This window comes from Kitasatospora sp. NBC_01287, assembly GCF_026340565.1.
GTDB lineage: Bacteria > Actinomycetota > Actinomycetes > Streptomycetales > Streptomycetaceae > Kitasatospora.
In genome coordinates this window covers 3,679,215-3,735,196 of the sequence record NZ_JAPEPB010000001.1, presented here as the reverse complement: position 1 = coordinate 3,735,196, position 55,982 = coordinate 3,679,215, and the positions used below count along the sequence as shown (strand labels likewise).

The 55,982-nt window shown below is 73.7% G+C and carries 53 protein-coding genes (2 of these 53 cut by a window edge); 25 read left to right on the top strand and 28 right to left on the bottom strand.

All coding sequences use genetic code 11. From position 1 onward, the window contains the following. From OG455_RS15635 to OG455_RS15595, 9 genes are all read right to left on the bottom strand, one after another. Positions 1-1,010, bottom strand: partial view of a lysine N(6)-hydroxylase/L-ornithine N(5)-oxygenase family protein gene (locus tag OG455_RS15635; protein ID WP_266294121.1) — the 5' portion only. 451 nt of this gene lie to the left of the window's left edge; only the first 1,010 of its 1,461 coding nucleotides appear in the window; its start codon is at positions 1,008-1,010; its stop codon lies beyond the left edge, outside the window. Then, positions 1,007-1,840 (bottom strand): dimethylargininase, encoded by an 834-nt coding sequence (gene ddaH, locus OG455_RS15630; protein WP_266294119.1) that lies wholly within the window; start codon positions 1,838-1,840, stop codon positions 1,007-1,009. Before ddaH ends, OG455_RS15635 begins: the two co-directional genes overlap by 4 nt. A gap of 81 nt (positions 1,841-1,921) precedes the next feature. Continuing rightward, positions 1,922-3,817 (bottom strand): sulfate adenylyltransferase subunit CysN, encoded by a 1,896-nt coding sequence (gene cysN / locus OG455_RS15625; protein WP_266294117.1) that lies wholly within the window; start codon positions 3,815-3,817, stop codon positions 1,922-1,924. After that, positions 3,817-4,719 (bottom strand): sulfate adenylyltransferase subunit CysD, encoded by a 903-nt coding sequence (cysD, locus tag OG455_RS15620; RefSeq protein ID WP_266294115.1) that lies wholly within the window; start codon positions 4,717-4,719, stop codon positions 3,817-3,819. Before cysD ends, cysN begins: the two co-directional genes overlap by 1 nt. Beyond that, on the bottom strand, positions 4,720-5,529 hold the full coding sequence (locus OG455_RS15615) for a 3'(2'),5'-bisphosphate nucleotidase CysQ (RefSeq protein ID WP_266294113.1): 810 nt from the start codon (positions 5,527-5,529) through the stop codon (positions 4,720-4,722). A 103-nt stretch (positions 5,530-5,632) separates the two neighbouring features. After that, positions 5,633-6,913 (bottom strand): MFS transporter, encoded by a 1,281-nt coding sequence (locus OG455_RS15610; protein WP_266294111.1) that lies wholly within the window; start codon positions 6,911-6,913, stop codon positions 5,633-5,635. Positions 6,914-6,971: 58 nt separating this feature from the next. Continuing rightward, positions 6,972-8,294: an acetyl-CoA carboxylase biotin carboxylase subunit family protein gene (locus OG455_RS15605; RefSeq protein WP_266294109.1), complete on the bottom strand. Its 1,323-nt coding sequence runs from the start codon at positions 8,292-8,294 to the stop codon at positions 6,972-6,974. Positions 8,295-8,411: 117 nt separating this feature from the next. Beyond that, positions 8,412-9,218 carry a class I SAM-dependent methyltransferase gene (locus OG455_RS15600; protein ID WP_266294107.1) on the bottom strand — a complete coding sequence of 269 codons (807 nt, stop codon included), beginning with the start codon at positions 9,216-9,218 and terminating at the stop codon, positions 8,412-8,414. After that, complete coding sequence (locus tag OG455_RS15595) at positions 9,218-10,210, bottom strand: hypothetical protein (RefSeq protein ID WP_266294105.1); 993 nt, start codon at positions 10,208-10,210, stop codon at positions 9,218-9,220. The genes OG455_RS15600 and OG455_RS15595 overlap by 1 nt, the downstream gene beginning before the upstream one ends. Positions 10,211-10,607: 397 nt before the next feature. Between OG455_RS15595 and OG455_RS15590 the strand changes: the two genes are divergently transcribed. After that, positions 10,608-10,805 (top strand): DUF397 domain-containing protein, encoded by a 198-nt coding sequence (locus OG455_RS15590; RefSeq protein ID WP_266294103.1) that lies wholly within the window; start codon positions 10,608-10,610, stop codon positions 10,803-10,805. Beyond that, positions 10,798-11,451, top strand: a complete 654-nt coding sequence (locus OG455_RS15585) for a response regulator transcription factor (protein ID WP_266294101.1) — start codon at positions 10,798-10,800, stop codon at positions 11,449-11,451. Before OG455_RS15590 ends, OG455_RS15585 begins: the two co-directional genes overlap by 8 nt. Positions 11,452-11,485: 34 nt before the next feature. On the opposite strand, the gene OG455_RS15580 is transcribed toward OG455_RS15585, so the two are convergent. Both OG455_RS15580 and OG455_RS15575 read right to left on the bottom strand, forming a co-directional pair. Further along, positions 11,486-12,370: a transglutaminase-like domain-containing protein gene (locus tag OG455_RS15580; RefSeq protein WP_266294099.1), complete on the bottom strand. Its 885-nt coding sequence runs from the start codon at positions 12,368-12,370 to the stop codon at positions 11,486-11,488. A 106-nt stretch (positions 12,371-12,476) separates the two neighbouring features. Further along, positions 12,477-13,262, bottom strand: coding sequence for a GNAT family N-acetyltransferase (locus OG455_RS15575; RefSeq protein ID WP_323185516.1), 786 nt, complete (start codon positions 13,260-13,262; stop codon positions 12,477-12,479). Between the two features lie 367 nt (positions 13,263-13,629). On the opposite strand from OG455_RS15575, the gene fdxA reads away from it, so the two are divergent. Together fdxA and dapC are read left to right on the top strand one after the other, a co-directional pair. Further along, complete coding sequence (gene fdxA / locus OG455_RS15570; RefSeq protein WP_266294097.1) at positions 13,630-13,959, top strand: ferredoxin; 330 nt, start codon at positions 13,630-13,632, stop codon at positions 13,957-13,959. A 70-nt stretch (positions 13,960-14,029) separates the two neighbouring features. Further along, positions 14,030-15,106: a succinyldiaminopimelate transaminase gene (gene dapC / locus OG455_RS15565; protein ID WP_266300810.1), complete on the top strand. Its 1,077-nt coding sequence runs from the start codon at positions 14,030-14,032 to the stop codon at positions 15,104-15,106. A gap of 294 nt (positions 15,107-15,400) precedes the next feature. Here the strand turns inward: dapC and OG455_RS15560 are convergent, their stop codons facing one another. Both OG455_RS15560 and OG455_RS15555 read right to left on the bottom strand, forming a co-directional pair. After that, positions 15,401-16,390, bottom strand: a complete 990-nt coding sequence (locus tag OG455_RS15560) for a hypothetical protein (protein WP_266294095.1) — start codon at positions 16,388-16,390, stop codon at positions 15,401-15,403. A gap of 427 nt (positions 16,391-16,817) precedes the next feature. Beyond that, positions 16,818-17,966, bottom strand: coding sequence for a hypothetical protein (locus tag OG455_RS15555; protein WP_266294093.1), 1,149 nt, complete (start codon positions 17,964-17,966; stop codon positions 16,818-16,820). 168 nt (positions 17,967-18,134) lie between these two features. Between OG455_RS15555 and dapE the strand changes: the two genes are divergently transcribed. After that, positions 18,135-19,226 (top strand): succinyl-diaminopimelate desuccinylase, encoded by a 1,092-nt coding sequence (gene dapE, locus OG455_RS15550; RefSeq protein ID WP_266294091.1) that lies wholly within the window; start codon positions 18,135-18,137, stop codon positions 19,224-19,226. 106 nt (positions 19,227-19,332) lie between these two features. After that, positions 19,333-20,172, top strand: a complete 840-nt coding sequence (locus OG455_RS15545) for a TIGR00730 family Rossman fold protein (protein ID WP_266294089.1) — start codon at positions 19,333-19,335, stop codon at positions 20,170-20,172. A gap of 79 nt (positions 20,173-20,251) precedes the next feature. On the opposite strand, the gene folP is transcribed toward OG455_RS15545, so the two are convergent. Next, positions 20,252-21,064, bottom strand: coding sequence for a dihydropteroate synthase (gene folP, locus OG455_RS15540; protein WP_266300809.1), 813 nt, complete (start codon positions 21,062-21,064; stop codon positions 20,252-20,254). Between the two features lie 199 nt (positions 21,065-21,263). On the opposite strand from folP, the gene OG455_RS15535 reads away from it, so the two are divergent. Together OG455_RS15535 and OG455_RS15530 are read left to right on the top strand one after the other, a co-directional pair. Beyond that, positions 21,264-21,794 carry a DivIVA domain-containing protein gene (locus tag OG455_RS15535; protein WP_266294087.1) on the top strand — a complete coding sequence of 177 codons (531 nt, stop codon included), beginning with the start codon at positions 21,264-21,266 and terminating at the stop codon, positions 21,792-21,794. Beyond that, the gene (locus tag OG455_RS15530; RefSeq protein ID WP_323185515.1) at positions 21,791-22,357 is read left to right on the top strand and encodes a DNA-3-methyladenine glycosylase I; all 567 of its coding nucleotides are present in this window, start codon (positions 21,791-21,793) and stop codon (positions 22,355-22,357) included. Before OG455_RS15535 ends, OG455_RS15530 begins: the two co-directional genes overlap by 4 nt. 64 nt (positions 22,358-22,421) lie before the next feature. On the opposite strand, the gene OG455_RS15525 is transcribed toward OG455_RS15530, so the two are convergent. Continuing rightward, positions 22,422-23,222, bottom strand: coding sequence for an enoyl-CoA hydratase/isomerase family protein (locus OG455_RS15525; protein WP_266294085.1), 801 nt, complete (start codon positions 23,220-23,222; stop codon positions 22,422-22,424). Between the two features lie 387 nt (positions 23,223-23,609). Here OG455_RS15525 and OG455_RS15520 point away from each other — a divergent pair, with 387 nt between their 5' ends. Continuing rightward, positions 23,610-23,777, top strand: a complete 168-nt coding sequence (locus OG455_RS15520) for a DUF3117 domain-containing protein (RefSeq protein ID WP_083976644.1) — start codon at positions 23,610-23,612, stop codon at positions 23,775-23,777. 219 nt (positions 23,778-23,996) lie between these two features. Here the strand turns inward: OG455_RS15520 and OG455_RS15515 are convergent, their stop codons facing one another. After that, entirely contained in the window at positions 23,997-24,626 is a 630-nt protein-coding gene (locus OG455_RS15515) for an O-methyltransferase (protein ID WP_266300807.1), read from the bottom strand. A 214-nt stretch (positions 24,627-24,840) separates the two neighbouring features. Here OG455_RS15515 and sigE point away from each other — a divergent pair, with 214 nt between their 5' ends. The 4 genes from sigE to OG455_RS15495 all read left to right on the top strand — a co-directional run bounded on the left by sigE (position 24,841) and on the right by OG455_RS15495 (position 28,166). Beyond that, positions 24,841-25,683 (top strand): RNA polymerase sigma factor SigE, encoded by an 843-nt coding sequence (gene sigE, locus OG455_RS15510; protein WP_266294080.1) that lies wholly within the window; start codon positions 24,841-24,843, stop codon positions 25,681-25,683. Then, on the top strand, positions 25,680-26,666 hold the full coding sequence (locus OG455_RS15505; protein WP_266294078.1) for a zf-HC2 domain-containing protein: 987 nt from the start codon (positions 25,680-25,682) through the stop codon (positions 26,664-26,666). Before sigE ends, OG455_RS15505 begins: the two co-directional genes overlap by 4 nt. A gap of 163 nt (positions 26,667-26,829) precedes the next feature. Then, the gene (locus OG455_RS15500) at positions 26,830-27,267 is read left to right on the top strand and encodes a sec-independent translocase (protein WP_266300806.1); all 438 of its coding nucleotides are present in this window, start codon (positions 26,830-26,832) and stop codon (positions 27,265-27,267) included. 269 nt (positions 27,268-27,536) lie between these two features. Then, positions 27,537-28,166, top strand: a complete 630-nt coding sequence (locus tag OG455_RS15495) for a hypothetical protein (protein WP_266300805.1) — start codon at positions 27,537-27,539, stop codon at positions 28,164-28,166. A 21-nt stretch (positions 28,167-28,187) separates the two neighbouring features. Here OG455_RS15495 and OG455_RS15490 read toward each other — a convergent pair whose 3' ends face one another. The 3 genes from OG455_RS15490 to OG455_RS15480 all read right to left on the bottom strand — a co-directional run bounded on the left by OG455_RS15490 (position 28,188) and on the right by OG455_RS15480 (position 31,334). Beyond that, on the bottom strand, positions 28,188-29,345 hold the full coding sequence (locus OG455_RS15490; RefSeq protein ID WP_266294076.1) for an Mrp/NBP35 family ATP-binding protein: 1,158 nt from the start codon (positions 29,343-29,345) through the stop codon (positions 28,188-28,190). A 68-nt stretch (positions 29,346-29,413) separates the two neighbouring features. After that, a complete protein-coding gene (locus OG455_RS15485) occupies positions 29,414-30,046 on the bottom strand; it encodes a DUF1003 domain-containing protein (protein WP_266294074.1) in 633 nt (210 codons plus the stop codon). Further along, positions 30,036-31,334 carry a CBS domain-containing protein gene (locus tag OG455_RS15480; RefSeq protein WP_266294072.1) on the bottom strand — a complete coding sequence of 433 codons (1,299 nt, stop codon included), beginning with the start codon at positions 31,332-31,334 and terminating at the stop codon, positions 30,036-30,038. The genes OG455_RS15485 and OG455_RS15480 overlap by 11 nt, the downstream gene beginning before the upstream one ends. A 115-nt stretch (positions 31,335-31,449) precedes the next feature. On the opposite strand from OG455_RS15480, the gene OG455_RS15475 reads away from it, so the two are divergent. From OG455_RS15475 to OG455_RS15465, 3 genes are read left to right on the top strand one after another with little or no spacing between them, the layout of a single operon-like run. Then, positions 31,450-31,995, top strand: a complete 546-nt coding sequence (locus OG455_RS15475; protein WP_266294070.1) for a hypothetical protein — start codon at positions 31,450-31,452, stop codon at positions 31,993-31,995. Positions 31,996-32,053: 58 nt separating this feature from the next. Continuing rightward, complete coding sequence (locus OG455_RS15470) at positions 32,054-32,914, top strand: DMT family transporter (protein ID WP_266300804.1); 861 nt, start codon at positions 32,054-32,056, stop codon at positions 32,912-32,914. 30 nt (positions 32,915-32,944) lie between these two features. Further along, positions 32,945-33,592 carry a suppressor of fused domain protein gene (locus OG455_RS15465; RefSeq protein ID WP_266294068.1) on the top strand — a complete coding sequence of 216 codons (648 nt, stop codon included), beginning with the start codon at positions 32,945-32,947 and terminating at the stop codon, positions 33,590-33,592. Between the two features lie 7 nt (positions 33,593-33,599). On the opposite strand, the gene OG455_RS15460 is transcribed toward OG455_RS15465, so the two are convergent. Together OG455_RS15460 and OG455_RS15455 are read right to left on the bottom strand one after the other, a co-directional pair. Then, positions 33,600-34,460: a PHP domain-containing protein gene (locus OG455_RS15460; protein WP_266294066.1), complete on the bottom strand. Its 861-nt coding sequence runs from the start codon at positions 34,458-34,460 to the stop codon at positions 33,600-33,602. Between the two features lie 61 nt (positions 34,461-34,521). After that, positions 34,522-35,160, bottom strand: coding sequence for a DUF6758 family protein (locus tag OG455_RS15455; protein ID WP_266294064.1), 639 nt, complete (start codon positions 35,158-35,160; stop codon positions 34,522-34,524). Between the two features lie 184 nt (positions 35,161-35,344). Between OG455_RS15455 and OG455_RS15450 the strand changes: the two genes are divergently transcribed. Beyond that, complete coding sequence (locus OG455_RS15450; protein WP_266300803.1) at positions 35,345-36,925, top strand: IS1182 family transposase; 1,581 nt, start codon at positions 35,345-35,347, stop codon at positions 36,923-36,925. Positions 36,926-37,173: 248 nt separating this feature from the next. Here the strand turns inward: OG455_RS15450 and OG455_RS15445 are convergent, their stop codons facing one another. The 3 genes from OG455_RS15445 to OG455_RS15435 all read right to left on the bottom strand — a co-directional run bounded on the left by OG455_RS15445 (position 37,174) and on the right by OG455_RS15435 (position 41,211). Then, positions 37,174-37,320, bottom strand: coding sequence for a hypothetical protein (locus OG455_RS15445; protein ID WP_266294062.1), 147 nt, complete (start codon positions 37,318-37,320; stop codon positions 37,174-37,176). A 389-nt stretch (positions 37,321-37,709) separates the two neighbouring features. After that, entirely contained in the window at positions 37,710-38,594 is an 885-nt protein-coding gene (locus OG455_RS15440) for an alpha/beta fold hydrolase (RefSeq protein ID WP_266294060.1), read from the bottom strand. Positions 38,595-38,751: 157 nt separating this feature from the next. Continuing rightward, positions 38,752-41,211 (bottom strand): DEAD/DEAH box helicase, encoded by a 2,460-nt coding sequence (locus tag OG455_RS15435; protein WP_266300802.1) that lies wholly within the window; start codon positions 41,209-41,211, stop codon positions 38,752-38,754. 623 nt (positions 41,212-41,834) lie between these two features. On the opposite strand from OG455_RS15435, the gene OG455_RS15430 reads away from it, so the two are divergent. Then, complete coding sequence (locus tag OG455_RS15430; RefSeq protein WP_266294058.1) at positions 41,835-42,557, top strand: ferritin-like fold-containing protein; 723 nt, start codon at positions 41,835-41,837, stop codon at positions 42,555-42,557. Between the two features lie 47 nt (positions 42,558-42,604). Here the strand turns inward: OG455_RS15430 and OG455_RS15425 are convergent, their stop codons facing one another. The 3 genes from OG455_RS15425 to OG455_RS15415 form a co-directional block, all read right to left on the bottom strand. Further along, complete coding sequence (locus tag OG455_RS15425) at positions 42,605-42,901, bottom strand: hypothetical protein (protein ID WP_266294056.1); 297 nt, start codon at positions 42,899-42,901, stop codon at positions 42,605-42,607. A gap of 145 nt (positions 42,902-43,046) precedes the next feature. Then, positions 43,047-43,274, bottom strand: a complete 228-nt coding sequence (locus OG455_RS15420; RefSeq protein ID WP_266300801.1) for a DUF3107 domain-containing protein — start codon at positions 43,272-43,274, stop codon at positions 43,047-43,049. Between the two features lie 154 nt (positions 43,275-43,428). After that, on the bottom strand, positions 43,429-44,109 hold the full coding sequence (locus tag OG455_RS15415; protein ID WP_266294054.1) for a TetR/AcrR family transcriptional regulator: 681 nt from the start codon (positions 44,107-44,109) through the stop codon (positions 43,429-43,431). A 176-nt stretch (positions 44,110-44,285) separates the two neighbouring features. On the opposite strand from OG455_RS15415, the gene OG455_RS15410 reads away from it, so the two are divergent. The 5 genes from OG455_RS15410 (at position 44,286) to moeZ (ending at position 50,748) form a co-directional block, all read left to right on the top strand. Continuing rightward, positions 44,286-45,257: an alpha/beta fold hydrolase gene (locus OG455_RS15410; protein ID WP_266294052.1), complete on the top strand. Its 972-nt coding sequence runs from the start codon at positions 44,286-44,288 to the stop codon at positions 45,255-45,257. Between the two features lie 431 nt (positions 45,258-45,688). Then, positions 45,689-47,245: a DUF3492 domain-containing protein gene (locus OG455_RS15405; protein ID WP_266294050.1), complete on the top strand. Its 1,557-nt coding sequence runs from the start codon at positions 45,689-45,691 to the stop codon at positions 47,243-47,245. Next, the gene (locus tag OG455_RS15400) at positions 47,245-48,207 is read left to right on the top strand and encodes a hypothetical protein (RefSeq protein ID WP_266294048.1); all 963 of its coding nucleotides are present in this window, start codon (positions 47,245-47,247) and stop codon (positions 48,205-48,207) included. Before OG455_RS15405 ends, OG455_RS15400 begins: the two co-directional genes overlap by 1 nt. Before the next feature lie 79 nt (positions 48,208-48,286). Further along, complete coding sequence (locus OG455_RS15395; protein WP_266294046.1) at positions 48,287-49,252, top strand: NAD(P)-dependent oxidoreductase; 966 nt, start codon at positions 48,287-48,289, stop codon at positions 49,250-49,252. Between the two features lie 317 nt (positions 49,253-49,569). Further along, complete coding sequence (gene moeZ, locus OG455_RS15390; protein WP_266300800.1) at positions 49,570-50,748, top strand: adenylyltransferase/sulfurtransferase MoeZ; 1,179 nt, start codon at positions 49,570-49,572, stop codon at positions 50,746-50,748. A 67-nt stretch (positions 50,749-50,815) separates the two neighbouring features. On the opposite strand, the gene OG455_RS15385 is transcribed toward moeZ, so the two are convergent. Further along, positions 50,816-53,467, bottom strand: coding sequence for a lysylphosphatidylglycerol synthase transmembrane domain-containing protein (locus OG455_RS15385; protein WP_266294044.1), 2,652 nt, complete (start codon positions 53,465-53,467; stop codon positions 50,816-50,818). A 142-nt stretch (positions 53,468-53,609) separates the two neighbouring features. Between OG455_RS15385 and OG455_RS15380 the strand changes: the two genes are divergently transcribed. Then, positions 53,610-53,984: an MGMT family protein gene (locus OG455_RS15380; protein WP_266294042.1), complete on the top strand. Its 375-nt coding sequence runs from the start codon at positions 53,610-53,612 to the stop codon at positions 53,982-53,984. Positions 53,985-54,185: 201 nt separating this feature from the next. Continuing rightward, on the top strand, positions 54,186-55,982 hold the 5' portion of the coding sequence (locus OG455_RS15375) for an ATP-dependent DNA helicase (protein ID WP_266294040.1). It continues 1,593 nt past the right edge of the window; the window shows 1,797 of its 3,390 coding nt (coding positions 1-1,797); its start codon is at positions 54,186-54,188; its stop codon lies off the right edge, out of view.

Sequence of the window (55,982 nt, the reverse complement as noted above, 5' to 3'; positions counted from 1 at the left end):
AGCCGGCGCTCGTTGCGGACCTTCTCCTGGTACCAGCTGCCGTAGAGGCCCTCGATCAGGTCCACGTCCACCACCGAGTAGTTGGTGTTGGCGTGGTAGCGCATCAGCTCGGACTTGGCGTCCTCGGGGGCGTGGTAGAAGTCGTCCACCGCGGCCGGGTCGAAGATCCGGTTGGCCAGCGGGCTGTCGTCGCTCTGGCTGTAGCCGTAGCGGGCGAAGACCGCGCAGACCTCGGCGTCGGGGAAGGCGCGGTAGAGGTAGTCGGTGACCTCCGCCGCGCTCTGGCCGGCGCCGAGCACCACGAAGCGGCGCGGCGCGGTGCCCGCCAGTTCGCCGATCCGGTTCAGCAGCACCGAGCTGTGCCAGACGCGGTCCGAGGGCTGCAGCCCCTCCGGCAGCCGCGGGTCCAGGCCGGGGGCCAGGATCAGGTTGCGGGCGGCCCTGACGACCAGTTCACCGGTGTGCCGCTCCCGCGCGACGACCTCGAAGTGGGTGACCGTCCCGGCCACCTCGACGGGGCGGGCCGAGACGACCTCGTGGTCGTAGCGCACCAGGTGGCCCAACTGCTCGGCGCACCAGCGCAGGTAGTCGTGGAACTCGACCCGGGTGGGGTAGAGCATCTTGTGGTTGATGAAGTCGACCAGCCGGTCCTTGGCGTGCAGGTAGGCCAGGAAGCCGAAGCCGCTGGACGGGTTGCGCATGGTGGCCAGGTCCTTGAGGAAGGAGACCTGCATGGTCGCCCCCTCCAGCAGCATCCCCGGGTGCCAGCTGAAGGCCGGTTTCTGCTCCAGGAACTCCGTCTCCAGGCGCCGGGCGCCCGGCCGCGCGTTGTGTTCGGCGGCCGCGATCGCCACCGCCAGGTTCGAGGGGCCGAACCCGATGCCGAGCAGGTCGAGGACCGACCCACCGGGCTGCGGCGCGGCCGGCTCGCCGTTCGTCCGCGCGTCCGCCCGGGGGGTCGGCGGGGTGTCGAGCGGGGTGCTCAGCGGAGCGTTCACCGGGGCGTTCACCGGCGCAGTTCCAGCGTGCAGCACTTCGCGCTGCCACCGGCCTTGAGCAGCTCGGTCATCTCGACGCCGATCGGCTCGAAGCCGCGCTCGCGCAGCCGGGCCGCCAGGTCCGCGGCGGCCTGCGGCAGCACCACGTGCCGGCCGTCGCTGACCGCGTTGAGGCCGAAGACCCCCGCGTCGGCGGCGGTGGCCAGGATCGCGTCCGGGTACAGCTCCTGGAGCACGGCCCGGCTCTCGGCGCTGAACGCCTCGGGGTAGTACATGACCTCGTCGTCGTCGAGCACGGCCAGCGCGGTGTCCAGGTGGTAGAACTGCGCGTTGACCAGGGTCAGTCCGACCACCGGCAGCTGGAACAGCTTCTCGACCTCGGTGTGCGACTCGGGGTCCGAGCGGAACCCGGAGCCGGCCAGGATGCGTTCGCCGGCCTGCAGGTAGTCGCCCTCGCCCTCGTTGACGCACTCCGCCTGCACCACCTCGGTGTAGCCCCGCGCCTCGAACCAGTCGAGGTAGGCGGCCGACTCGCCGGTGCGCTGCGGGTGGCGGAACCGCGCCACCATCGCGGTGTCGCCGCGGACGATGGCGCCGTTCGCGGCGAAGACCATGTCGGGCAGCCCCGGCACCGGCTCCAGCACCTCGACCGAGTGGCCCAGCTCCCGCAGCACCGCGCGCAGCCGCTCCCACTGGGCCGTCGCACGGCTGTTGGAGGTGGGCAGCTCGGGGTTCATCCACGGGTTGATCGAGTAGTTGACGTCGTAGTAGGTCGGCCGGCACATCAGGTACTGCCGGATCCGGGCCCGGCGCTCACCGGGCTGCCCCGCGTGCGATTGCATGACTTCTCCGTCTGTTGTGAAGGCTGGTGTGACCAGGCCCTGACTGGCAGGGCGGGTGGGGGATGGCCGGTTGACGGCGACTCAGCTGAGCACGCCCATGGCGCGCAGCCGCCGCACGATCAACTGGGCCGCCGCCTCGGGCTGGTGCGCCGAGGTGTCGATCCAGACGTCCGGGCGCTCGGGGGGCTCGTAGGGCGAGTCGATGCCGGTGAAGTCGCTGATCTGCCCCTGCCGGGCCCGGCGGTAGAGCCCCTTGGGGTCGCGCTGCTCGGCGACGGCGAGCGGGGTGTCCACGAACACCTCGCAGAACTCCCCGTCCTCGACCATCCGGCGGGCCATGTTCCGCTCCGCCCGGAACGGCGAGATGAAGGAGACCAGCACGATCAGCCCGGCGTCCACCATCAGCGCGGCCACCTCCGCGACCCGGCGGATGTTCTCCACCCGGTCGGCCTCGGTGAAGCCCAGGTCGCGGTTGAGGCCGTGCCGGACGTTGTCGCCGTCCAGCAGGTAGGTGCGCTTGCCCAGGCCGTGCAGGTGGCGCTCCAGGGCGTTGGCGATGGTGGACTTGCCGGCACCGGAGAGCCCGGTCAGCCAGACCACGCACGGCCGCTGGCCGCTGAGCCGCGCCCGGGCCCGCTTGTCCACGTCCACCGCCTGCCAGTGCAGGTTGGCGGCCTGCCGCAGCGGGCCGTCCAGCAGCACCGCGCCGACCGTGGCCTGCGACTCGGGGTCGATCAGCAGCAGGCCGCCGGTGTCGCGGTTGGCCCGGTACGGGTCGAAGGCCACCGGCCGCTCCAGCGCCAGCTCGCCGACCCCGATCTCGTTCAGCGCCAGCTGCTCGGCGGGCCGCTGCTCCAGGGTGTTGACGTCGACGGTGTACCGCAGCCCGGTCACCGTCCCGCCGACCACCCGGGTGCCGGCCTTGACCAGGTAGCGGCGGCCGGGGGTGAGCGGCTGCTCGTCCAGCCAGATCAGGTGGGCCTCGAAGCGGTCGGCCACCTGGGCCGGGGAGTCGGCGGCGCAGAGCAGGTCGCCGCGGCTCACGTCGACCTTCTCGGCCAGCGTGACGGTCACCGACTGGCCGGCCACCGCCTCGTCCAGGTCGCCGTCCCAGGTGACGATCCGGGCGATCCGCGCCTCCTGCCCCGAGGGCAGCACCCGCACCCGGTCGCCGGGGCGGACGCTGCCGCCGGCCACCTGGCCCGCGTAGCCGCGGAAGTCCGCGCTCGGCCGGCTGGCCCGCTGCACCGGGAGCCGGAAGGCCCTCGGGTCGGCGGCGGTACCGGGCAGCGGCATCGTCTCCAGGTGCTCCAGCAGCGAGGGCCCGGAGTACCAGGGGGTGTGCGGGCTGGGCGCGGTGACGTTGTCGCCGCGCAGCGCCGAGAGCGGGATGCAGGTCACCCCGGTCAGCCCCAGGCCCGCGGCGAAGGCGCGGTACTCCGCGCTGATCCGCTCGAAGACCTCGCGCGAGTAGTCCACCGCGTCCAGCTTGTTGACCGCGAGGACCACCTGCTCGATGCCCAGCAGGTGCACCAGGAAGCTGTGCCGGCGGGTCTGCGTGAGCAGGCCCTTGGCGGCGTCCACCAGGATCACCGCGACGTCCGCGGTGGAGGCGCCGGTGACCATGTTGCGGGTGTACTGCTCGTGGCCCGGAGTGTCGGCGACCACGAAGCGCCGCCGCGCGGTGGCGAAGTAGCGGTATGCGACGTCGATGGTGATGCCCTGCTCGCGCTCGGCCAGCAGCCCGTCCACCAGCAGGGCCAGGTCGGGCTCGCCGTCCGTGGTGCCCGAGCGCAGCGAGTCGGCCGCCAGCGCGGCGCTCTGGTCCTCCAGCACCAGCCCCGCCTCGTGCAGCAGCCGGCCGATCAGGGTGCTCTTGCCGTCGTCCACGCTGCCGCAGGTCAGGAAGCGCAGCTGGCCGACGTCCCGCTGGGCGAGCAGGTACTCCTCGACGTCCGCGGTGAGGTCCGGCGTCATCAGAAGTAGCCCTCCTGCTTCTTGCGCTCCATGGCGCCCGCGGTGTCGTGGTCGATCGCCCGCCCCTGCCGTTCGGAGGTGCGGGCCGTCATCACCTCGCGCAGGATCGCCGGGACGGTGTCGGCGGTGCTCTCGATCGCGCCGGTCAGCGGGTAGCAGCCGAGGGTGCGGAAGCGCACCTGCCGCTGCTGGGGCCGCTCGCCGGGGGCGAGCCGGAAGCGCTCGTCGTCGACCATCAGCAGCATCCCGTCGCGCTCCACCACCGGGCGCCGGGCGGCCAGGTAGAGCGGGACGATCGGGATCTTCTCCAGGTAGATGTAGTGCCAGACGTCCAGCTCGGTCCAGTTGGAGAGCGGGAAGACCCGCACCGACTCGCCGCCGGAGCGCCTGGCGTTGTAGAGGTGCCACAACTCGGGGCGCTGGCGCCGGGGATCCCACTGGTGCTGCGCGGAGCGCATCGAGAAGACCCGCTCCTTGGCCCGGGACTTCTCCTCGTCCCGGCGGGCCCCGCCGAGCGCGACGTCGAACCGGTGGGCGTCCAGCGCCTGCCGCAGCCCCTGGGTCTTCCACAGGTCGGTGTGCTGGGAGGCGCCGTGGTCGAAGGGGTTGATGCCCTTGGCGCGCGCCTCGGGGTTCTGGTGGACGATCAGGTCGAGCCCCAGCTCGGCGGCCGTCCGGTCGCGGAAGTCGATCATCTCCCGGAACTTCCAGGTGGTGTCGACGTGCAGCAGCGGCAGTGGCGGCCTGGCCGGGTAGAAGGCCTTCATGGTCAGGTGCAGCAGGACCGAGCTGTCCTTGCCGATCGAGTAGAGCAGGACCGGGCGTTCGCTCTCGGCGACCGCCTCCCGGATGATGTGGATGCTCTCCGACTCGAGCCGTTCCAGGTACGACAGCGAGCGCATCTAATGGCCTCCCTTGTCGGATAACCGCGTCTCCTGCGTGATCGCCGCGAGCAGCCGGGCGGCCAACTTCGGTCGGCAGACCACCAGATCGGGCAGGTAGGGGTCGGGCTGGTTGTAGCGCAGCGGCTCGCCGGTCAGGCGCGAGGCGTGCAGGCCGGCGGCGAGGGCGACGCCGACCGGGGCGGCCGAGTCCCACTCGAACTGGCCGCCCGCGTGCAGGTAGGCGTCGGCCTCGCCGCGCAGCACGGCCATGGTCTTGGCCCCGGCGGAGCCCATCGGGACGAGCTCGGCGCCGAGTTGCCGGGCCACCCGGACAGCCACCTCCGGGGGCCGGCTGCGGCTCACCAGGATCCGCGGCACGCCGGGTCGGCGGGCCGGCAGGGCGGGCGGCGCGGCTCCGGCGTAGGTGGCGCTGGCGTAGGTGGCGCCGGAGGCGGGCAGGCAGACCGCGGAAGCGGCGGGGACGCCGTCCACCACCAGGCAGATGTGCACCGCCCAGTCGTCGCGCCCCTCGGAGTACTCCCTGGTGCCGTCCAGCGGGTCGACCACCCAGACCCGGCGCTGCGCCACCCGGGCCGGGTCGGCGGCGCCCTCCTCGGAGAGCAGCGCGTCGGCCGGGCGCTGCTCGCGCAGCACCCCGGCGATCCAGTGGTGCGCGGCGGCGTCGCCGGCGGCGCCCAGGGCCCGGCCGGTCAGGGTGCTCTGCGCGCGGGTCCGCAGCAGGAGGTCGCCGGCGCCCTGGGCGAGTCGGACCGCCAGGCTGTCGTCGCCAGCTCTGGGCTGCGGCGGGTCGGCGTCGGGAACGGGCATCGTGTCACTCCGTGGGTCGTCGAGAGGGGTCGCCGGGGGTCGCGGGGGGCCGCGGGGCAGGTGTGGTGCTGGGGTACGGGCGGTGCGGCCGGGTGCGGGCCGCTCAGCCCGCGCCGCCCGGCACCGGGACGGGCTCCGCCGCCGGCGCGGCCTTGGCCCGGATGCTCAGCACCCGGCGGTACCCGCCGATGACCAGCAGGCCGAAGAGGCCGTAGAGCGCCGCCATGCCCCAACTCCGCAGCAGCGGGGCGACGATCATGCCGAGCGAGCCGAGCAGCAGCGCGACCCTGACGTTGAGGTTGAAGATCGCCATGTACTTGGTGCGGTCCTGGTCGGATACCAGCTCGGCGAGCATGGTCTGCTGGACCGGCAGGTTGAGCAGCTCGCCGACGGTGAGCACCAGCATCGCGGCGATCAGCAGCCAGGCGAAGCCGCCCACCGCGAGCACCATGGTGCCGCCGGTGAAGAGCGCCACGCCGAGGTAGAGCCGCAGCCGGTCGCCGACCCGCTTGAGCATCCGGTGCACCAGGAAGGCGAGCAGGACCACCAGCAGGGTGTTCTCGGCCCGCAGGATGCCGAGCAGTTCGACACCGTTGACCTCGGCCCGCCAACTGCCCAGCCGGAACAGCTGCTGGACGTGCATGGTGCCGCTCACCCGGATGTTGACGTAGTAGTTGATCTGCACCTCCAGCGCCTGGCGCAGGGTCGCCGCGCAGAGCAGCGCCAGGAACGCCTTGTCGGTCAGCACCAGCCGGTAGCCGAGCGCGAAGTTGCGCAGGTACCCGCCGCTCGGCAGCTCGCCGGTGCGCTGCGGCGCGGTCTCCGAGATGCAGAGGAAGGTCACCGCGAGGACCGCGGCGGCGCCGGCGGCGACGGCGATCAGCATGGTCGGGAAGTACTTGGTGTACAGGAACCCGCCGACCACCACACCGCAGGCCAGGGCCAGGTTGATGGCCCAGTAGTTGATCGTGTAGACGAGCTTGCGGACCTCGACGGTGGTCACGTCGACGACCATCGCGTCGTTGGCGGGCAGTGCGAGGCTGGCCGCGACGTTGCTGAGCACGAACGCCGCGTACACCACCAGCGCGCTGTCCCACCAGGCGGCGGCCGCCAGCGCCATCAGCGTGTAGGCGGCCGCGACGCCGCTCTCGCCGGTCAGCAGCAGCGGCCGCCGCCCGTGGCGGTCGGAGAGGTGCCCGCCCAGCAGGGTCCCGGTGATCTCCAGCAGGGTGGAGGCGAACATCATCAGGCCCGCCTTGGTCACCCCGAACCGCGAGGAGAGGTAGACCGCCATCAGGGGCATGAACATGATGTACAGGAAGCGCTGGACCGCGCCGACGACGATGCGGATCTGCAGGTTGCGGTGGAGCGCGCCGTAGCCCATCACCGGCCGCCCTCGGACCGGCCGTTACTGGACCGGCCGCGACCGGACGGCACCGCGATCACGCCAGCGCCGACTTCTGGCCGGCCTCGTCGCGGACGTCGATGTCCAGCTGCTGGGCCAGCTCCTTGGCGACGTTGTGCACCACCGACGGGTCCTGGCCGGGCTGCCACGGCATCCAGACCGAGAGCAGGCCGGTGGCGTCGAAGCCCTGGGTGCCCGCGGCCACCACCCGGCCGGGCTTGGCGGTGGCGAAGTAGACCCTGAAGTGCGGCGAGTGGATGGCCTCGCCGACGCTGTTGCGCACCACCGTGCCGTTGCTGTAGACGACCTTCGCGCAGACCGTCATCCGCGGCTCGCTGCGCCGGTTCTCCTGGGCCAGGATGTCGTCGACCGGCTCGCCGCACGCGGCCCGGACGAACATCCGCAGCAGGTCGATCGAGTAGACGTCCTTGATGTGCCGGTACGGGTGGCCGCCGGAGACCCGGATCGAGAACTCGACCACCCGGAACGCGCCGTCCGCGCCCTGGCGCAGCTCCGCGTTGAACATGCAGGTGGTGGTGCCCAGGCCGGTGTTGATCCGGGCGGCGATGTCGGCGAGCTCGTCCTCCCGCTCCGGGTTGGTGTACGGCAGCGTGTAGAGGTCCTCCAGGAAGTACGGGCCCGAGGACTCCAGCTTGTTGTGCACGCCGCCGAGGATGAACCGCCCGCCGACCACCACGCCGTCCAGGGTGACCTCCTGGCCCGGCAGGTACTCCTCCAGCAGCGCCCACTCGGTGGGCTCGCCCTCGTAGTAGAAGCCGTAGTTGTCGTCGATCATTGCCTTGATCCGGTCCAGCGCGACGCGCAACCGGTCGGCGTCCTGGACCAGTTCGACGAACTCGCTGGCCGCCGCCCGGGTGGGCTTGAGGATCAGCGGGAAGCCGCGCTCGGCCGCGACCTCCACCGCCTTGTCGATGTCGGTGACCGGGTGGTACCAGACGCTCGGGATCCCGTGCTGGCGCAGGAACTCGCGCTGGCGGAACTTGTCCCGGCAGACGAATGCGGCCTCCGGGGTGGCCCAGCCGTTGCCGAACTCCGCGTTGGCGGTCTCGGCGATCTCGATGTCCGTCTCCAGCAGGGTGAAGACGGCGGCGGCGCCGGTCTCCCTGGCCCGCCCGACGGCGGCGTCGACGAACTCGCGGTGCGAGGCGCTCTCCGGCAACTGCACCACCGAGGTGAAGCGCGGGTCGTCGGCGATGGTGGGGGACTCCACGGTGACCAGGTGCACCCGCACGGCCAGGTCGAGCAGGGTCTGCAGGTGGTCGCCGAGGGAGGTGAAGCCCTTGCGGAGCACCAGGACGAGGCAGCGGTCGGCGGCGTCCGTTCCGTTTATCATGGGCATGCCAATCTGAATTCTCCGAAAACGGCCGCTGACCGGTCGTTCGGTGGGGTGGGGTGGAATTCCCGTCAGGGCCCGGCCCCGGTCGCGGAGCAGGGGGGGCGTAGGGGCCCCGGCGGTTCAGGGGCGGATCGCCGTGTAGATGTCGTAGTGCTCGCCGGCGACCTCGGTCAGCCGAATGTCCACCAGGCCGCAGTCCCGCAGGATCTGGACCAGCTCCTCGCTGGTGATGCTGTGCGAGAGGCGGCGGAACTCGTGCGCCGTCCCGTCGACCACCAGCCGGCTCTCCCAGGACCGCACGCCGCGCGCCCGGTCCACGGCGATCCGCTCGGTCAGCTCGACCCGGTGCTCGCCGACCAGCATCGGCGGGTGCTCCGTCTCCCAGGAGTCGGCGCCGCCCGCGTCGCTGTCGGAGGCGATGTCGACGTAGAAGCGGCCGCCGGGTCGCACGCACCGCACCCACTGGCCGATCGCCTCGGCCATCGCGCCGCGGTCGGGGAGCTTCTCCTGCTCCCAGGCGCCGGCGTACTTGTAGTTGCCGCCGCCGCGGTTGATCACCACGTCGAACTCCCCGGCGTGGCGCCGCGGCAGTTCGGACCAGAGCAGCAGGCTCGGCTCGACGGCCAGTCCCGCGTCCTTGGCGTTGCGGCGGAAGTGGCGCAGCATCAGCTCGCTGCCGTCGGTGCAGGTGACGTCGTAGCCGCGGCGGACCAGCTGCAGCGCGGGAAAGCCGCTGCCGCAGGCGCAGTCCAGCACCCGTTGCCCGGCCGGGTCGCCGAGCCAGGCGGCGATGCCGTCGGCCACCGCCTCGCGGTCGAACTCGAAGAGCATGCACAGCTCCCACAGGGAGCCGATGTCGGGCGGCCCGTCGTCCAGGCAGGCCCGCAGCACGGGATCGGTGATGACCAGTGCCTCGGGGGCGGGCATCACTTGTACCCGTAGCGGTTGATGACCTCGGCGAGACGGCTCTCCACGAGCGGCTCCAGCCGCGGCGTGAAACTCTCGCGCCAGCTGCCGATCTGTCCCTTGAAGAACGAGAACGAATCCCGGCGGAACAGGTTGCCGCCCAGATCCGGGTGGCTGCTGTCGAATCCCAGGAATTCGCAGACCCGGGCCACCGCCTGCTGCTGCATTTCATCCGAGCCGCCGCCCTTGGCGCCGACCAGCTCCTCGAAGGAGACCTTGCAGACATTCGGGTGGTTCAGCAGCCAGAGTGAACGCTCGAAATCACCGGCGCCGGGGAAGGAGGGGTCGGTCAGTGCGTACTCCAGCTTCTCCTCCAGACTCGCCTTCGAGGTCAGGATCCGGTTGAAGACCTGGAATTCGCTGAAATTGCCGTAGCCCTGCGCGGTCTTCCCGGACAGGAAGTTCACCATCGACAGCACGACATCGCGCGGGTCGCGGTACATGAAGACGATGCGGGGCTCGCCCTGCTGCGTCCACTCGGTGAGGAAGGCGCCGTCGAGCTTCTTGATGTCGAGCTCGGGCAGGACCCAGCACACCCCCGCCGGGGTGTCCGCGAAGCCGGTGGCCGCGGTGCGCCGCACGGCGCGCTCGACCAGCTCCTCGTTGACCTTCGCCATGCCGTAGCGGTTCACCAGCGGCAGGCCGAAGCGCAGCTGCCAGGACCAGCCGTAGGCGTCCCAGGCCTTGGCCACCGCCTTGTCGTACGCCGCGGGGTCGCCGGCGGCCAGCCGCTCGGCCTCGGCGGCGCCCAGGACGGCGCCGGTGATGTCGCGGCGCGTCTCGGCGTCGAAGACCGGCCGGATTTCCGCGGGAATGCGGGACTGGCCGTAGATTCCGTATCCGAGAGCCACCATCAGCTCTTGCACGAGGTGCGTCCCGGATTTCATGAGAGAGACCACGATCACACGGTCCGCAGCGGACTCGGTGGTCGCAAGAAGGGTCTTTCCTTGCACGTATGACTTCCCATCTTGTGAATAGGTAAGTTTGTTGCAGGAGTGATGCGACCGTACCATGACAAGAAGATCGCCTACAAGGGTCTGCCACCGACATACCGCGCGGACCTGGGGGTCCGAAGTATTGCGGCAGTATTGCGGCGGTATGTCCGTTTGGCGTGCTTCGATGATCTCTTCCGGCGCTGATGATTGGCACCGCAACCAATGGAACGGTGCATTCCACTTCTTATCGCCGACCTGCGCCGACGGAAATGGACGGGCAAAGTCTCATCCATTTCAGCTGTCGTCGTCGCCGACGACGTGACTGTCCGCCGTGGCCTCTCCGCCGCCTCGCACGCGGGTCGTCCAGGGTTGTTCGGCGGCACCGGCAGGAGCCGTGACGGCACCGGCTGAGCCCGTGGGCGAGGGGAAAACCTGGTGGCCAGGTAGCGATGCCGTCGACGTCCTCGGGGTGGTGGCGCTGCGGGACTCCGCGCGTCCCGGCGAGGTGGTCACCTTCACGCCCGAGGACTGGGCGGCGCTGGTGGCCGAGTCGGCCCGGGGGATGGGACTCACCGCTTGGCCTGACGTCTGCCTAGGCTGGGCGCATGACTGACGAGACGCCGGAGAAGCCCGCCCCTGAGACGCCCGTACAACGTGTGAGAGTTCTCCTCGCCGAGGACCAGGGCATGGTCCGGGAGGCGCTGGCGGCGCTGCTCGGACTGGAGGGCGACATCGACGTCGTCGCACAGGTCGCCCGGGGGGACGAGGTGGTCGACGCCGTCCTCGCGCACCGGGTGCAGGTCGCGGTGCTCGACATCGAGATGCCGGGGATGACCGGGATCGAGGCGGCGGCCGAGCTGCGGCGGCGCAGCCCGGGCACCAGGGTGGTGATCGCCACCACCTTCGGGCGCCCCGGCTACCTGCGCAAGGCGATGGAGTCGGGGGCGGACGCGTTCCTGGTCAAGGACGCGCCGGCGGCCGAACTGGCCGAGGCGGTGCGGCGGGTGCTGCGCGGGGAGCGGGTGATCGACCCGACGCTGGCGGCGGCCGCGCTGGCCGAGGGCGCCAACCCGCTGACCGGGCGCGAGCTGGAGGTGCTGGGGGCGGCCGCGGACGGCGCGGTGAACGCCGAGATCGCCCGGCGGCTGCACCTGTCCGAGGGCACCGTGCGCAACTACCTCTCGATGGCGATCCAGAAGACCGGCGCCCGCAACCGGGCGGAGGCGGTGCGGGTCGCCAAGGAGAAGGGGTGGCTCTAGCGGGCCGCCCGGGGCAGGTCCGTTTGGTGGTTGCTCAGTTCAGCCGGTGCCTGGCGGCCCTGGCGTCCTGGCGTACCCGGGCGGCGGAGTCCGGGTCGAAGGCATCCAGGATCTGCGCGTAGTCCTCCATCTCGGCCGCTCCGCCGAGGAAGTCGCCGGTGCGGACCAGCAGTTCGGCCCGCTCCAGGCGCAGTTGGGCCGGGTGGCGGGGTAGCAGCAAGGACAGCTCGGTCGCCCACAACTGGACCCGGGCGTGCTCGGGCCGCTCGCCCGCCCAGGCCCTGATGTTCCCCAGGACCCGCAGCGCGATGTCCAGCGGCTGGGCAGGGGTGAGCAGTTCGGGCGTGAAGCGGTGCCCGGCGGCGATCACCAGGGCGGCGGCGTCCTCGGAGGAGAGCAGCCGGCCGCCGTGGAAGGGGTCGGCCAGCACGTAGTCGTCGCCCGGCTCGGGGCCGCCCACCGCGACGATGAAGTGGCCCGGCAGCGCGATCCCGTGCACCGTCAGCCCGGCCCGCGCGGCCACCGCCGACCAGACCAGCGAGAGCGTGATCGGCAGCCCGCGCCGCCGCCGCAGCACCTCGGGCAGGAGCGAGGACTCCAGCCGCCGGTAGTCCGAGCGCCGTCCGTGGAATCGCTCGCGACCGCCGAGCACCGCCGCCAGCAGTGCGGCGGTCTCCTCCGGCGTACCAGGGCGCCGCTCGGCCACCGCACGGCGCACCGCCGCCGCGTGCCGGTCCAGGGCGGCCTGGCAGGCGGCCAGCAGCGCCTCCAGGGTGGGGGGCGGCTCCAGATGGCCGTCCTCGGTCCAGCCCGGGTCGGCCAGGGTGTGCTCGGCTGCGGCCAGCAGGCAGAGCAGCACCGGATCGGGCTGCTCGGACCTGGCCTCGGCGCGGAAGCGGGCTCTGCTCTGCTCGGTCACGATGGCTGCGGTGGCTTTCGTGCGTGACGGCTCTCGGCGTACGGGTGCCGCGGGTTCCCGGTCGACGGCAACGACGTCTGCCGGGAACCTACGCGGACGGCTCTTCCTATGGAAGACGCGCGTAGTGGTAAGTGTGACTGGTCGTGAAGCCGAGGCCGTCATAGAGCGTGAGCGCACCACTGTTCCCGGCCTCCACCTGCAGGTAGGCGCCCCGCGCGCCCTCCTCCGCCGCGCGCGCCGCGAGCACCGCCATCAACGCTGTCGCCAGGCCCTGCCGGCGTGCCTCGGGGCGCACCTCGACGGCCGCGAAGCAGGCCCAGGGGCCGTCGATGACGCAGCGTCCGATCGCCAGCGGCGCCGCTCCGCCCGGGTCGGGCACGGCGGCGAACCAAACCGAGGGGCCGCCGTGCAGCACCTGCTGGGCGGCCCGCTCCTGGGCCGGATCGCCGCTGCTGCGCCGGTAGACCGACAGCCACCCGGCGTCGGCGGTGCGCGACAGCCGCACCCGCTCGCCCTGCCCGCTCCGCCCCGCCCTGGCCAGCGCGGCCAGCGGGGCGGTGCGCACCAGGGTGGGGGAGTGGTGGGCGCCGAGCCGGTCGAGTTCCGCGGCCAGCTCGGTGGGCGAGCCCGGGACGGTCACCTCGATCCAGGCGGGCAGCTCGCGCTCGGCGTACCAGGCGCGCACCCGCTCCAGCGCCCGCGGCAGCGGCAGACCGGGGTCGCCGAGGGCCTGCGCCGAGTTGGCCCGCCTGGTGAAGCCGGCCGAGGCACGCAGGGTCCACTCGCCCAGCGGCTGCTGCTCGACGGCGGGCCAGCCGCGGGCGGCGACCCGCTGCAGCTCGACGGGGTCGACCGCGGGCAGCGGTGCGGGTCGGGCCGGGAAGAGGGGCACCACTTTGCCCGCGACCAGGCGATTGACCGGAATTCGTGTTTCGGAACGGTCACGGGCGACTACGATCAGCTCATGATCGTTCCACGTAGTGAGCACACCGATCACATCGCGGAACGACGCCCGCCCGGTGGCCGGCTCCACGGCCGCCTCGATCCGCCGTACGGACACGCGTCGTCCCACGTCAGCAGGGCCTATCCGGACCTCGGGGTTGGCGCCGACCGGAATCGGGGTGCCGCTCAAGCTGACCTCCGGTGCATTTGTAGTCTCTGACCCGCGATACTAGGGGCGGGCATCGACGACGCCGCGCTCACCCGCGCACGCAAGCAGATAGTTTGGGCCCCGGGCCCAACCGAGGAGGAACGACAGCGTGACCTACGTCATCGCGCAGCCTTGTGTCGACGTCAAGGACAAGGCGTGCATCGAAGAGTGCCCGGTCGACTGCATCTACGAGGGCGAGCGCTCGCTCTACATCCACCCGGATGAGTGTGTCGACTGCGGCGCCTGCGAGCCGGTCTGCCCCGTCGAGGCGATCTTCTACGAGGACGACACTCCGGAGGAGTGGAAGGACTACTACAAGGCGAACGTCGAGTTCTTCGACGACCTCGGTTCGCCCGGTGGCGCCTCGAAGCTCGGTCTGATCGAGCGGGACCACCCGTTCATCGCCGCCCTGCCCCCGCAGAACCAGGACGAGCACTGAGCCTGTGAGCACCAACGCACCGCGCGCGCCGTTCCCGGGTCACCCGGGGGCGGCGCGTCGCGTCTCCGACCTGTTGCCGGTCTTCCCCTGGGACAAGCTGGAGCCCTACAAGGCGACCGCGCTGGCCCACCCGGACGGGCTGTGCGACTTCTCCGTGGGCACGCCGGTCGACCCGGTCCCCGAGCTGGTCCAGCGGGCGCTGGCGGCCAGCGCCGACACCCCGGGCTACCCGACCGTCTGGGGGCCGTTGGCGCTGCGCGAGGCGATCGCCGACTGGCTGCGGCGGCGCTGCGGCGCCGAACTCGGGCCCGAGGCGGTGCTGCCGACCGTCGGCTCCAAGGAGCTGGTGGCCTGGCTGCCCGGGCAGCTCGGCCTGGGCCCCGGTGACCAGGTGGCCTATCCGCGCCTCGCCTACCCCACCTACGAGGTCGGCGCCCGACTCTGCGGCGCCGAGCCGGTGGAGTACGACGACGTCGCCGAGCTGGACCCGGCCCGGGTGCGGCTGCTCTGGCTGAACTCGCCGTCCAACCCCACCGGCCGGGTGCTGAGCGCCGACGAACTGCGGCGCGCGGTGGCCTGGGCCCGGGAGCACCGGGTGCTGCTGGTCAGCGACGAGTGCTACCTGGAGCTGGGCTGGGAGGCCGAGCCGGTCTCGGTGCTGCGCGCCGACGTCTGCGGCGGTTCGACCGAGGGGGTGCTCGCCGTCCAGTCGCTCTCCAAGCGCTCCAACCTGGCCGGCTACCGCGCCTCCTTCGTGGCGGGCGACCCGGTGGTGGTGCGGGAGCTGCTGGAGATCCGCAAGCACGGCGGCATGATCGTGCCGGCCCCGGTGCAGGCGGCCACCATCGCGGCGCTCGGAGACGACGTGCACGTGGCGGAGCAGCGGGCCCGCTACGCGGCCCGGCGGGCGGCGCTGCGGGCGGCGCTGACCGAGCACGGCTTCCGGATCGAGCACTCCGAGGCCAGCCTCTACCTGTGGGCCACCCGTGACGAGCCCTGCTGGGACACCGTCGCGTACCTGGCGGAGCTGGGGATCCTGGTGGCGCCTGGTGACTTCTACGGTCCGTCCGGTGACCGCTTCGTCCGGGTCGCGTTCACGGCGACCGACGAGCGGGTCGCGGCGGCGGTGAAGCGGCTGGGCGGGTGACGGTTGCGCGGTGATCGGTGACCACTGGTTGGTCGCTGATGGCCGATGACCGGTGACCGATGACCGCGACGCGGTGGCCGGTGACCGCGACGCGAAAACAGCTGACGGCTGACAGATTTCAGATTCTGTCAGCCGTCAGCTGTTTTCTGCCATCCCCCTGCGGTCACCTGACCGCCGTCAACTGACATCCGCCGCCCGCCGCCCGTCATCGGCAAGCGCGGTCGCCGCCCGCCATCGACAGCAGCAGGCAGCAGGCAGCAGTCAGCTGCCAGCCGCCCTCAGCCAGTAGCCGTGTCAGCTCACCGACGGCATGTGCTGCGCCGTCCCGCCCACCCCGCCGAGCAGGCTGGTCACGCTGCTGCCCAGGTCCGGGAGCCCGCCCAGCCGGTGGGTGCTCTCGCCGGCCTGGCCGGTCAGCTGCTGCAGGTGCAGGGCGTCGGCACTCTGGGCGGGGTGCTGCAGCAGGTCGCCGGTGTCCGGCATGCCGTTGGTCAGGTGATCGGTGTTCGGCAGGGTGCCCAGGTGCTGCGCGGCGGGCAGCGAGCCGGTCAGCTGCCCCAGCATGGGCACCGAGCCGAGGGTGTGGCTGGTGTCGGGCATCGCGGAGGTCAGCCGCTGCTGGCTGGGCAGCGACTTCGCCAGGCTGCTGGTGGCCGGGATCTGGCCCGCCAGCCTGCCGGTGGCGTCGACCGGGTTGCTCAGCGTGTCGCCGTTCACCACCTTGTCCACCCCGCTCACGCTGGGGGCGCCCGGCAGCGAGCCCGCGCCGGAGAGCGGCATGGCGGGCATCGCGGGCGCCTGCCCCATCATCGGCATCGCGCGCGGCGCCGCACCCGGCAGTGCCCCGCCGGCCAGCCCGCCCAGGGGCCCCAGCGGGGTCAGCATGGCGACCTTGCCCGCGGCGTCCGCCAGCTGGCCGTTGGCGCTCGTGGTGGAGCCGTCGTGGTGGCCGAGCTGGTCGACCAACTGGGCGGGGTCGGTCAGCTTGTCGGTCTGCGGCAGCGTGTTGGCCGCGGCCGTGCCCGTGGTGTCGGCGGCGGCCGGCACCGCCGTCCCGCTCAGTACCGCGCCGGTGGTGCCCAGCGCTTGGCCCAGCTGGTGCGCCTCGGTCTTGAGGTTCGAGTTCGCGGTGACGCCGTCCAGCCTGCTGATCCCCTGACCGAGGTCGGTGCCCTGCGGGACCAGCTGGGAGGCGGATGCCGACCCGGCGGCGACCAGCGGGGTCGCACTGGCCGCGACGAGCAGTGCGGCCTGGGCGATCCGGCGCGAGAGGGGGAGGGACATGGTGCTCCTAAGAAGTGACGACACGGCAGGTCCGCCGGGCGGACGCCGTGTACTACCGCTTGAGGAGCGAGAAGGTTTCGGTCGCCGAACGTAAAGAGACCTCAAAGATCGCATGATCGCTTTTCCGACGGCCGGGCTCCGGGCCACCATCGGGACCGTCGAAAAAACGTCACTTCCCTTGCCCCGCCAGGCCGGCCACGCGCGATCGAGCGCACCGGCGGTCGCGCCGGAGGGCCGGCGTCACCCCTGCGGGGGCGTCCAGCGGGCGAGCCCGGGTTCACCCGTCGGAGGGGCACTCGGCCGGGTATCCGTCAACATCCCTTGACGATCGTGGGTGACGGGTGACGGGTGACCGATCCCGGATCACCGATCACCGATGACCGATGACCGATGACGCCTGGCCATGAAGGCTCGACCGCTCCCCCGGTCACTTCTTCCCGGCGGGCATCCCGAGGCTGACCAGCACCTGGCTCGCGCTCCCGGCGCCCGGCCGGGCCTGCCAGCCGGCCGCGGAGCGGTCGATCCGCCACTCCTGGCCGCCGTAGTCCACCGTGCCGATGCCGAGCTCCTGGGCGTGCGCCACCGCCCACTGCGCCACCGCCCAGCCGCTCTGGGCCTGCGCGTCCGCCCCGGTGTCGGTGTTGGCCGCCGGATTGGGGGTGAGCGCGAACGCCGTCCCCGCGGCGGCGCTTGCTCCCGCGACGGTCCCGCCGCTTCCGCTCGCGGTGCTCCCGCCACCCCCGCCCGCGATGCCGGCCCCGGTCGCCGGAGCCGCGCTGACCGCCTGGCCGAACTCCCGGCGGACCCGGTCGGTCAGCTGCTGCGCGCTGCCGGCGGCGCCCGCCGCGCCGCTCGGGCCGGGCGAGCCGCTCGCCGAGCCCGAGCCCGAGTCCGAGCCCGAGTCCGAGCCCGAGTCCGAGCCCGAGTCCGAGCCCGAGCCCGGGTCGTCGGCGGTGACCGGCTGCGTGAACTCGTGCACCGTGCAGCTGAAGGCGGCCGGCGCCCGCCCGGTCAGCGCCTCGGCGAGAGCGGTGGCATTCGCCTCGTGCTTGGCGTACGCGCCGGGGTAGCCGCTCTTCTGCACGTCCTGGGCCGCCTCGGTGAGCGGCAGCCGGGCGTAGCCCTGCACCTTCACCAGCGCGTCCAGGAACTTGTTGGTCGCGTAGACCGGGTCCAGGATCTGCTGCTCGGTGCCCCAGCCCTGGGACGGCCGCTGCTGGAAGAGGCCCACCGAGTCGCGGTCGCCGCCGGCCAGGTTGTGCAGTTTGGACTCCTGCAGCCCGGTGGCCAGGGCGATGGTCAGCGCCCGCTCCGGCAGCCCACGCGCGATCGTCACGGCGGCTATGGTCGCCGCGTTCGAGCCCTGGTCCAGGTCCATCGCGATCGGCTTGCCGCCGGCCGGGGTGACCTCGCACTGCTCGGCCGCCACCTCGTTGTGGTTGCGGTTCCACAGCACCAGCCCCGCGACCACCGCGGCGACCAGCAGCAGCGCCGTCAGCACACAGCCCAGTGGTCGGCGCCGCCGACGACGGCCACGGGCCGGCTCCTCCTCGATGGCCACCGTGGCCCCTCTCATCTTGCGATCACCCGGCGATCTTCCCGCCCACTACCTGGCACACCGTACTCAGTCGCCACCGATGCGGACGACGCCGCGGTCCTCGCTGGTTGCGCGGCCGGAGCACCTTCGCGGCGAGCGTGTGGCACGCGAGCCCCCGCGAGGCGCCCGCGGCTAGGCTCTCCGACCATGAGCAGCCTGCCCGCAACCAGTGCCCCGACCGCGCTCGACCTGACCCTGGACGGGGGTGCGCTCACCGCCCAGTTGGTCGACTTCCCCTCGGTCAGTGGGGAGGAGCAGGCGCTCGCCGACGCCGTCGAGGCCGCGCTGCGCACCCTGCCGCACCTGACCGTCGACCGCTACGGCAACAACGTGGTGGCCCGCACCCACCTGGGCCGCGCCGAGCGGGTGCTGCTGGCCGGTCACCTGGACACCGTGCCGATCGCCGACAACGTCCCCTCCCGGGTCGAGGGCGACGTGCTCTGGGGCTGCGGCACCTCGGACATGAAGTCGGGGGTGGCCGTCCAGCTGCGGCTGGCCGCCACCCTGCCCGACCCGAACCGGGACCTGACCTTCGTCTTCTACGACTGCGAGGAGGTCGACGCGGTCCGCAACGGCCTGGGCCACCTGGTGGCCCGACACCCCGACTGGCTGGCGGCCGACTTCGCGGTGCTGATGGAGCCGAGCGGCGCGATGGTCGAGGGCGGGTGCCAGGGCAGCCTGCGGATCAAGATCATGCTGACCGGCGTGCGCGCCCACTCGGCCCGCAGCTGGAACGGCGACAACGCCATCCACCAGGCCGCCGAGGTGCTCGCCCGGCTCCGCGCCTACCAGGCGCGCCGGGTGGAGATCGACGGTCTGGAGTACCGCGAGGGCCTCAACGCGGTGGGCATCACGGGCGGGGTGGCCGGAAACGTGATCCCCGACGAGTGCGTGGTGACCGTCAACTTCCGCTTCGCGCCCGACCGCAGCGAGGCCCAGGCCGAGGCGCACCTGCGCGAGGTCTTCGCGGGCTTCGCCTTCGAGGTGGTGGACTCCTCGCCCGGCGCGCTCCCCGGTCTCGGCCAGCCGGCCGCCCAGGCGTTCCTGGCGGCCACCGGGGGCGAGGCCCGCGCCAAGTTCGGCTGGACCGACGTGGCGCGGTTCAGCGCGCTCGGCGTGCCCGCGGTCAACTTCGGTCCCGGCGACCCGAACCTGGCCCACAAGCGGGACGAGCACGTCTCGCTGAGCGCGATCGCCGAGGTCGAGCGCAAGCTGCGTGCCTGGCTCACCGCGGCGTGACGCCACCGCCCGGACGGCGACGCGCGGCAAGGCGTCGCCGTCCCGTCAGCTGCTTGCCTGCCAGAGGTTCCCCGTGCGGCACCCGTGCCGGGCGTACAGTTTCGTCATGACAGGGACATCAGCGCAGGACGGCGCAGACGAACGGCGCTTCGGCCACGGGCCGGAGCTGGTGGAGCCGACCCCCGCGGGGGCCGAGCCGCCGAAGAAGAGCTGGCCGGAGAAGCGGAAGGGCCCGGTGCTGCTGCGCCGGGACCAGGTCGAGCCGGGCACCACGGACCAGCGCCTGCTGGACACCACCGGCCCCACCGACTGGCTGCACACCGATCCCTGGCGGGTCTGGCGGATCACCTCGGAGTTCGTCGAGGGCTTCGGCACACTGGCCGAACTCCCGGCCGCGATCAGCGTCTTCGGCTCGGCCCGGACGCCGGTCGACTCCGCCGATTACGCCGCCGGGGTGGCGATCGGGCGGGCGCTGGCCGAGGCCGGCTACGCGGTGATCACCGGTGGCGGTCCGGGCGCGATGGAGGCCGCCAACCGGGGGGCCTCGGAGGGGGGCGGCCTGAGCGTCGGGCTCGGCATCGAGCTGCCGTTCGAGCAGGGGCTGAACGAGTACGTCGACCTCGGCCTCAACTTCCGCTACTTCTTCGTCCGCAAGACGATGTTCGTGAAGTACGCGCAGGGCTTCGTGGTGCTGCCCGGCGGCCTGGGCACGCTGGACGAGCTCTTCGAGGCGCTGACCCTGGTGCAGACGAAGAAGGTCACCAGGTTCCCGGTGATCCTCTTCGGCAGCGCCTACTGGAGCGGGCTGGTCGCCTGGCTGCGGGACACCCTGGTCGCCCAGGGCAAGGCCTCGCCGGCCGACCTGGAGCTCTTCCACGTCACCGACGAGATCGACGAGGTGCTGAAGATCCTGGCCGAGGCCCGCCGCCCCGGCGACGAGATCTGAGCGTCCCGGGGCCCGCGGAGCGGTCCGGCGCCGGGCGGGTGAGCCCTCGTCAGGCCAGCCCTCGTCAGGCCAGCCCTCGTCAGGCCAGGCCCCGGCGGGCCACGGCCGGTGGCCTGGTGCCCTGGATCGAGGCGACCATGTCCAGCACCTGCCGGGTCTCGGCCACCTGGTGCACCCGGTAGATCCGGGCGCCGAGCCAGGCCGAGACCGCGGTGGTGGCCAGGGTGCCGAGCAGGCGCTCGTCGACCGGCTTGTCCAGCGTCTCGCCGACGAAGTCCTTGTTGGAGAGCGAGACCAGCACCGGGAACCCGGTCGCGGTCATCTCCGGCAGCCGCCGGGTCGCCTCCAGCGAGTGCCGGGTGTTCTTGCCGAAGTCGTGACCCGGGTCGATGATCAGCCCGTCCCGCCGCACACCGAGCGCGGCGGCCCGCTCGGCCAGCCCGACGGTGACCGCCAGGATGTCGGCCATCACGTCCTCGTAGCCGACCCGGTGCGGCCGGGTGCGCGGCTCGGCGCCGCCGGCGTGGGTGCAGACCAGCCCGGCGCCGTGCCGGGCGGCGACCGCCGCGAGTTCCGGGTCGACGCCGCCCCAGGCGTCGTTCAGCAGGTCGGCCCCGACCTCGCAGACCGCCTCGCCCACCTCGTGTCGCCAGGTGTCCACGCTGATCACGGCCCCGGGGTGGCGCTCGCGCAGTTCGGCGACGAAGGGCACGGTGCGCCGCAGCTCCTCCTCGACCGTCACCTCCTCGCCAGGGCCGGCCTTGACCCCGCCGATGTCCAGGATCGCCGCGCCCTCGGCCATCGCCTTGTCGGCGGCGGCGAAGGCGGCCTCGTCCGCGAAGGTGGCCCCGCGGTCGAAGAAGGAGTCGGGGGTGCGGTTGACGATGGCCATGACCACCAGTTCGTCCGCGCCGAACTCGCGCGTTCCCAGGCGCAGTGCCACCTTCGCTCCCTCAGCCGTCGCGGTCAGGTATCGCGGGTATCGCCGGTATCGATCCAGGGCGACCCCTGGTGCGATGATGGGGCCCCGGCCTACCCAGGGACCATGATCCCTCACACGGCCGCATACTCACGCGTCGGGAGGACAGCTCGTGTTCTGGGTGATCGTGGTGGCGATGGCCGTGGTGGTCGGCGGTGCCGCGCTGGTGGCACTGGGCGGCGGTGGTTCGCTGCCGGAGGCCGTGCACGACCGGATCGCGGCCAGGCTGCCGCAGGAGCGTCCGCTCAGCCGGCAGGACGTGGACGGGATCCGGCTGCCGATGGCGGTGCGGGGCTACCGGATGGACGAGGTCGACGACGTGCTCGACCGGCTCGGCGCCGAGCTCGCCTACCGCGACTCGCGGATCGCCGAGCTGGAGGCCGCGGCCGCCGGGCAGGACGCCGGGGCGCGTGACGCGGCGGACGGCGTGGCTGACGGCGCGACGGACGACGGCGCGGACGGGCCGCAGGAGGCCGCACGGCAGCCCGGGCAGGCCGGGGCACTGGTCGGTGCCCAGCAGGCCGCCGAGCGCCCGCTGCGGGCCCGTGAGGAGCGCGCCGGGGCGGGCGGGCCGCACGGCGCCACGGCTGTCGGCCCGGTGCCGACCGTGCTGGACACGCCCGAGCGCGCGGAGCAGGAGTGACCGACGCGCTGGCCGGACCCGACGGCCTGCTGCGCTGCCCCTGGGGTGAGTCGGCGGACGACTACCGGGCGTACCACGACACCGAGTGGGGCAAGCCGGTGCACGGCGAGGACGCCCTGTTCGAGCGGATCTGCCTGGAGGCGTTCCAGTCCGGCCTGTCCTGGATCACCATCCTGCGCCGCCGGGAGGGCTTCCGGGCGGCCTTCGCGGGCTTCGAGATCGCCGCGGTGGCGGCCTTCACCGAGCAGGACGAGGCCCGGCTGCTGCAGGACGCCGGGATCATCCGCAACCGGCTGAAGATCGCGGCGGCGGTGGCCAACGCCCGCGCGGCCCAGGCCCTGGACGGGGGCCTGGACGCGCTGGTCTGGCGGTTCGCCGGCGAGCCGGACCGGCCCGCGCCCAGGACGCTGGCCGAGGTGCCCGCGATCACCCCGGAGTCCACGGCGCTGGCAAAGGAGCTCAAGCGGCACGGCTTCCGGTTCGTCGGCCCGACCACCGCCTACGCGCTGATGCAGGCCTGCGGGCTGGTCAACGACCACCTGGTCGACTGCCACGCCCGCTGAGGGCCCCCGGCCCTGTGCCCGCCGGTGCCCGCCGGTGCCCGCCGGGAGCCCGTCCGGCGCTCGTTCAGCGCCCCACGTACCGGGGCGTCTCCTTGGCCAGGAAGGCGGCGACCGCGATCCGGTGGTCCTCGCTGGCGCCGGCGAGGGTCTGCAGCACGTCCTCCTGGTCCAGCGTCTCGCTCAGCGAGTGCGAGGCGCCGAAGTCGAGCGCGGCCTTGATCGCGCCGTACGCCACCGTCGGACCGGTCGCCAGCCGCTGGGCGAACTCGCGTGCGGCGGATGCCAGTTCGGCGGCCGGGACCACCTGGGTGGCGAGCCCGAGGGTGAGTGCCTCGGCGGCCTTCACGGTGCGCGGGAACATCAGCAGCTCGGTGGCCCTGGCGTGCCCGACCAGCCGCGGCAGCGTCCACGACGCGCCCGAGTCGGCGGTCAGCGCCACACCGGCGAAGGAGGTGTTGAAGCCGGCCGTCTCGGCGACGATCCGGAAGTCGCAGGCGAAGGCCAGCGAGGCCCCGGCGCCGGCCGCCACGCCGCCGACCGCGGCCACCGTCGGCTTGCGCATCCCGGCCAGCGCCCGCACCAGCGGGTTGTAGTGCTCGGCCACCGTCTTCAGCGGCGGCTCGCCGGTCTCGTCGCCGCGCTTGAGCAGGCCGAGGTGCTCCTTGAGGTCCTGGCCGACGCAGAACGCCTTGTCCCCGGCGCCGGTCAGCAGCACCGCGCGCACCGCCGGGTCGGCCGACGCGGCGGTCACGGTGTCGCGCAGCGCCACCTTGGTCGGGACGTCCAGCGCGTTCATCGCGTCCGGGCGGTTGATGGTGATGACGGCCAGCGGACCGTCGAGCTCGTACAGGACGGAGTCGGACATGCGAGGGGGCTCCCAACCGATCGGTAACACCGCGGACCTGAGTCAGCATGCCGGAGCGCGCCGAGCTGCGGGAGTGTGAGGTGGCGCACCTTTGCCACCCCCTGCGCGCGATCGGTCCCCGAACGGCCCGCCGGCCCCTGGTGACCGGGATGTCAGCGGTCCGGGGCAGGCCTGGTGCGGCAACTGATGCCCCTTCGCCCGGTCGGGCGAGGGGGTTCCTGGGGCGGAATCAGCCGGTCTGTGCCGGTGTGGCCCCTGGTGCGGAAAGAGTGATGTTGGTCATCGGGGCGCCGAATGCGGGATAATGGCTTCCGATCAATGCGTTCGATACCGGCGGTGGACGGACTGCTGGTACGTAGCTGAGCGGTTGCAGGAAGGGGAACGAGCATGGCGGCCATGAAGCCGCGGACGGGTGACGGCCCGCTCGAGGTCACCAAAGAGGGGCGGGGCATCATCATGCGAGTTCCGCTCGAAGGCGGCGGTCGCCTGGTGGTGGAGCTCACTCCGGATGAGGCAAGCGCCCTGGGTGAGGCCCTGAAGCAGGCCTGCGGCTGACTCTCGCGCTGTGCGCGCACGGCGCGCCCTGCGGGGCCCGGGTCCGATCGGTGTACACCGGCCGGACCCGGGCCCCGTCGCGTGTCCGGCCACCTCCCGTCCACCGCCACGCCGGCCCCGCGACGCCCTGAGCCCCCCGCGACGCGCCCGCCACGCCGGCCCCGCGACGCCCTGAGCCCCCCGCGACGCGCCCGCCACGCCGGCCCCGCGACGCGCCCGCTACCGCTTGACGGCGCAGAGCAGCCCGTCGCTGACCGGCAGCAGCGCGGGCAGCAGCAGCTTGCTCTCCCGCACTGCCTGGACCAGCTCCCGCATCGCCGCCGTGGCCGGGTCGTCCAGCACCGGATCGGTCAGCCGGCCCTGCTGGAACACCCCCTCGAAGCAGACCGCGCCGCCCGGCCGCAGCAGCCGCAGCGATTCGGCGAGGTAGGCGCGTGACTCGGTCACGTCGCCGTCGCAGAACACCAGGTCGTACTGGCCGTCGGCGAGCCGCGGCAGCACCTCCAGCGCCCGCCCGGGTATGAACCGGGTGCGGCCCGTCGCGAAGCCCGCCGCCAGGTAGGCCTCGCGGGCGAACTCCTGCCGGATCGGCTCCGGGTCGACGGTGGTCAGGATGCCGTCCGGACGCATCCCGCGCAGCAGGTAGAGGCCGGAGACACCGGTGCCGGTGCCGATCTCGGCCACCGCCTTGGCGCCCAGAGCGGCGGCCAGCAGCCGCAGGCAGGCGCCGCCGCTCGGGCCGATGGCGCGTACCCCGGTGCGGGCCGCCTGCGCCCGCGCGTAGGTCAGCACGGCGTCCTCGCCGACGAAGGTGTCGGCGAGTGTCGCAGCCGCGGGCCCGAAGTCGATGGTCTGGTCCTGGGGTGTAGGGCGCTGCCGGAAGTCGATATTTCCTGCCACAGATTACTGGCCGGGTGGGAACCGCGTCGGGCGGCGGGCCGTTGGACGGGTCAGAGAGACCGCCGGTGGGGTTCGGCGGGCCGCGAAAGGGGCGCGGAGGCCGCAGTGAACGCGGTCGGGTGGATGAGCACACTTTTATCCAGAACTGACGGGTGAGGTGGATATGGTGGTGGCCCTGCTGGGCAGAAGAGCCAACCGAGGAGGTGTGGCCGAGGGCGACGTCCCTGTGCTGCGGCACTTCCGCGGCACCTCGTCGGCCCGTACGCCGAAGCCCGTGATGAACCAGTCCGCGCACTCCCCCCTGGACCAGTCGATCGACGGCGCCGCCGCCGAGCCCTCGGCCCCTGCCGCGCTCGCGACCTTCACCGAGGGGCCCGACGCGCAGCACTGGACGCCCCCCAGCTGGGAGGAGATCGTCGAGGCGCACAGCGCCCGGGTCTACCGCCTGGCCTACCGCCTGACGGGCAACCAGCACGACGCCGAGGACCTCACCCAGGAGGTCTTCGTCCGGGTCTTCCGCTCGCTCTCCACCTACACCCCCGGCACCTTCGAGGGCTGGCTGCACCGGATCACCACCAACCTGTTCCTGGACATGGTCCGCCGCCGCCAGCGGATCCGCTTCGACGCGCTGGCCGAGGACGCCGCCGAGCGGCTGCCCAGCCGCGAGCCCAGCCCGGCCCAGGCCTTCAGCGACACCCACTTCGACGCCGACGTGCAGCAGGCGCTGGACACGCTCGCGCCCGAGTTCCGGGCCGCCGTGGTGCTCTGCGACATCGAGGGCCTCTCCTACGAGGAGATCGCCGCCACCCTGGGCGTCAAGCTCGGCACCGTGCGCAGCCGGATCCACCGCGGCCGCTCGCACCTGCGCGCCGCGCTCAAGCACCGCGCCCCGGGCGCCGCACCCGGCCGGATCCGGCGCGGCGGCTCGGAGCAGCCGGAGCCGCTGGCGGCCGTCGCGAGCGCCGCCCAGGCCGGCGCGGGCGGGAGCGGGCGGAGGCGATCGTGAGCGGCGCAGGCCGGTCCGGTGCCCGACGCCCGGCACCCGCCGAGCAGTGGAGCGCCCATCAGGAGGTCCCCGTGCTGCGCCCGATCGCGGTGCGCCAGAGTGAGCCGTCCCAGGTCGAGGAGCACCACCTCGGCGATCGGCTGACCGCGTACCTGGACGGCGAGCTCGGCCACGACGACCGCGAGCGGGTCCAGTCGCACCTGGCCACCTGCCCGCAGTGCCTGGGCGAGGCCGAAGCGGCCCGCTCGGTCAAGCAACTGCTCACCACCACCGAGGCACCGGCCCCCTCGGGGCCGCTGCTGGCCCGGCTGCTCGCGGTCGCGGCGCAGCCGGACGAGCTCGACGGCGGACGAGGCCCCGGTGGTGGTCAGGGTTCCGGCGGCGCTCAGCGGTCGGGCGGTGGGCAGGGCCTGCCGCCCGTACCCACGCTGGGCGGCAGCCGGCTGACCGGTGGCTCCTTCGGCCGCGGCGCGGGCTCCTCCTTCGGGCGCGGCGCGCTCGGCGCCGACCGCCCGCTGCCAGGGGGCGACCCCGGCACGGGCTTCGGCTCCGGCTATCCGCACACCGGGCACGGCCCCGAGCCGCGGCCCTGGGGCGGTCGGCGCGGTCCGGCGACCCACCCGGAGGGCACCGCCGAGCGCCGGCGGCCCACCACGGCCCCGCTGGGCGACGGCGCCCGGCCGCGCGGTCGGCGGCTGGTGGTCGCGGCGGCCGGCGCGTTCTCGGTGGCGGCGGTGGCGCTGGGTGGTTTCGGCAGCCTGGGCCTGGCCGCGGTCGCCGGTGACAGCCCGGCCGATGACCAGCACGGCACCGCGGTCACCCCGCAGGTCCCGGGCGGTGCGCCGGTGGCCCCGCTGAGCGGCCCGCTGACGGTGGACCTGCCGCTCGGTCCGCGCGGTGCCGGCTCCTACGACCTGCTGACGCCGGGGCTGACGGCGCGGACCGTCAACCCGGTGATCCACGGACACGCCATGCTGCCCTGAGTGGCTCCGCCCCTCGTGTCCGCCCCTGGCCACTGGGCCACCAGCTGGTCTTTACCACGGGTTCTCCTTCCCGTGGGCCGAGGATCCGCTGGTGGCCATTACGCTGTACGAAGCCGGTGTCGCGGGCCGAACCGGGATCGTCCGCCAGCAGCTGGGAGTTCACGTGTTCTTCGACATAGGCCCACTCGAACTGATCACGCTGGTCATCATGGCCATCGTGATCTTCGGGCCGGACAAGCTGCCCAAGCTGATCCAGGACGCCACGGGCTTCGTCCGCAAGGTGCGGGCCTTCGCCGACGGGGCCAAGGCCGACATCCGCAGCGAGCTCGGCCCGGAGTTCAAGGACTTCGAGTTCGAGGACCTCAACCCGAAGACCTTCGTGCGCAAGAACCTGATGGGCGGCGACGACGACCCGCTGGGCCTGAAGGACCTGCGCGAGGGCCTCGACCTCAAGTCGGTGCTGGACGACAAGCCGGCCACCCCGGTCGCCACCACCAAGGCGGCCGCGGCGGCGGGCGGCGTCAACGTGCTGAAGACGGCCGATGCCGGCCCGCCGCTGACCGCCGGTGAGCGTCCGCCCTTCGACCTCGACGCCACCTGACACGGCGCCTGACACGCCACCTGACACGGCGTCTGATCGTCCCCGTACCGCTCCGCCCGGACCACGACACCCCGCCCGGCCCTTCGCCGGACGGGGTGTCGCCGTTCGGCGCCGCTATTGTGCTGAGAGCCTGTCACCCATTCTGCGCCGGGACCGCGACGCAGGATCCGGACACAGGCGCTGAGTGCCCGACAGGCTGCCAAGGAGGACCCGGATTGGACGCGACGAGCAGTCGTGCGGTGGGCACTGCCCCCGCCAAGGCGGCGGAGGTGCCGGCCCGGCGCGCCGCCGAGCCGGCCGACCCGCTGGCCCCGTACCAGGCGGCCGACTTCCCCTGGTACGGCCTGGACGAGGGCTGGACCGGGCGCCGCTGGCTGCTCCAGGCCGGCGCGGGCGGCAACCGCCCCGGTCCGCCGCGCGGTATCGACTACGGCTCGGTCGGCCACGGCGAGCAGCCGGCCAAACAGACCGAGGCCCCCGGCCCGAGCCGGTTCGCCGTGGTGGTCACGGTGGCCCGCCGCCCCGGTCGGCGCAGTGCGGACGGCACCGGTGTGCTGGAGGCCACCTCGGCCGCCTCCGCGGCCTGGCTGGCCGGCTCCGGCCTGCTCACCGGCACCTGGCCCGGCCGGCTCGACCGCGGCCGCCGCCAGGAGTGGCTGGACCAGCAGACCGCCCTGGCCTGGGACCTGGCCGACGACCTCGGCGGCCCCGGCTGGTCACCGCTCACGCTGCCCGTCAACGGCCTGCCGCAGCCCTTCCGCTACCGCGAGTCCGAGTACGGCTGGGTCCTGGCCGGCGAGGCCCCCGGCGTCCTGCTCGGCGCCTACGGCCGCGGCGTCAGCGCCTACGGGGTGGGCTTCAGCGCCATCCAGGACCTGGCCGCCTACACCAGGCCCTGAACGGCGCGAGCTGATCCCGGGTCAGAACTTGTTCTTCGGGGTCAGCCCGAGCGAGAGGCCGGACAGGCCGCGCTGGCGATTGCCGAGCTTGTCGGCCACCGCGCGCAGGGCGGTGCCGGCGGGGGAGTCGGGGGCGGCCAGCACGACCGGGGTGCCGTCGTCGCCGCCCTCGCGCAGGCGGACGTCGATCGGGATGCTGCCGAGCACCGGGACGGTGGCGCCGGTGGCCCGGGTCAGCGCGTCGGCGACGGTCTTGCCGCCGCCGGTGCCGAAGACGTCGACCAGCTCGTCGCAGTGCGGGCAGGGCATGCCGGACATGTTCTCGATCACGCCGACGATCTTCTGGTGGGTCTGCAGCGCGATCGTGCCGGCCCGCTCGGCCACCTCGGCGGCGGCCTGCTGCGGGGTGGTGACGATCAGGATCTCGGCGTTCGGTACCAGCTGGGCCACCGAGATCGCGATGTCGCCGGTGCCCGGCGGCAGGTCGAGCAGCAGCACGTCCAGGTCGCCCCAGTAGACGTCGGCCAGGAACTGCTGCAGCGCGCGGTGCAGCATCGGGCCGCGCCAGACCACGGGGGCGTTACCGGGGGTGAACATGCCGATCGAGATGACCTTCACGCCGTGCGCCGACGGCGGCATGATCATGTCCTGGACCTGGGTCGGGCGGCCCTCGACACCGAGCATCCGCGGCACGCTGTGGCCGTAGATGTCGGCGTCCACGACGGCGACCTTCTGGCCCTGGGCGGCCAGCGCGGCGGCCAGGTTGACGGTGACCGAGGACTTGCCGACCCCGCCCTTGCCGGAGGCGACCGCGTACACCCGGGTCAGCGTGCCGGGCTTGGCGAACGGGATCTCGCGCTCGGGCGCACCGCCGCGCAGCAGCTGGGAGAGCTCCTTGCGCTGCTCGTCGCTCATCACGTCGAGTTCGACCTCGACGGCGGTGACGCCGGGGATGCGGCCCACCGCGGTCTTCACCCGGTCGGTGATCGTCTCGCGCATCGGGCAACCGGAGACGGTCAGGTAGACCGCGACCCGCACCGTGGCGCCCGCGAGCTGCACCGATTTCACCATGCCGAGGTCGGTGATCGGGCGGTTGATCTCCGGGTCCTGCACGGTCGACAGCGCCTCGCGGACGGACTCCTCCGTCACGCCGGTCGCCACCTCTGTCTCATTGGCCATGCCTTGATGGTACGGCTCGGCCGCGGGCCTACTGACTGGCCGGTAGCGTGCTCGTGATCACAGACCGCTCAGGCCACCTCGGCGCCGCCCTGGCGCTCCTCCAGCTCCTTCAGCAGGCTCTGCAGCTCCGAGCGGATGAAGTCGCGGGTGGCCACCTCGCCCAGGCCCTGCCGCAGCGCGGCCACCTCACGCGCCAGGTACTCGGTGTCGGCGATGTTGCGGTCGCTGCGGGCCCGGTCCTGCTCCATGTTGACCCGGTCCCGGTCGTCCTGGCGGTTCTGCGCCAGCAGGATCAGCGGCGCGGCGTAGGAGGCCTGCAGCGAGAGCACCAGGGTGAGGAAGATGAACGGGTAGTTGTCGAACCGGGCCGGCCCGGGCAGCAGCGTGTTCCAGAGCACCCAGATGATGATCACCACCGTCATCCAGACGATGAACCGCCCGGTGCCCAGGAAGCGGGCGATCCGCTCGGAGAGCTTGCCGAAGGCCTCCGGGTCGTAGGCGGGCAGGCTGAAGAAGCCCGGTCGCGCGGTGCGCGGCTGGTCGAGCCGGGAGCGCACCGAGGTGCCGTGCGCGGTCTGGCTCCGGCCGCCCTCGCGGGCCCGCAGCTCGCGCAGCTGGCGCAGGTCGCGCAGCTCGCCCTGGAGGCGCTGCCGGGCGGGCTCCTCGCGGCCGCCGGTCCGGTGCTTGCGGTCACTGTCCATCGGGCGCCTCGCTCTCCTGGTCGGTGTCGTGGTGCTCGCCGCCGTGCAGCGCGGCCTCGCGCCAGTCCTCGGGCAGCAGGTGGTCCAGGACGTCGTCGACGGTGACGGCGCCCAGCAGGTGATCGGCCTCGTCGGCCACCGGCGCAGCCACCAGGTTGTAGGTGGCCAGGTAGCTGGTGACCAGCGGCAGCGGGGTGTCCGGCGGCAGCGGGTCCAGGTCGCCGTCCACGATCGAGCCGACCAGGGTGTACGGCGGCTCGCGCAGCAGGCGCTGGAAGTGCACCATGCCGAGGTACTTCCCGGTGGGTGTCTCGTTCGGCGGCCGGCAGACGTAGACCTGGGCGGCCAGGGCCGGCTTGTGGTCGGAGATCCGCACCCGGGCCAGCGCCTCGGCCACCGTGGCGTCCGGCTCCAGGATGATCGGCTCGGTGGTCATCAGACCGCCGGCCGTGTCCTCCTGGTAGGAGAGCAGCCGGCGCACCGGGGCGGCCTCCTCCGGCTCCATCAGCTGCAGCAGCCGCTCCGCCTCGTCGCCGGGCAGCTCGGAGAGCAGGTCGGCCGCGTCGTCCGGGTCCATCGCCTCCAGCACGTCGGCGGCGCGCTCGTCCTGCAGTTTGCCGAGGATCTCCACCTGGTCGTCCTCGGGCAGCTCCTCCAGCACGTCGGCCAGCCGCTCGTCGTCCAGCGCGGCGGCCACCTCGGCGCGGCGCTTGGCCGAGAGGTGGTGCATCACGCCGGCCAGGTCGGCGGGGCGCAGCTGCTCGAAGGTGGCCAGCAGGTTGGCGGCGCCCTGGGCCTCCTCGGTGAGGGTGAAGCCGGTGACCGCGGACCAGTCCAGGGTCACCGCCTCGCCGCGGTTCTTGCGCAGCCGGCTGCCGCGGCCGCGCTGCACGAAGACCTTGCTGATCTCCCACTCGCGGACCCGGGTCTGCACCATCGCGACGTCCAGCACCGTGACCTCGGTGTCGTCGGAGGTGTCCGTCAGCCGGCGGTCGAGCAGTTCGGCCAGCACCAGCGTCTCGGTCGGCCGCTGCTCGAAGCGGCGCATGTTGATCACACCGGTGGTCAGCACCTGCCCCGATTCCAGGCTGGTCACCCGGGTCATCGGCAGGAAGATGCGGCGTCGGCCGACCACCTCGACCACCAGGCCGAGCACCCGGGGCGGGCGGCCGCCGATCCGCAGCGAGACCACTACGTCGCGGATCCGCCCGACCTGGTCGCCGTTGGGGTCGAAGACCGCGACCCCGGCCAGATGGGAGATGAAGACCCGGCTGCCGTGCCCTGCCATGGAGGTCCTCTCACTTGTCGTCGGGGGCCAGGGTATCCAAACGTCTTCTTGACGGCTTCGCCGCGGTCCGGCGCCGCCGCCCGCGTCGCCCCCCGGGGCCCGTACGCTGTGCGGCATGGACGGAACGACTGCGACCGCTGACGACTTCCTGGACCGCGCGTTGCTGGAGGAGGCCGTCAAGAAGTCGGGCCTGCTCTGGGTGCTGGCCGAGGGCTCGGCCGAGCGCCGCCCGGTCTGGCACGCCTGGCACCAGGGCGCCGTGGTGCTGGTCGGCGACGGCGCCGAGCAGCCGCTGCACGGCCTGACGGCGGGCTCCGGCGCCGAGGTGACCGTCCGCAGCAAGGACAAGTGGGGCCGGCTGCTGGCCTTCCCGACCCGGGTGGCGGCCCTGGAGCCGGGGAGCGAGGCCTGGCTCGGCGCGGTCGAGGAGCTCAAGGGCAAGCGGCTGAACGCGCCGGACACCGACACCATCGCCGACCGCTGGGCCCGCGAGTGCCGGGTGCTGCGGCTGGAGCCGCTCGGCCCGCCGGCCCAGCGCCCGGGCACGATGCCGCAGGAGTCGCACGCCGCCGCACCGCTGCCCAGCCCGGCCACCACCCGGCAGCCGATCCCGGCGGGTCTGCCGAAGCTGATCCTCGGGCGGCTTCGGCGCCGTGGCTGACCAGCGGTTGCTCGACCAGGCCCCGACGCCCTGCGCGCCGAGCGCGGCCGCGCCCCGGCTGCCGAAGGCGGACCTGGCGCTGCTCGCCGTCTCGATCGCGGGCATCTCGCTCTCCGCACCGCTGATCAGCGCCACCGCGGCACCGGTGCTGGCCATCGCGTGCTGGCGCAACATCATGTCGGTGGGTGTGCTCGGCCCGTACGCGCTGCTGCGCCACCGCGCCGAGCTGCGCGCGATCAGCCGCCGGGCGCTGCTGCTCGCGGTGGCCGCCGGGGCGCTGCTCGCGGTGCACTTCGCGCTCTGGATGCCCAGCCTGCGGATGACCTCGGTCGCCTCCGCCACCGCCTTGGTCACCACCACCCCGCTGTGGACCATCCTGCTGCTGCGGTTCACCGGCATCCGGCCGCCGCGGCTGGTCTGGCTCGGCATGTGCGTCGCGTTCGCCGGCGTGCTGGTGCTCACCGGGGTCGACCTGTCGCTCTCCTCGCGCGCGCTGCTGGGCGACGGGCTCGCGCTGGGCGCGGGCCTGGCGGCGGCGGGCTACATGCTGCTGGGCGCCGAGGTCCGGCGGACCGTCAGCACCACCGCGTACACGCTGGTCTGCTACACCACCACGGCGCTGGTGCTGCTGGTGGTCTGCCTGGTCGGTGGGGTGCCGCTGAACGGCTGGTCGGCCGGTGCCTGGGGGCAGATCGCGCTGCTGATGGTCGCCGCGCAGTTGCTCGGCCACTCGCTGAGCAACCGGGTGGTGCGCACCCTGGGCCCTTCGGTCACCTCCACGGCGATCCTGCTGGAGACCCCGGGGGCGGCGCTGATCGCCGCCGTCTGGCTCGGCCAGTGGCCGGCCGCGGCCGCCTATCCGGCGGTGCTGCTGATCCTGCTCGGGCTTGCCTTGGTGGTGCGCGGCGGGCGCCGCTGAGCCCTCGGTACCGGCGGGTACGCTCGCGGTATGGCTCACGACTTCCCTCTCTCCGGCGACACCGGTCAGCCGCACGGCCCGCTGGGTCCGACCCGGGGGGAGGTGCTGGCCGCCGTCGAGGCGCGGCTGCTCACCACCTTCGGCGAGCCGAGCGGCCGGGCCGCGATCACCTTCCTCGGTGCCGAGCGGATCGAGGTGCTGCGGTTCGGTCCGGACGCCGAGGGCCTGGTCCGCTACGCCACCCTCGGCATGGCGGCGGCGCCGATGGCCGATCCCACCGCGGCGATCGCCGACCCGGTCCGCGGTCCGCGCGCCGAGCTGCTGCTGACCCTGCGCGGCGCGCGTGACGACGTGCTCAGGGCGCTGGCCACCTTCGCCGCGACCCCGCAGGTCGAGGGCCTGGTGGTGGCGCCCGGCAGCTCGCTGGACCTGGGCGGGCCGCTCTGGGCGGGCGCTGCGTTCACCTCCGTGCTGGCGGGGGAGGGCGGCACGGGGGTGGTCGCGGACCTGGAGCTGGACGAGCCGGCCGACCCGGTGGTCTTCCTGCCGCTGCTGCCGATGACGCCCAACGAGGCGGCGCACAAGCGGGTGCGGGGCGCGGCCGCGCTGCGGGAGCGCTGGCTGGAGGCCGGCACCGACCTGCGGGACCCGCAGCGGCGCGGGGTGGCGCTGGACTGACCGGCCGTCAGGCGGTGACCGGCTGTGCGCCGGTGGCCTGGGAGAGCAGCTCCTGGTAGGACTCCGGCGCGGTCGTGAACTCGCCGAGGCGCACCGTCTTGCGTGAGCCGTGGTAGTCGCTGGAGCCGGTGGTGAACAGGCCGAGCTCGGCGGCCAGCGCGCGCAGCCGGTCCCGGGTGAGCTGGTCGTGGTCGGTGTGGTCCACCTCCAGGCCACCGAGCCCGGCCGCCGCGAGGTCGGCGATCACCTGGTCGGAGACGGTGCGGCCGCGCTTCGCGGCGCCCGGGTGGGCGAAGACCGGCACCCCGCCGGCCGCCCGGACCAGCCGGACCGCGGTGAGCGGGTCGGTCTCGTGCTTGGGCACGTGGGCCCGGCCGCCGTCGGCCAGCCAGGCGGGGCTGAAGGCCTCCGAGACGGTGGCCACCACGCCTGCCTCGACCAGCGCGCTGGCCACGTGCGGGCGGCCCACCGCGCCCTCGCCCGCGATCCGCTCGACCTGCTCCCAGGTGATCGGCGCGCCCAGCTCCTGGCAGCGCTCGACCACGATCCGGGCGCGCCGGAAGCGGTCGGTGCGGGCCAGCTCGCGCTCCCGGGCGAAGGCCGGTTCGGCGGGGTCGAACAGGTAGGCCAGCAGGTGGAGGCTGATCCCGTGCACCCGGCAGGAGAGCTCGGCGCCCGGCACCAGGGTCAGCCGGCTGCCGGCGGGCAGCGCGCGCACGGCGGCCGCCGCCTCGGCGTGCCCGGAGACGGTGTCGTGGTCGGTCAGCGCCACCACGTCGAGCCCGGCCGCGACGGCCGCCGCCACCAGTTCGGCCGGGCTGTCCGTGCCGTCGGAGGCGTTGCTGTGGGCGTGCAGGTCGATGCGCACGGGCGGGGGCTCCAAGTTGCTGGCGGACCGGGCAGCCCAGAATAGCCAGCCGCCCGCCGGCTCAGCCCAGCAGCCGGGGCGAGAGCGCCCCGCAGGGCAGCAGCTCCAGCTCGGCACCCGCGTCACGCAGGTCGGTGAGGACCAGCTCGTCGTACATCAGCAGGGCGGACTGCTCGGGCCAGGCGATCGCCCAGAGCCACAGGCCCAGTGCCTCGCCGACGAAGACCGCGCGGTCGTCGGGGGCGCTGCTCACGTGCCACATGGCGGTGGGGCGGCCGGCCGCCATCAGCTTGGTGTCGGCGGGCTTGTGCGGCGCGATGACGTCGCCCGGATCGGGGCCGGGCAGCCCGGCGTACCGTGCGCCGAGGCCGACGCCCAGCTCCTCGGCCACCAGGACCAGCTCGCCGAAGCCGCCGAGCGGCGCGGGACCCGAGCAGGCCACGGCGGTGCCGCGAGCACCCGACAGGTCGTCACCGGCGTGTGCGATGCCGGTGTAGAGCCAGTTGACCGGTAGTGGCCAGGGCAGCCAGACGGGCACCCGGGAGCGGGCCACCGCGACGCCCAGCGCCTCGACGCTCGGCGGCAGCACCGGCTGCATCGGATGGACGGCTCCGTGCTTGTCGCACTGCCAGGTGTCGGAGAAGAGCCCGGGGGCACGCACCCGACCGCCGCACCTCGGGCAACTTGGCTCGCCCCTCATGACAGCCAACGCTCCTCCCTCCGGCCCGCCGCGTCAAGGACGATCACCCGTACGGGGCACGTCGGCTTGCGCGTCCGCAGGCCCGGACCGACATGCCGGGGCGGCGACCGGCCTAGAAGGCTGATGAAGATGTTGGGTTCTGGCCCCGCCGCGTGAGCGGTGGGGCCAGACTCGTCTTGTGGCGATGGGGGAATGGGTCGGGGAGACGGTCGGGCCGGATGTCTGGGAGACGTGCCGGGGGTTGATCCCGACGGGCAGCGTCTTCGCGTTTCTGGCCGAGCACCGTGGTGAGTTGTTCCCGGCGGTGATGTTCGCGGACATGTATCCGTCGGCGAACGGGCGGCCGAGCATGCCACCGCAGATTCTGGCGGCGGCGGTCACGTTGCAGGCGCTGCACGGACTGTCGGACTTCGAGACGGTGCAGGAACTGCGGTGCGACCTGCGATGGAAGGCCGCGTGCGGACTGGGCCTGTACGACATCGCATTCGACCCGTCGCTGCTCGCCTACTTCCGCCGTCGGCTTGCTCGCTCCGCCCGGCCGAACCGGATCTTCGAAGCCGTTCGAGAGGTCGTCAAGGCCACCGGTGTCCTCAAGGGCAGGCACCGCCGGGCGCTGGACTCCACCGTGCTGGACGACGCGGTCGCCACCCAGGACACCGTCACCCAGATCATCGCCGCCGTCCGCGCGGTGATCCGCGAGGTCCCCGGGGCCGGCGAGGTGGCAGCAGCGCAGTGCACCGCCCACGACTACACCGACCCGGGCAAACCCCGCATCGCCTGGAACGACTCCCAGGCCCGAGCCGACCTCATCGACGCCCTGGTCGGCGACGCACTGCGGCTGCTGGGCCACCTGCCCGACCAACAGCTCGGCGAGAAGGCCGCGAACGCGGTCGGCCTGCTGGCCCTGGTCGCCGGACAGGACGTCGAACCGGCCGACGACTCCGACGGCCGCGACGGCCGCTGGCGCATCACCCGGGGCACCACCCACGACCGCACGGTCTCCACCGTCGACCCCGAGGCCCGCCACGTCCACAAGACCCGCAGCCACTACCAGGACGGATACAAGGCCCACCTCGCCGTCGAGCCCGAGACCGGGTTATACACCGCCGTCGCCCTGCGGCCCGGCGCCGGAGCAGAACACCACGAGGCCGTCATCGCCCTCGACCTGCTCGCCGACGAGGACGCCCCGGTGGACGCCTTCGGCGACACCGCCTACTCCACCAGCGACGCCCGCCAGGCCCTGGAACAGGAAGGGCACCGGCTGTTCCTCAAGCCGGCGCCGCTGAAGACCGCCGTCCCCGGCGGATTCGGCCTCGACGACTTCGCCATCGACACCGCGGCCGGCACTGTGACCTGCCCCGCCGGCCACACCGCCCCGCTGTCCGAGCCGTCCGGACAGCACATGCAGCGCAAGGCACTGTTCACCGGCCAGTGCACCGGCTGCCCTCTGCGCGAGCGGTGCACTACCGCCAAGACCGGCCGGATCGTCACCATCCGGCCGCACCACGATCTTCTCGCCACCGCACGCCACCAAGCCGCCACAAACCCCCACTGGCAAGCCGCCTACCGACGATGGAGACCACCCGTCGAACGCGCCGTCGCCTGGCTCGTCGCCCACGGCAACCGCAAACTCCGCTACCGCGGCACCATCAAGAACGACACCTGGCTCCACACCCGCGCTGCCGCCCTCAACCTGCGAACCCTGATCAACCTCGGACTCGCCCACACCGACAACACCTGGCACCTCAACCCGGCCACCGCATAGCCAGAGGGGCCACCCGGCCAACCACCGGACAGCCCCTCAACAAGATCTTCATCAGCCTTCTAGGGGATGTCCCACGCCGATCGGTGGCAAACCCGGCCGGGACGCGCCGGCCCCGGCGAACGCGGGGAGCGCGACGCGGGAGCACTGACGCCCCGTCACCGGCAGGTCGGTGGCGGGGCGTCAGGAAGTCCGGTGGCCGCGGACGGTGGTGCCGCCGGTCCGGCGGCCGGGGCGGGCCCGGCCCGGGGTCAGGCCGTCCGGCACGGACGGATGTAGAGGCGCTCGCCGGTACGGGCGGCGTCCTCCACCAGGCGGCGGACGGTCTCCGCGTCGGCGATCAGCCGATCGGTCGCGGAGCCCTGCTGGTCGTCCAGTCGGAGAATCTCGAAACGCATGGGCCTCTCCTTTCCAGGCCTCGACAGCTGTCGAGGCGGTGGGGTGCTGCTCGTCGGTCGCGCTACGTCGGTCACTCGCGGTACGTCGGTCACTGCCACGTCCCCCTTGCCGCCGGCCCGCCGCCGATGCGGCGAAACGGGCCGGGAGCCTGCTCCGCCAGCGTGAGGCCCGCTCTTTGCCCCGGGGTTGCCTGTCGGTGAAGTCGCTGTTTCGGGTGACGTCCGTCGGTGCCAACCGTGCGAGCGGAGCCATTCATTCCCGGTCTGAATCAAATATTACCGTAACTAAGGATTTTTGATCCATGAGAATCACTTGAGCCTCGCGGCAGGCGCGCCGGAGCGAGGCCGGGGAAGGGGCCGCGGAGGGGAAGGGGGCGGTCGGGAAGGCCTCAGCGGGCGTCGGCGGCGGACCAGAAGGCGAGCAGCTCGGCGGCGGTCTCGGCGGGCCGCTCGGCGTTCGGGGAGTGGCCGGCGCCGGTCACGACCACGTGGCGGACCCCCAGCCGCTCGGCGGTGCTGCCCTGCTCCTCGACCGGCCAGGCGTAGTCCCGCTCGCCCGAGACGTACAGCTTGGGCAGCGGGACGGCGGCCAGCTCGGCGGTCCGGTCGGCCTGGCCGATCAGCCGCTCGCCCATGGCCAGCAGCGACTGCGGGACGTTGGCCAGCCAGCGGCGGTGCAGGAAGGCGGTGATCTCCGGCGCGAGGGCCTCGGTGACGCCGTCCTCCTCGCCCGCCATCTGCTGCATGATCTGCCAGATGGTCTCCAGGTCCAGCACCGGCAGCGCGTCCATCAGCAGCTTGGTCCTGGCCGCCTCGGCGGCCTCGATCGGCCCCGGGCCGGTGGAGAGCAGCACCAGGGAGGCCCAGGGCAGCGGCTCGGCCGCCGCGAGCACCGCCTCACGGGCCACGAAGCCGCCGAAGGAGTGCCCGACCAGGTGCACCGGGCCCGCCCCGTCCTCGGCGGCCAGCGCTTCGGTGACCGCCCGCAGGTCCTGGGCCAGCTCGGGCAGCGCGTAGGCCTGCTGGTCGGCGGGGCCGCCGGTCTCGTACTGGCCGCGCTGGTCGTAGCCGACGGTCCGGTAGCCGCCAGCCGCCAGGGGTTCGAGCAGCGCGATGAAGTCCTCCTTGCTGCCGGTGAACCCGGGGACCAGCAGTGCGGTGCCGCGCACCGGCCCGGTCGGCTCGGCCCGCAGCGCGGCGAACTCCCCGCGCGCGGTGGCCAGCCGCTCGGCGGTGGCGCAGGCGGGCAGGGCGAGGAAGGGCATGGTGCTCATCGGGTGGTACTCCTCGGTCGGCCGGGTGGCGAAGCCGTTCCGAGCATAGGACGTGGCGCCGCGCCGCTGGTCAGCGGGCTGACAGCGGCCCGAAAGCGGTCGGGGGCGGGCGGACCGGTTGGTCCGCCCGCCCCCGACCGCGTCAGGTGGTGCCGCGTCAGTCGGTCACCGGGGCGGGCGCGGCCGCCTTCCGGGTGCGGCGCCGCGGCGCGGGGACGGCCTCGGCGGCGATCGCCTCGGCGGCCTCGATGACCGGCTCGGCGGTGGCCTTCTTGACCGCGCGCTTGCGCGGCTTGGCGGCCGGGGCCTCTTCGATCACGGTCACCTCGGCGGCCGGGGCCTCGGTGGCGGCGGTCTTCTTGGCGGCCCGCTTGCGCGGCTTGGCGGCGGGGGCTTCCTCGACGGCGGCGACCTCGGCGACCACGACCGGCTCGGCGGTGGCCTTCTTGACCGCGCGCTTGCGCGGCTTGGCGGCCGGGGCCGCCTCGATCACGGTCACCTCGGCGGCCGGGGCCTCGGTGGCGGCGGTCTTCTTGGCGGCCCGCTTGCGCGGCTTGGCGGCCGGGGCTTCCTCGACGGCGGCGACCTCGGCGACCACCACCGGCTCGGCGGCCGGCTCGGCGGTGGCCTTCTTGACCGCGCGCTTGCGCGGCTTGGCGGCCGGGGCCGCCTCGACCACGTTCACCTCGGCGACCACGACCGGCTCGGCGACCGGCTCGGCGACGGTCTTCTTCGCGGCGGTCCGGCGGGCGGGCGCCCTCTTGGCGGCGACCGCGACCGGGGCCTCGACCGCAGCGGCGACCGCGACCTCGGCCGGAGCCTCGACCTCGGCCGGGGCGGCTGCCTTCTTGGCCGCCGTCTTCCGGGTCCGGGTGGCCTTCTTCGCCACCGGAGCGGTGTTCTCCTCGGCGGGAGCCCCCGCCTGGCTCGGCACCGCCGGCGCTTCGGCCGCAGGCGCTTCGACCACCGGCGCGACGGGCGCCGGCTCGACCGCAGGGGTCACCGCGGCCTCGGTCACGCCGACCGCCGCCACCTGGGCAGCCTCGGCGGCGGCAGCGCCACGCGAGCGCCGCCGGCGCCGACGCGGCGCGGTGCTCTCGCCGTCCACGCCGCCGACCGCGGCCGGTGCCTGCGCCGCGGGTCCGGCCTCGGCGGCCGTCACCGGCTGCTGCGTGGTGGCCTCGACCGTGCCGGGCGCCGCCGCGGCGCCGCCGCGGGTGCGCCGACGGTTGCGCGGCGGCCGGGCCGCACGCTCCTCGGTGGCCTGCGGCTGCTCGGCCGCGCCGCCGCGCCGACCACTGGAGCGGTCGGGGCGGTCCGTGCGCTCCGTGCGCTCCGGACGGTCCGTGCGCTCCGGCCGGTCCGCGCCGCCGCGGCCGCCACGGGGGCGCTCAGCGCGGCCGCCGGAACGCGCGCCGCGCCCGCCGGTCTCGCCGAGGTCCTCGACCTCTTCGGCGGCCAGGCCGGCCCGGGTCCGCTCCGAGCGCGGCAGCACGCCCTTGGTCCCCGGCGCGATGTTCAGCAGCTCGTACAGGTGCGGCGAGGTGGAGTAGGTCTCCTCGGGCTCGCCGAAGCCGAGCTCCAGCGCCTTGTTGATCAGCTGCCAGCGCGGGATGTCGTCCCAGTCGACCAGCGTGACCGCGGTGCCGGAGGCGCCGGCGCGGCCGGTGCGGCCGATCCGGTGCAGGTAGGTCTTCTCGTCCTCGGGGCACTGGTAGTTGATGACGTGGGTGACGCCCTCCACGTCGATGCCGCGGGCCGCGACGTCGGTGCAGACCAGCACGTCCACCTTGCCGCTGCGGAAGGCCCGCAGCGCCTGCTCGCGGGCGCCCTGCCCGAGGTCGCCGTGCACCGCGCCTGCCGCGAAGCCGCGCTGGGTCAGCTGGTCGGAGACGTCCGCCGCCGTGCGCTTGGTGCGGCAGAAGATCATCGCGAGCCCGCGGCCGTCGGCCTGAAGGATGCGCGAGACCAGCTCGACCTTGTCGAGCGAGTGCGCCCGGAAGATGCGCTGGGTGGTGTTGGCGACGGTGTGGCCGCTGTCGTCCGGCGCGGCGGCCCGGATGTGGGTCGGCTGGCTCATGTAGCGGCGCGCCAGGCTGATCACCTGGCCCGGCATGGTGGCCGAGAAGAGCAGGGTCTGCCGCTTGGCGGGCAGCATCGTGATGATCTTCTCGACGTCGGGCAGGAAGCCCAGGTCGAGCATCTCGTCGGCCTCGTCCAGCACCAGCGCGCGGACCTTGGAGAGGTCGAGCTTCTTCTGCCCGGCCAGGTCGAGCAGGCGCCCCGGGGTGCCGACGACGATGTCGACGCCCTTCTTGAGCGCCTCCACCTGCGGCTCGTAGGCCCGGCCGCCGTAGATGGCCAGCACGCGGACGTTGCGGACCTTGCCGGCCGTCTGCAGGTCGTTGGTGACCTGGGTGCAGAGCTCGCGGGTGGGGACCACGATCAGCGCCTGCGGGCTGTCGGAGAGCTGGGCCTCGGTGGCCCGGCCGGCGTCGACGTCGGCGCGGACGATCGCGCGCTCGATCAGCGGCAGGCCGAACCCGAGGGTCTTGCCGGTGCCGGTCTTGGCCTGGCCGATGACGTCGTGCCCGGTCAGCGCGACCGGGAGGGTCATCTCCTGGATCGGGAACGGGTGGATGATGCCGACCGCTTCGAGCGCCTCGGCGGTCTCCGAAAGGATGCCGAGCTCGCGGAACGTGGTCTTCGTCGGTTCAGTCGTGGTGGACAGGGTGCTGCCTCTTCCGTGTGGCGGGCCGAGAGCGAGCGGACGGCGGGCAGCCACGCGGCCGCGCCCCGGCCCGGTGGGCCTGGTCGCGAGCTCGCGAGGTCGTGCACGACCGCGCCGGTCCCTGCAGCGTCCGGGGACGCGCTGCCCTGTTGGGCGGCGGGTCTCCCGTGGCGCGGGGAAAGGTCCCTTGAGGGGTCGGCGCGGGACCGGCGCCCTGCGGCGCGATCCGCGGCGGCCCTCGCTCGGCCACTGATGCGGTGCCTGGCTTGAGGTCCAAGCCAAGGTCGGAGCCGATCGGCTCTCCGACCGGGCATCCGCGAACGTGAGTCCCCGGGCGCCGCGTGCCGGAATCGTCCGGACGAGGCGAACCCGCGCGGCTTGCGCACCGTGCGGGCATACGGGTCTCTGTACCACTGTACCGTCAGCCGCCGACTCGAACACGTGACGCGTCTGACATGGCCGCGGAGCGGGGCTCGGCGGGCGCTCGGGGCGGTCTAGAGTTTCGGTTCATGGAGACTCAAGGCGGGGCAGGGCAGGTCGGTTCGATCGGCGACTGGGCGGCCTGCTCGGCCGACCCCGACTACCGTGCCGCGGTGCTCGACCTGCTGGGCGCGCTCGCCTACGGCGAGTTGAGCGCCTTCGAGCGGCTGGCCGACGACGCCAAGTTCGCGCCGAGCCTGGCCGACAAGGCCGCACTGGCCCGGATGGCCTCGGCCGAGTTCGCCCACTACCAGCTGCTGCACGACCGGTTGGCCGAGATCGGTGCCGATCCGACCGAGTCGATGACGCCGTTCGTCGAGCCGCTGGAGTCCTTCCACCGGGTGACCGCGCCCTCGGACTGGCTGGAGGGCCTGGTCAAGGCCTACGTCGGCGACTCGATCGCGACCGACTTCTACCGCGAGGTCGCGGTCCGCCTCGACGACGACACCCGGGACCTGGTGCTGCGGGTGATGAGCGACACCGGGCACGCGCAGTTCGCGGTGGACAAGGTGCGCCAGGCGATCGAGCAGAACCCGAGGGTCGGCGGCCGGCTGGCGCTCTGGGGCCGGCGGCTGATGGGCGAGGCGCTCAGCCAGGCGCAGCGGGTGGTGGCCGAGCGCGACGCGCTCTCCAACCTGCTGGTCGGCGGCGCGGAGGTGCGCGGCTTCGACCTGGTCGAGGTCGGCAAGATGTTCAACCGGATCACCGAGGCGCACACCAAGCGGATGAGCGCGCTGGGCCTGTCCTCCTGATCCCGCGGGTGCCCGGGACCGACCGGCGAACGCGCCGCGGTCCGGGGTCAGGCGGCGTGCCGCCGGCGCCGGTGGTTGCCGCGCCGGGCGGCCGCGGCCAGGTCGGGGCGGGCCAGCACCGAGGTGAGCAGCGCGGTGCAGAGCACCGTGACCGCGAGGGTGAGCAGCAGGTCCCCGGTGAGGGTGAAGCGCGAGACCAGGCCGCTGAGCAGAGCGGAGGCCAGGGCGGTGCCGACGGTCAGCCCGCGGGCCATCGGAAAGTACTCCGGGACCACGAGCAGGGCGAGGGCCCCGGCGAGCAGGCCGATCAGCGCGAAGACGGCGGCTTCGACGGGCAGCGGCACGGAGGCCTCCGGGGAGACATGGGCGGATCGCGGCGGGGGGACCGCGATGGCCCCACCCCTACCCCCGGTTGCGCTGATCCAATCACACTGGCCGCCACTCCCCAAGGGAGTGGCGGCCAGTGTGGTGAAGCCCTCAGCGGTTCGTTCAGAGGGTGCCGAAGCCGACCTTGCGCGCGGCCTGCTCGCCGATCTCGACGTAGGCCAGGCGCTCGGCCGGGACGATGACGCGGCGGCCGTGCTCGTCCGTCAGCGAGAAGAGCTTCGACGTACCGTCCAGCGCCTTGGCGACCGCGTTCTCCACCTCATCAGCGGTCTGCGGGCTCTCGATGACGATCTCTCGGGGCGCGTGCTGCACGCCGATCTTGACCTCCACGGCTTCCATCCCTCCGGGGTTTGAGCCAGCCACGCACGGCCGCCGGATGGTCCGAACTGGAGTTCTCGGCAGCCGTGCCGTACGGCTTCACCTTAGAGCAACCGGATGGGTACGGGGTGGACCGGTTGGCCGATCACCCGACCCGGGCCGCGGCTCAGCCCGCGGCCGGCGGCTGGTCGCTCGGCTGGTCGCTCGGCAGGGCGATGTCGCCGGCGTGCATCGGGAAGCCCTTGAGGCCGCGCCAGGCCAGGCTGGCGACCAGTCGCACGGCCTCCTCGCGCGGGATCTCGCGGCCCTGCGAGAGCCAGTAGCGGGCGGTGATCTGGGCCAGCCCGCAGACGCCGGCGGCCAGCAGCTTGGCCTCCGTCTCGGGCAGGTCGGTGTCCTCCGCGATCACCCTGCTGACCAGGGTGGCGCTCAGGTCGGCGGCCCGGTCCACCCGCTCGCGCACGGCCGGCTCGTTGGTCAGGTCGGACTCGAAGACCAGCCGGAACGAGCCGGACTCACTGGCCACGTAGTCGAAGTAGGCCTGCATGGTGGCCGCCACGCGCTGCTTGTTGTCGGTGGTGGCGTCCAGTGCCCTGCGGGTGGACTCGACCAGTGCGTCGCAGTGCTTGTCGAGCAGCGCGAGGTAGAGCTCGAGCTTGCCGGGGAAGTGCTGGTAGAGCACCGGCTTGCTGACTCCGGCGCGTTCGGCGATGTCGTCCATCGCGGCGGAGTGGTAACCCTGCGCGACGAACACCTCCTGCGCGGCTCCGAGCAGCTGCTCACGGCGGGCGCTACGCGGCAGCCGGGCACCGCGCGGGCGGTCCTGGGCCTCCTGGATAGCCGTCACGGCGCTCCTCACATCTGGCTGGCGGTGGTGCTCGGGCAATGAGCAGTGAGTCTACTTTTGGGTAACCCGACGCGCGCCTGCCAGTGAAGGAAAAGCTGCTGCTCCCGGGTTGTCGGGAGCCCACAATACGGCGCGCGGCCCCGGTGGGCGCCAGAGTCTCACTACCATCTTCTCCCATGAGCACTGAGCAGCAGGAACGGGCCGGGGCGGAGCGGGGGAGCGGGCGTGAGGAGGGCTCTCCCGGCGGGCGGCCCGAGGGCCGGTGGGCGGCCAGGACGGTCGAGGTTCCAGGCGCGGCGCTCATGGTGACCGGCCCGACCGCCGAGGCCGCCGCGGGCCTGCCCGAGGCGCTCTTCGTGCACGGGCTCGGCGGCTCCTCGGAGAACTGGTACGAGCTGATGGCGGAACTCACCGGGGTGGTCCGCGGTGAGGCGATCGATCTGCCGGGCTTCGGCTGGTCGCCGCCGCCGGCCGACGGCAACCTCTCGCTCTCCGGGCACGTCCGGGCGGTGATCGGCTACCTGGAGGCGAGCGGCCGCGGCCCGGTGCACCTCTTCGGCAACTCGCTCGGCGGCGCGGTGTCCGTGCGGTTGGCCGCGCTCCGCCCCGACCTGGTGCGCAGCCTGACCCTGATCTCGCCCGCGCTGCCCGAGCTGCCGCCGCAGCGCACCGCGCTGCGCACCGGCCTGCTCGCGGTGCCCGGCGTGCCCGGGCTGCTGCAACGGATCCCGGCGAACGGGCGGGGTGTGGAGCAGGCCACCGACGGGCTGCTCGCCCTGGTCTACGGCGACGCGCGGGCGATCCCCGCCGAGCGCCGGGAGCGGGCGGTGGCCGAGTACCGCCGCCGGATGGGCCTGCCCTACGCGATGCAGGCGCTGGCCGGCTCGGCCCGCGGGATCGTGTCGGCCTACACCGAGCGCGGCGACCAGGCGCTGTGGCGGCAGGCCCAGCGGATCGAGGCGCCGGTGCTGCTGGTCTACGGGCTGCGCGACAAGCTGGTCTCCTACCGCTCGGCGGCCCGGGCCTGCGCGGCCTTCCGCGACGCGAGGCTGCTGGTGCTGCCGGAGTCCGGGCACGTGGCGATGATGGAGCACCCGGCGCAGGTGGGCCGGGCGACGCGGGAGTTCCTGCGCGAGGTCGCCGGCTGACGGAACGCCGGTGGTCCGGAGAGGTTACGGACGTTCACTCGTTCAGGTGGCAGGGGGGCCACTGGGCATGGTCCGGGGTGGATCCCGCTCTACCTTCGTGGTGTCGGACCGAACAGATGTGGGGGCGCGGCCGCCGGTGAGCCCGGAGCGGGCGCCCGAGGGTGTGTTTGATGTGTGCGGTGGGCGGGGCCCGGCCGGGTGAGGCCGGGTGATCTCCTGATGGCATGGCCGTGGGGGCAGGCCGTTCGGCGGGGCGCGGGGGTGCCCCGAGTGACTCCTGGGCGGACGCTCCCGCCGTGCTGACCGGCCGTCAGGCCGGCGTCCGTCGTGTCGCGAAGCGGGTCCGACCGCATCCCCAGTTCTGCCGTTCCCTTGCCGTTCCCTTGCCGCTCACTGCCACTCACCGCCGCTCTCTGCCACCGGAGGTCCTCATGCGCGTCGCCCTGCTCACCGAGGGTGCCCGTCTCCCTGCCCAGCGTGCCGACGGCTGGTGCGAGCGGCTGGTCGAGGGGCTGCCGGAGCACGAGTTCGAGCGCTACCTGCTGCTGCCCGGTGCCGAGCCGGCCGGGTCCGGGGCAGGGCCCGGGTCCGGACCGCGCACGCTGGCGCTCGGCGGTCCGCCGCGGGGCGGGCGCGGGCCCGGCGCGGTCCGGCGGCGGCACTACGCGGGGGCCTACGAGGAGCTGGTCCGGGCCCTGGTGCTGCCGCGTGAGCGGGCCGGTTTCGCCTCCGGCCTGCACCTGCTGGCCGAGCTGGCCCAGCAGGACCGCTCGCTGCCGGCCTTCCTGGCCTCCAAGCACGCGCACCAGGTGCTGGAGCGGGTCTGGCGCTCGCCGGGGGCCGACACCGCCGCCGGGCAGCCGCTGCTGCGTGACGTGCTGGTCGCCGGGGACCTGCTGGAGCAGTGCCTGCGCCCGCTCGCGGCTCCCTGGTACGGCGCCGGGCCCGGCGGCCTGGGCGGTGCCGACCTGTGCCACGTGGTCGGCGGCGGGCCCGCCGCGCTGCCCGCGCTGGTGGCCAAGCGCCTGCACGGGGTGCCGTTCGTGCTGACCGAGCACGGGCTGCACCTGCGCGAGCAGTACCTGGGCTACCGGCAGGCGCCCTACCGCTGGCCGGTGCGGGCGCTGCTGCTCTCCTTCTTCCGGCTGCTGACGGTGGAGACCTACCGGCAGGCCGCGCTGCTCACCCCCGGCAGTTCCTACGACCGGGACTGGCAGCTGCGCTGCGGGGCCGACCCGGACCGGATCCGGGTGGTCTACCGGGGCACGGCGGCGGTGGACCGCCCGGCGGCCGGCCCCGAGCCGGCCCGGCCCACCCTGCTCTGGACGGGCCGGCTGGGGCCGGCCACCGATCCGGAGCTGATGCTGCACGCCTTCGCCCGGGTGCGCGCCGAGGCACCGGGGGCGCGGCTGCTGGTGCGGGGCCCGGAGGAGGCGGCCGGGTACCGCGAGCACTGCGCCGAGGTGGCCCGCCGGCTGCGGCTGGGTGACTCGGTGGTCTTCGAGCAGGCCGCGGGGGACCGGGCGGACGGCACGGTGGCGGTCTTCTCCGGGCGGGCCGGACGCGCCCCGGGGCCGCTGGTCGGGGCGATGCTGAGCGGGCGGGCGCTGGTCGCCACCGACACGGGCGTGACCCGGGAGGTGGTCGGGCCGACCGGTCTGCTGGTGCCGCCGGGCGATCCGGCGGCACTGGCCGCCGCCTGCCTGGCGCTGCTCGGGGACGAGGAGCGGCGGGCCCGGCTCGGGGCGGCCGGGCGGCTGCGGGCGCAGGAACGGTTCGCGGTGGAGCCGGGGGTGGCGGCGTTCCGGGACGTCTACCTGGAGCTGGTCTCCCGGTGGCCCGCCTTCCCGGCCGCCGAGCGACGGGCCGGGGTGCTGCCGCGGCCCTTCGCGCGGCCGGCCGAGTACTGGGTGTCCGGAGCGGTGAGTGGTGCGGTGAGTGGTGCGGTGAGAGGTGTGGCGGCCGAGGCGATGGCGGAGGCGCGCTGATGGCCGGGGCCAGGACCGGCGCGGGCGCCGAGGTCGGGCCCAGGGGCGCGGCGGGACTCGGGGCCGACCCGGTGCGGGAGCTGATGGCGGAGCACCGGGAGCTGTGCGAGCGGGCCACCCACCCGCTGGAGATCGCGGCCCTGCTGGAGGAGGCCGGCCTCGGCTCCACCGCGGTCGGGCGCTACCGGCACGCGGACGTCTTCTCGCTGGCCGAGGAGCTCTTCGCCCGGGTGCCGCGCCGGCCGTCGGCCGGTGCTCCGCCGCCGGCCCTGGGCCAGGACCCGTCGGCGCCGCGGAGCAGGTGGCACCGGGGCCGGGCCGGGGCCGCGCTGCTGGGGGCTCTGCTGCTGCCACTGGTCACGGTGCTCGGCGGGCCGTCGGGGCCGTCCGGGCAGGCCGCGGTCGGGACGGCGGTGGCCCTGGTGCTCGCGGCCTGGGCTGCCGGTGGCGCCGCGGAGCGGGCGGCCCGCTGGGTGCGGCACGCGGGCCGGATCCAGCTGCGCACGGCCGGCACGCTCGCGCAGTTCAGGGCCAGGATGCGTCCGGTGCTGCCGGTCGCGCTCGGGCTGCACCTCGCGGTGCTCGCGCTGACCAGTCTCACCGCGCTCGCGGTGCTCACCGCCGTGGCCCCGCGGCCGGGGCGGGCCGGGGCGGGCGGGCTGCTCGACGAGGTGGTCCAGCGGGCCGGGCCCACCCAGTGGGTGGCCCAGGCGGCGCTGGGCCTGCTGATCGCGGTCGCCGCCGTGCTGCGCCGCTGCGGTCGGGCCGGCGCCGCGCTGGTCGGCCTGCTCGCGGCCGACGGGCTCGGTGCGGGCCTGTCGGTGCTGCGGTCCTGCGGTCTGCTGCCCACCGGCTGGGCGGCGGTCCCGGGCGCCCTGACGGCGCTGGCCGCCGGCGCGGTGGCCGCGGTGCTGCTGCCCTACGCGTGGGTGGCGCTCGGCCACCCCCGTGCCCACCGGTGAGGCAGCCGGCCGGGGCGGGCGCCGCCGGCGTCCCCGCAACCGCTCTGTCAATCAATCGAAGGCAAGTCAGGAGTCTGGGATGAGGGTGTTGCTGCTGGGCGCCGGGGGCTACATCGGCCGCCGGGTGGCCGAACGGCTGCTGATGGATCGAGAGCTGCAGGTCACGGTGCTCGGCCGGCGGGATTCGGCCGACATCCGGTTCGACCTGGCGGCCGGGAGCCCGGGGGCGTTGGCCCGGTTCCTGGACGCGGTGGCGCCGCAGGTGGTGGTGAACTGCGCCGGGGCCACCTACGGCACCTCGCGCGCCCTGGTGCGGGCCAACGCCCTCGCGGTGGCGACGGTCTGCGAGGCGATCCGGCGCAGCCGGGAGCCCGCCCGCCTGGTGCACATCGGCTCGGCCGCCGAGTACGGCTCGGTCCCGGTCGGCGCGCCGATCGCGGAGAGCGCCGAGCCGCGCCCGGTCGGCCCGTACGGGGTCTCCAAGCTGGCCGGGACCGAGCTGGTGCTCTCCTCCGGGCTGGACGCCGCGGTGCTGCGGGTTTTCGACGTGGTCGGCCCCGGCACCCCGGCCGCCTCGCTCTTCGGCCGGCTCGCCGAGGGCCTGCGCCGGGCACTGGAGCAGCAGGAGGCCCAGGTGCGGATGCCGGACCTCTCCCCGTTCCGGGATTTCGTCGACGTCCGGGACGTGGCCCACGCGGTGCTGGCGGCGGCGGTCTCGGCGGCGACCGGGGTGGTCAACATCGGCAGCGGGCACGCGGTGCGGGCCCGGGAGGCGGCGGAGCTGCTGGTGCGCGCCGCCGGCTTCGAGGGTGTGCTGAGCGAGGAGATCCGCACGGTGGCGCTGCCGGCCCAGGCGGCCGCGGAGCCGCTGGTGCTCTCCGGCAGCGCGGGCCCCGCCGCCCTGGAGGCGCGTCCGGTGGCCGAACCGGTGCCCTGGCGCCAGGCCGACGTCCGCACCGCGCGCGAGCGGCTCGGCTGGCGGGCGCTGATCCCGCTGGAGGAGTCGCTGGGCGACGTCTGGCTGGAGACCGCCTGCCGGGTCTAGGCCGTGTCTGACAATTCCCGCCGGGCCCGCGACGCCGGGCATCCCGGCTGGACGCACCGCCGAGCCACCCAAGTACGACCCAGTACGAGGGCGACTCGGCGGCACGCCCAGCCGGGCGCCCAACGCCGCGGGCCTGTCCGAAGCGAATTGTCAGACACGGCCTGGGGCACGCCAGGGCAGGCCGGGGGCGGCGGCGGGCACATTCCCAGCATCCGGTGGAGGTTGTCTCACCCATCGGACCCGCTGTCTCGGAATAGCGCACCGGCGTGACACTGTTGGTCGAAGGAACCACCGTATTGACGACCATCGGAGTCCCCGTGTCGCTGCCACCCCTGGTCGAGCCGGCCGCCGAGCTCACCGTAGACGAGGTCCGCCGGTACTCCCGCCACCTGATCATCCCGGACGTCGGGATGGCCGGGCAGAAGCGGTTGAAGAACGCCAAGGTGCTCTGCGTGGGTGCCGGTGGCCTCGGTTCCCCGGCGCTGATGTACCTGGCCGCGGCCGGTGTGGGCACGCTCGGCATCGTCGAGTTCGACACCGTCGACGAGTCCAACCTGCAGCGCCAGATCATCCACGGCCAGTCCGACATCGGCCGCTCCAAGGGCGAGTCCGCGCGGGACTCGGTCCAGGAGATCAACCCCTACGTCAACGTGATCCTGCACGACGAGCGCCTCGACAACGACAACGTGATGGAGATCTTCTCCGGCTACGACCTGATCGTCGACGGCACCGACAACTTCGCCACCCGCTACCTGGTGAACGACGCCGCGGTCCTGCTCGGCAAGCCGTACGTCTGGGGTTCGATCTACCGCTTCGACGGCCAGGCCAGCGTCTTCTGGGCCGAGCACGGCCCCTGCTACCGCTGCCTCTACCCGGAGGCCCCGCCGCCGGGCATGGTCCCCTCCTGCGCCGAGGGCGGCGTGCTCGGGGTGCTCTGCGCCTCGATCGGCTCGATCCAGGTCACCGAGGCGATCAAGCTGCTGGCCGGCATCGGCGAGCCCCTGGTGGGCCGGCTGATGATCTACGACGCCCTGGAGATGAACTACCGCCAGGTCAAGGTGCGCAAGGACCCCGACTGCGCGGTCTGCGGCGAGAACCCGACGGTCACCGAGCTGATCGACTACGAGGCGTTCTGCGGGGTCATCTCGGAGGAGGCCCAGGAGGCCGCGCTCGGCTCGACCATCACGTCCAAGCAGCTCAAGGAGATGCAGGACAACAACGAGGACATCCTGCTGATCGATGTCCGCGAGCCCGGTGAGTACGAGATCGTCAGCATCCCCGGCGCGGTGCTGATCCCCAAGAACGAGTTCCTGATGGGCAACGCGCTGGAGAAGCTGCCGCAGGACAAGAAGATCGTGCTGCACTGCAAGACCGGTGTCCGCTCGGCCGAGGTGCTGGCCGTGCTCAAGGCGGCGGGCTTCGCCAACTCCGTCCACCTGGGCGGCGGCGTGGTCGGCTGGGTCAACCAGATCGAGCCCGAGAAGCCGGTCTACTGATCGCGCTCCACTGCCACGGGAAGCTCTGAGGCGGCCGGTCCCCGCGGGGACCGGCCGCCTTCGCCCGTCACAGCGCGCCCTTGCGCTGGAGGTAGCTGTAGGAGATCCAGCCCGGCAGCACCGGCAGCCAGAAGGTCAGCGCGCGGAACAGGAAGACCGCCGAGGTCGCGGTGGCGGCCGGCATCGCCAGGCTCATCGTGACGATCAGGGCGCCCTCGATCGCGCCGATGCCGCCGGGGGTCGGCACGGCGGATCCCGCCGCGTTGGCGGTCAGGAAGATCACCGCGACCGTCGCGAAGCTCATCGAGCCGCCGAAGGCCCGCACCGACGCGTCCAGGCAGGCGGTGAAGGCCAGGGTCAGCAGCACGATGCCGCCGAAGCCGGTGACCAGCTTGCTGGGCGTCTGCATCAGATCGAGCATCCGCGGCACCACGCCGAAGAAGAGCGAGCGGACCCGGGTCACCACGAACCGCCGCATCGGTCCGACCGCCGCGATCACCAGCGCGAGCACGGCCGCGGTCAGCACCCCGATGATCACCGCGCGCTCACTGCCCACGTTGCCGTCGCCCTGGCTACCGGTGATCAGGCCGAAGCAGAACAGCAGGGTCAGGTGCCCGCCGAGACCGGCCAGCTGCGAGGCGCCCACACTGGCCACCGCCTGGCCGGGCCGCACACCCTGCTTCTGCAGGTAGCGGGTGTTCAGCGCGATGCCGCCGATCGCCGCCGGGGCCACCAGCTTGACGAAGGAGCCGGCCAGCTGTGCCGCGATGGTCCGTCGGAACGGCAGCCGCTCCGGCACGAACCCGGTCAGGCTCATCGCGGCGGCCACGTAGCTGATCGCCGAGAAGGCCAGCGCGGCGGCCGCCCAGGCCCAGTTCATGTGCGAGAGCTTCAGCTGGCCCGGCTGGATGGTGGTCATCGCCAGGTAGGCGGCGAAGGCCAGCGCGATCACGGTGATCAGCGTCTTCGGCTTGAGCCGCTCCAGCTTGGCCGGGGCCAGCGGGGCCTCCGGAGCGATCTCCAGGATCTGGCCGCGGATCCGGCTGAGCAGGTCCTCGCCGGCGGCCGCGATGTCCTCCTCGGCCTCCTCCCGGCTCTTCTCGCCCGCCGCCACCTGCTCCAGCGCGAGTGCCTGCGCCTCGGCCTTGCGCTCCTTGCCCTGCTTGGCGAGGTCGGCGCGGGTCTGCCGGCTCATCCCGACCGGCTGCAGCAGCGGCAGCGCGGCCGCCACCCGCTCCGCGCCGAGCACCCGGTTGGCGGTGGCCACCGAGCGTTCGGGGCCGATCCGCAGCGCGAAGGTGGTCAGCAACTGGGCCACGTCGATCCGCAGCGTCAGGTCGCCGGCCGCGATGTCGCCGCCGGAGAGGTTGACCAGCACGCCGACCTTCTCGTCCACCACCAGCAGCGACTCACCGGTCAGCCGGCGGTGCGCGATCCGGCGCTGGTGCAGGGCACCGACCGACTCCCAGCACGAGGCCATCACCTCGTCGGTGATCTCGTCGTCCGCCAACTCGTCGAGGGTCCGCCCCTCGACCTTCTGGTAGACCAGCACCGCGGCGTCCGGCCCCAGCTCGGAGGTGGCCACCAGCTGCGGTGCCCGGGCCCCGGCCGCCGCGGCCGCGTAGGCGATCAGCGCCTCCTGCTCCAGCGCCTGGCGCAGCGACTGCGGGCTGCGCCGCACCGCCACCGAGCGCAGCCGGGCCCGGCGCCAGACCCGGTAGAAGAAGCCGGAGGCCTGCTGCTCCCGGTCGATGATGTGGACGTCCAGGTCCCTGCTGTCCTGCTGGTTGACGAAGTAGCGCCGGGTGCCGCCGGGGGCGTCCGGCGCCCGGTGCGCGTTCTTCGGCGTGAAACCGAGCCGGCGCAGGCCGAGCATCAGGTGCTGCCCGGTGGGCCGGATGTTGGGCGAGCCGATCGCGTAGAGCGTGCCGCACGCCACCGACCAGCCGATCAGCACGGTCAGCAGCAGCGAGAGCGGGGTGGTGTCGCTGCTGATCAGCTCGGTGGCGCCGCTGAGCAGCACCACGGACCAGAGCGCCAGGCGCCAGCGCGGCCGGCTCACCATGCCGACCGCCGTCATGTAGGCGATCACCGGTGCCAGGTAGCCGTGCACCGGTTCGGTGATCGGGCCGCCGGTGACCGGGATCTGGGTCAGCGCGCCGCGGATGCTCTGCGAGGCGGCCTCGGCCACCCACCAGTCGATCGCCAGCGTCACGCCGTAGGCGAGCACCGAGGCGAGCACGCCGTCGGCGACCCGCAGGCCGTCGCGTTTGATCAGCCGCTCGACCGCGAAGGCCAGCGGAACGGCCAGCACCGCGACCGTGGAGACCAGCCCCAGGACGGTGATCAGCCAGGGCGCGACGTCCTTCACGTTGCTGTGGATGTCCTGGCCGATGCCGCTGGTGGTCTCGGTCGCGATGCTCGCGAGCACGAAGACCGCGATGACGCCGAGCAGGCCGGTCACGAAGCGGATCAGGTCGGAGGGCCGGTGCGTGCGGGCGGCGAGCAGCGGCTCGTCGACCGCGAGGCGGTCGCCGTCCTCGTCCTCGACCGGCAGGAGCGCCGGCACGGGGCCGGTCACGGGGCCGGTCACGGGCACGGGCGCCCGGCGCGGTGGCGTCCGCTTCACCAGCGAGACCTTGGGCTCTTCGGCGAGGGGGTGCGCGGGGGCGGTCTCGCCAGCGCCCTCGTCCACGTCCACGTCAACCGTCCCGGTCATCTGGTCTTGTCCTCGTATCACCACTCACCGCCCCGAAGATGGTGGCATGCCGTGCGTCCCGCCACCGGACAGGGGCCGGACCGGGCGCGGCGAATACCCCGTGGGGGCTCCGTGACTGGTCCGGATGGGCAAGAATGCCCGAATGACGGACAACAGCGCGGGGCCGCGCCCCGCTGCCCAGCTGCCCCCGTTCGCCGAGCTGGTGCTCGAACTGATCGACCGTATCCCGCCGGGGCGGGTGATGACGTACGGGGACGTCGCCGAGTACCTCGGCCAGGGCGGCCCGCGCCAGGTCGGCCGGGTGCTGGCGCTCTACGGCGGCACCGTCGCCTGGTGGCGGGTGATCAGGGCGGACGGCGCGCTGCTGCCCGGCCACGAGCAGCGGGCGCTGGCCGCCTACCGGCAGGAGGGGACGCCGCTGCGCAGCACCGCGGGCCGTGGTCCGGCCCCGGGCTCGCAGGCGGCCGAGGACCTGCCGCGGATCGACCTGCGGCAGGCCCGCTGGGACGGGCAGTAGCGCGGGCACACCAGCATCCTGCCTCTTCGAGGGGCCCGGCGGGGCGTCCGCGGGCGCACCCGGTGCCACGCGCGCCGGTGGATCCGGCAAGCTCCCGGAGCCGCTCGGTTAGGCTCTAAGACCGACCGCCGGTCGGTCCAAGACTCGCTCGCGATCCGCGCCGGATCCGCCGAGGACCCGTTGCCGATCCGCAGGACTCCCGTGGCCTCCCCCTACCGATTGGTGCGCAGCCCGCTCGCGACGCCCGAGCCGCCCGTGCTGGACGAGTACCAGCGCGCGGTGGCCGAGCACGCCGGCGGGCCGCTGCTGGTGCTCGCGGGGCCCGGCACCGGCAAGACCACCACGCTGGTCGAGGCGGTGGCCCGGCGGGTCGAGCGGGGCACCGATCCCGAGCGGATCCTGGTGCTGACCTTCAGCCGCAAGGCCGCGATGGAGCTGCGGGACCGCCTGGCGGTGCGCCTGGCGGCGGCCCCGCAGGCCACCACCTTCCACTCGTTCTGCTACGCGCTGCTGCGCGCGCACCAGGAGCCCGAGCGGTTCGCCGAGCCGCTGCGGCTGCTCTCCGGGCCCGAGCAGGACGTGATGGTCCGCGAGCTGCTGGCCGGCGGGGCCCAGGACGCGGCGGCCGGCGGCGGAGCCGGGATCAGCTGGCCGCTGGACCTGCGGGCCTGCCTGACCACCCGCGGCTTCGCCGACGAGGTGCGCGCGGTGCTGGCCCGCAGCCGCGAGCTGGGCCTCGGCGAGGCCGAGCTGGCCAGGTTCGCCCGCGGCGTGCAGCGGCCGGACTGGGCGGCGGCCGCGCACTTCCTGGCCGAGTACCTGGACGTGCTGGACCTGCGCGGGGTGCTGGACTACGCGGAGCTGGTGCACCGCGCGGTGCTGCTCGCCGAGCGGGCCGGCAGGGCCGGCGGGGCGGACGGGGCCGGTGGCGCAGGCGGGGCCGCCGAGGACCTGGCCGCCCGCTACGACGTGGTCTTCGTGGACGAGTACCAGGACACCGACCCCGCCCAGGTCCGGCTGCTGCGGCAGCTGGCGGGCGACGGGCGCGACCTGGTGGTGGTGGGCGACCCCGACCAGTCGATCTACGCGTTCCGGGGGGCCGACGTGAACGGCATCCTGGACTTCCCGCAGCAGTTCCGGCAGCGCGACGGGCGGCCGGCCGAGGTCAGGGTGCTGCGGGTCGCCCGCCGTTCGGCGCCGGTGCTGCTGGCGGCCTCGCGCGAGCTGGCCCGGCGGATGCCGATGAGCCGACTGCCCGCCGAGAAGCTGGCCCAGCACCGGGCCCTGCTGCCCGGGCGGCCCGGAGCCGCCGGGAAGGTCGAGGTCTACACCTACCCGACCCCGGGCACCGAGCTGGAGAGCGTCGCCGACCTGCTGCGCCGCGCGCACCTGGAGGACGGCGTGCCGTGGGGCGAGATGGCGGTGCTGGTCCGGGCCGGCGCGCGGGCCATCCCCGGGGTGCGGCGGGCGCTGAGCGCGGCCGGCGTCCCGCTGGAGGTCGACGGCGACGACCTGCCGCTGCGCGAGGAGCCGGCCGTGGTGCCGCTGCTGCTCGCGCTGCGGGTCTGCGCGGAGGGGGCCGTGCGGCAGAAGCCCGCGGCCGAGGACGCTGTCGAGGAGACCTCGCCCCCGCCGCCGGACCCGCTCACCGTCGAGCTGGCCCAGACCCTGCTCACCGGCCCGCTGGGCGCGCTGGACGGCTCCGACCTGCGCCGCCTGGGCCGCGCGCTGCGCGAGGAGGAGCGGGCGGCGGCCAGGGAGGCCGCCCGGGACGCCGCCCGGGACCAGGCCGGCGCCCTGCTGCGCCCCTCGGACGAGCTGATCCGCGAGGCGCTCGCCAACCCCGAGCAGTTGGTCACCCTCGACCTGCCGGCCGCCCGCCGGGCGCGTGAGCTGGGCATGCTGCTGCGCAAGGTGCGCGACCGGCTGGCCGGCGGCGGCACCGCCGAGGACGCGCTCTGGGACCTCTGGGACGGCAGCCCGCGCTGGCGCGAGCGC

Bases quoted from the DNA above. Each gene is read 5' to 3' on its own strand.
- dapE (WP_266294091.1), top strand. From the start codon at position 18,135: ATGAGCAGCCTGCCCGCAACCAGTGCCCCGACCGCGCTCGACCTGACC.
- OG455_RS15395 (WP_266294046.1), top strand. From the start codon at position 48,287: ATGAGGGTGTTGCTGCTGGGCGCCGGGGGCTACATCGGCCGCCGGGTG.
- OG455_RS15585 (WP_266294101.1), top strand. From the start codon at position 10,798: ATGACTGACGAGACGCCGGAGAAGCCCGCCCCTGAGACGCCCGTACAA.
- ddaH (WP_266294119.1), bottom strand. From the start codon at position 1,840: ATGCAATCGCACGCGGGGCAGCCCGGTGAGCGCCGGGCCCGGATCCGG.
- OG455_RS15475 (WP_266294070.1), top strand. From the start codon at position 31,450: ATGGACGGAACGACTGCGACCGCTGACGACTTCCTGGACCGCGCGTTG.
- OG455_RS15435 (WP_266300802.1), bottom strand. From the start codon at position 41,211: ATGACCCTCCCGGTCGCGCTGACCGGGCACGACGTCATCGGCCAGGCC.
- OG455_RS15490 (WP_266294076.1), bottom strand. From the start codon at position 29,345: ATGGCCAATGAGACAGAGGTGGCGACCGGCGTGACGGAGGAGTCCGTC.
- OG455_RS15610 (WP_266294111.1), bottom strand. From the start codon at position 6,913: ATGGGCTACGGCGCGCTCCACCGCAACCTGCAGATCCGCATCGTCGTC.
- OG455_RS15545 (WP_266294089.1), top strand. From the start codon at position 19,333: ATGACAGGGACATCAGCGCAGGACGGCGCAGACGAACGGCGCTTCGGC.
- OG455_RS15465 (WP_266294068.1), top strand. From the start codon at position 32,945: ATGGCTCACGACTTCCCTCTCTCCGGCGACACCGGTCAGCCGCACGGC.
- OG455_RS15455 (WP_266294064.1), bottom strand. From the start codon at position 35,160: ATGAGGGGCGAGCCAAGTTGCCCGAGGTGCGGCGGTCGGGTGCGTGCC.
- OG455_RS15400 (WP_266294048.1), top strand. From the start codon at position 47,245: ATGGCCGGGGCCAGGACCGGCGCGGGCGCCGAGGTCGGGCCCAGGGGC.
- OG455_RS15520 (WP_083976644.1), top strand. From the start codon at position 23,610: ATGGCGGCCATGAAGCCGCGGACGGGTGACGGCCCGCTCGAGGTCACC.
- OG455_RS15450 (WP_266300803.1), top strand. From the start codon at position 35,345: ATGGGGGAATGGGTCGGGGAGACGGTCGGGCCGGATGTCTGGGAGACG.
- OG455_RS15485 (WP_266294074.1), bottom strand. From the start codon at position 30,046: ATGGACAGTGACCGCAAGCACCGGACCGGCGGCCGCGAGGAGCCCGCC.
- OG455_RS15385 (WP_266294044.1), bottom strand. From the start codon at position 53,467: ATGACCGGGACGGTTGACGTGGACGTGGACGAGGGCGCTGGCGAGACC.
- OG455_RS15480 (WP_266294072.1), bottom strand. From the start codon at position 31,334: ATGGCAGGGCACGGCAGCCGGGTCTTCATCTCCCATCTGGCCGGGGTC.
- sigE (WP_266294080.1), top strand. From the start codon at position 24,841: ATGGTGGTGGCCCTGCTGGGCAGAAGAGCCAACCGAGGAGGTGTGGCC.
- OG455_RS15525 (WP_266294085.1), bottom strand. From the start codon at position 23,222: ATGTCCGACTCCGTCCTGTACGAGCTCGACGGTCCGCTGGCCGTCATC.
- OG455_RS15560 (WP_266294095.1), bottom strand. From the start codon at position 16,390: ATGTCCCTCCCCCTCTCGCGCCGGATCGCCCAGGCCGCACTGCTCGTC.
- folP (WP_266300809.1), bottom strand. From the start codon at position 21,064: ATGGCCATCGTCAACCGCACCCCCGACTCCTTCTTCGACCGCGGGGCC.
- OG455_RS15445 (WP_266294062.1), bottom strand. From the start codon at position 37,320: ATGCGTTTCGAGATTCTCCGACTGGACGACCAGCAGGGCTCCGCGACC.
- cysN (WP_266294117.1), bottom strand. From the start codon at position 3,817: ATGACGCCGGACCTCACCGCGGACGTCGAGGAGTACCTGCTCGCCCAG.
- OG455_RS15405 (WP_266294050.1), top strand. From the start codon at position 45,689: ATGCGCGTCGCCCTGCTCACCGAGGGTGCCCGTCTCCCTGCCCAGCGT.
- OG455_RS15430 (WP_266294058.1), top strand. From the start codon at position 41,835: ATGGAGACTCAAGGCGGGGCAGGGCAGGTCGGTTCGATCGGCGACTGG.
- OG455_RS15555 (WP_266294093.1), bottom strand. From the start codon at position 17,966: ATGAGAGGGGCCACGGTGGCCATCGAGGAGGAGCCGGCCCGTGGCCGT.
- OG455_RS15615 (WP_266294113.1), bottom strand. From the start codon at position 5,529: ATGCCCGTTCCCGACGCCGACCCGCCGCAGCCCAGAGCTGGCGACGAC.
- cysD (WP_266294115.1), bottom strand. From the start codon at position 4,719: ATGCGCTCGCTGTCGTACCTGGAACGGCTCGAGTCGGAGAGCATCCAC.
- OG455_RS15410 (WP_266294052.1), top strand. From the start codon at position 44,286: ATGAGCACTGAGCAGCAGGAACGGGCCGGGGCGGAGCGGGGGAGCGGG.
- OG455_RS15605 (WP_266294109.1), bottom strand. From the start codon at position 8,294: ATGCCCATGATAAACGGAACGGACGCCGCCGACCGCTGCCTCGTCCTG.
- OG455_RS15600 (WP_266294107.1), bottom strand. From the start codon at position 9,218: ATGCCCGCCCCCGAGGCACTGGTCATCACCGATCCCGTGCTGCGGGCC.
- OG455_RS15380 (WP_266294042.1), top strand. From the start codon at position 53,610: ATGACGGACAACAGCGCGGGGCCGCGCCCCGCTGCCCAGCTGCCCCCG.
- OG455_RS15440 (WP_266294060.1), bottom strand. From the start codon at position 38,594: ATGAGCACCATGCCCTTCCTCGCCCTGCCCGCCTGCGCCACCGCCGAG.